We start from the raw sequence: 57671 nt of genomic DNA, 5'->3' as shown, positions 1-57671 counted from the left end.
TTTACTCCCAGTCACTAAATTCAAAGGAGAGCTGTTCCCATCTTTCCTTCTCTGCCGTCCCTTCTCTCTCTTCCTTGGGATTGGATACAGACAGACCGATGAGGCGGATGGGATGGTTGGAGTAGTCTACCTCTTTCAGCAGTTGTTTGGCTAGCGGGAGTATCTTGTCGAGGGTATGCAGTTCATGTGGTTGGGTGATGCTGCGCGTGATTTGGCTGAAGTCGTGGAATTTGATTTTCAGCGTCAGTGTATTGCCGGCAAAACCGTTTCGCTTGAGACGTTCCACCAGTTCGGTGGTCACATGGTAAAGTTCAATGATGGCAGACGAAGGGATGGAAATGTCTTTTTCCAATGTATGTTCACACCCTACGGATTTTCGGATGCGTACTGCTTCTACGGGGCGCAGGTCTATACCTCGTGCAAAGTCATAATAAAGTTGGCCGGCTTTACCGAATTGGCGTGTCAGCATTTCAAGGGTGCAGGTCTGCAGTTCCTTGCCGCTATGTATGCCGAGGGAATGCATCCTTTGGGCGGTGACAGGGCCTACTCCCCAAAAAGATTCGATGGATAGCCGGGAGATGAATTCCAATGCCTGGTCGGGGTGGACGGTGCACAGTCCGTCGGGTTTGCGATAGTCAGAGGCCACTTTAGCCAGGAATTTATTGTATGAAACACCTGCCGAAGCTATCAGTCCCAATTCTTCGCGTATTCGCTTCTTTATTTCCTTGGCAATGTCGACCGCCAAAGGAATGTCGGTCTTGTTTTCCGTCACATCCAGAAAGGCTTCATCCAGCGAAAGAGGTTCGATGATATCAGTATAGGTGTGGAAGATTTCGTGTATCCGGCGCGATACATCTTTATATACATCCATTCTGCCGTGTACGAATATCAATTGCGGACACAGCCGTTTTGCTTTTTGGGACGACATGGCCGAGCGTACTCCATAGCGGCGTGCCTCGTAACTGGCGGCGGCCACTACGCCACGTTCTTCTGCATGCCCCACAGCCAACGGCTTCCCCCGTAGCTCCGGGTTGTCTCTCTGTTCGACGGAAGCATAAAAGGCATCCATGTCGATATGTATAATCTTGCGTTCGGACATATTCAGTTTTTGCATGACAAAGGTAGAAAAAAAGAGGCGGATTCGGTGAACTTATGCTGAAATATCATTCATCACCCCGGAATAGCTTTTATAATTTAAAAAAATAAATTGCGTGTATGTTCCTTTTTGTTTGAAAATGTTGTATGTTTGCAAGGTTAACTTAATCATCGTTTACGAAATGAATAGCAAGAATTTATTATTTATAAGCAAATCATAAACTATGATTATCAATCATTATGAAAGTAAATATCAAAATCGGATTATGTAATTATGCCCACCTCTATGGTTAGGAGGAACTCACCTAAAATGCAAATCCGAAAGGAATGTTTGCTGCGATTCTTCTAAACAATCTGATTGTAAAGGAGGTATATTCTAACTGATTATTAACTTGTAAAAGCATTGTATGTATAAATCATTTTGTCATTTTGCCATCTTAAGCACAATGTGTTTCAGTATCTTCTTTGGCAGTTGCAGCACCCCTGCAGAAACTAACGATGCTGCGGTTATAATATCTGTCAACTCCCAAACAAATGACCAGAAAATCAAAATGTCCGAGTTATACTCAGAATTGGAATACATCAAACTGGAGACTACTCCCGAAAGCCTGATAGCCCAAGTTTCTAAAGTTATTCCCTTGGATACGCAATTACTTATCGTAGATAAAGAAAGCTCTAAAATTCTGCTGTTCGACGTAAAAGGGAAATTTATGGGAACTGTTGGAAGTAAAGGTGTCGGAGTAGGTGAATTTATAGAAATAGAAGATGTAGCAGTAGATAAACAAGGAGAAAAGATATTCGTCTTAGACCATTCAGGAAAACGAATCTTAATCTACGATTTAAAAGGAAACTTTGCCAATGACATAAAAATAGATTTCATAGCACACGAAATAGAATATTTGGAAGATGGAAGTTTAGCCTGTTACTGCGATTATTCAGCAAATGAGGCGTATGAAAAGAATAAGACACGCCCTAATCTTATATTGTTGGATTTAAACAGTGCAGAAACACATCCTTTTTTATATACTCCACAATCAATTTCTGTACAAGAAGTAAATTCGCCTTTTTCAGCTTTGTCTTCACACACTCCTCAGTATGCCTTCCTTTTTGACATATTGACCAATTCTATTTACGAAATCGGGCAAGAAAGAATTAAGAGAACATTTGTACTGAATTTCGGTGACGAGGAGACAGCAAACCAAAAGTCCTATGTCCGCAAGTTGGAAGAAGAGCAATTAACCGCAGAAAGAATTATGCCGGGAGCTTCTGATTCGCCCCAATATCCTGTTATTACATCGTTGATAAGTTGTAATAACTTCCTTTTTCTGAACGCTATCAATTACAGTACGATGGATGTATATCAGATAGTTTACTCTGTAGACGATGCCAAATGTATTTATGGGAAAGCCCAAAAACAATTTCCTATAGAAAACGATATAGATGGTGTTGTTCCCTTTGCGCCCTACGCAGCTTATCAAAGCAAAATATATGGCGTCATAGAGTCATATCAGCTGGCTGCATCAGAACCGACGAATAGTAAAGTTGCAACTTTTTTAGCTGATATTGAAGAAGATGACAATCCTATTATTGTAATGGCTGAGACTAAAAAAATAAATTGAACATTTAACTCATGAAGAAAAAGTATTCCATAATCTTCATTGGTATAGCGATGATAACGTTGAATGTAATTTGTCTGAATTGGGCTATTCAACAGAGAAGAATGAAAGAATTAGCAGCTACAACAGCAAGTGATAGAAAACAGATTCTATCACTTTTACTAGGTAATATACAAATGCATTACACTTATTCAGAATGTCAATTACCTGATATTATATTAATTGATAAATTAAAAAACGAAATAACTCTCTCTTCAATAATAGCTGATAAGAGGAAACTTGCTTTAAAGTTTTCTCCCCAAAATTGTTATTCATGTATTGAATTTGCTATGTCCTGTTTAGAAGAACTTGCCTTAAGCAAGTCTAATATTAAAGAACGATTGTTAATTATTATTAGTGATGCCAGTTATAGGGAATATCAAGCTATATCTAATAGTTTACAATCTGATATTCCTATTTATTTATCTAAAGATTCAGCTTTTAGTACAATATTAAAAGAAGAAAATATTCCTTTTATTTTTGTTATGAATGAAAGATTATGTATGGATGATTTATTTATACCCATAAAAGAAATGCCTAATTATTCAGATTTGTATTTTCATATAATAGAAACAAAATATTTCAGGAATCTATAAAAAGAGGAGAGCAATCTTTCTCTTTGTGGTTTTAAGATTATGCTTAGCCCTCAAATTCTAAATACGATGATAAAACAAAAACTGCTTCCGGCTGTCATGGGATATGCTTGTATATACATATTATGTATTTTTATGACAGCTTGCAATCTTCCCGGTCCATTAGAGCAAACTTTGAGACAAGCAGGAAATAACAGGATAGAATTGGAAGAAGTTTTAAAACATTATCAAAAGGACAAATTAAGATATAAAGCGGCCTGTTACTTGATAGAGCGTATGAGCAAATGTTATTCTTATAGCGATTTATATATCGACTCCTTAAAACAACTCAAATGGTTATCTGCCCAGTATGGAGAAGGAACATGGACGGACTCGGTAAACGACCTATGGTATAATTTCTCCTATCGAAAATCGCCGAAAATATATGACTCACAAGTGATTACAGCGGAATACCTGATTGAAAATATTGACTTAGCTTTCAGTGTGTGGGAACAACGTCCATGGGCAAAGCATTATTCATTCGATGATTTCTGCAAGTATATACTTCCCTATCGCATTGGTGATGAACCATTGGAATCATGGCGCAAAATCTATTATGATCATTATGCGGCAAGTGTTGATTCCATATACGAGGGGAACGACATCGTAAAAACAGCACAAGCTGTACAAGACTTATTTCTAAAAGAACAATTTAAGTGGAACACTCATTTTACTCTACCTCATTTAGGACCTTTATTTCTATTGAAACACCGAGTAGGGGGATGCCGTGAATCATGTGACTTTACGCTCTATTTATTCCGTGCTTTAGGTATACCAACGGCTATTGACTCCTATTTGATTTCCCCACAAACAAATGGGCAACACTCATGGAACGTATTGAAAGATACTACAGGTTTGCTCGTCCCTTTCTGGTTTATGGAATCAGATGTAAAACGTGGACAAAATGACGGACGCCCCAAAGGAAAAGTATATCGAACTATGTTTGGAGGAGAACTTGCTGATGTCACAATGGAATATTTCGGAGAGAATGAAGCCGAATTAGAAATTGACTGCCCACAAGAAATAACCCAAATCAGTCTTTGTGTTTTTTCTTGTGGGAAATACACGGAAGTTGATAAAGTAACTCGTAATGGGAACAAAGCTATTTTCCATAATTTAGAACCGGAAGTTCGTTTTCAGCCGATGTACCATAAAAATGAAATCTTATGTCCAACAGGATATGCTTTCTCCATCACTCGGACCGGAACCGTAAACTTATATAAGCCTGATACATTAAAAAGACAAAAAGCAATATTAACCCGTAAATATCCGGTTCATGCACATTTTAAAGAATATTTAGAATGTATGACAGGACTAATAATCGAAGGAGACCAATCTATGAATTTCCAAAATCCATGCTTATTAGGCCATATAGAAGATACAATCACAACTAATCAAATATGTTTTGATTCGATACCTTCCTTTCCTGTTAAATATATTCGGCTTATTCCTCCTGGAAAATTCTATATTGAAATAGGTGAAATAGCCTTTTTCGATACAAATAATAAAAAGTTGGATACATATATTTGTAAAGCACCTATAGCTAAAGATGCCAAACATACGGAAAAATGTATTTTGGATGGAGATATTTTATCTTATTACGAATCACAAGAAATAACAAAAGAAGAAATCGTTCTTTCTTTTACAAGAAAAAGTCAAATAGGAAAGATTTTATTTGTCCCACGAAACGATGATAATTTTATTAAAAAGGGAGATGAATATGAACTCTTTTATCAGAATGGGACAAAGGGTTGGATATCCTTAGGTAAACAAATAGCAACAACAGACAGTTTAATTTACAATAATATTCCATCAGGAGCATTACTTTGGTTACGTGATTTAACTCGTGGACAAGAAGAACAATTATTCAGTCTTCAAACCAATGGAAAACAATTGTTTTAATGCTTAAGTATACTTATTGTGACAAGAAGGACAATAGCCACAAGCCTGATATCAACATAGGTAAGATTTTACAAAGAACTGGATGACAATAAAATGGCTTTTAATAAATAATATCATTCACAAAACATAACGGCATAAAGAGAATGCTATTCGCCCTCATTGTTTTGCTGTTCTTTGGTGTTGTCACAGTAACCGCACATAGTAAAGAAAAAAGAGTTCAATTTCAATAGAGTGAGCTTAGTGTAAACTCTGCTTGTTCTCTTGTAAAAATTCTGTTCTTTGTTAGGAATTAGGTTCTCCGGGCTAAACGGGAAAGGATGTCTTTTTTCCAATCATTGAGTTGCACTCAAAAGAAAGTTGATAAAAGTTGCTTTCACACGTCACACCCATTGAAATCCTTTGTTCATCGGCGTTTTGAAGTGAAGAAGACGAGGAAGGTTACTTTCACACAGTGCCTCTTTGAATAAGAGATTTGTAAGCATCCGATAAAGTACACATTGTATTTTTCATAAATAGAAGAGGCCATCTCAACAGTTCCTTGCCGCTATGTATGCCGAGGGAATGCATCCTTTGGGCGGTGACAGGGCCTACTCCCCAAAAAGATTCGATGGGTAGCCGGGAGATGAATGCCAATGCCTGGTCGGGGTAGACGGTGCACAGTCCGTCGGGTTTGCGATAGTCAGAGGCCACTTTAGCCAGGAATTTATTGTATGAAACACCAGCCGAAGCTATCAGTCCCAATTCTTCGCGTATTCGCTTCTTTATTTCCTTGGCAATGTCGACCGCCAAAGGAATGTCGGTCTTGCGTTCGGACATATTCGGTTTTTGCATGGCAAAGGTAGAAAAAGAGGCGGATTCGGTGAACTCATTAACAGCTTTCTATGTTTATTTACTTATAACATTTATATATCTGAATTTATGGGAAGGGCACGGAAGAACTACTTTATTTATTTAATGATGCTTCTTCTTTTCGGAGGGCTCATTTATATGGCTATTGTCGGGGGCGAACGGTTTGAACATCTATCGTCATCCCGGGTGGCGGGGCAGGCGGGAGATGCTTTTGATATGTTTGTTGTTGTATTGGCGGATAATATCCAACATCCGCTTTCTACCCTGTTGGTTCAAATTATTGTCGTTTTATTGGCGGTGAGGTTGTTTGCTTCATTGTTTCGTGCTATCGGGCAACCGGGAGTGATAGGAGAGATAGTGGCGGGGATTGTTTTGGGACCTTCTGTCTTAGGAACTCTGTATCCGGAGTTGTTCGGCTTCCTGTTTCGTCCCGAATCATTGACCAATTTAGAACTGATAAGTCAACTGGGATTGGTGCTCTTTATGTTTGTTATTGGCATGGAAGTGGACTTCAGTGTATTGAAAAACAAGATAAACGAGACACTGGTCATCAGTCATGCAGGTATTCTGGTACCTTTTTTGGGGGGAATCATCGCATCCTACTGGATATACGAGTCGTATGCTGCACAGCATACAGCATTTATTCCTTTTGCCTTGTTTATAGGTATATCTATGAGTATTACGGCATTTCCGGTGCTTGCCCGCATCATTCAGGAGCGAAATATGACTCGTGAACCGGTAGGGATTCTTACCATAGCTTCAGCGGCCAATGATGATGTGACGGCTTGGTGCCTGTTGGCAGTGGTGATTGCCATAACTAAAGCCGGAACGTTAGGTGGAGCTGCTTATACGGTCTTGCTTACTTTTGTGTATATCGGTGTCATGTTTGGACTTGTGTGTCCGTTTCTGAAGAAAATCGGTGCCATGTACTCCAATAAAGAAGTGATAAACAAGACGTTTGTCAGCTTTATCTTCTTGGTGCTTATTGTTTCAGCTGCTATAACCGAGGTTTTGGGTATTCATGCACTGTTCGGTGCTTTTATGGCAGGCGTTGTGATGCCTTCCAACTTCGGTTTCAGAAAGGTTATGATGGAGAAGGTAGAAGATATAGCATTGGTATTTTTCCTGCCATTGTTCTTTGCGTTTACAGGGCTCCGCACTCAGATTGGTTTGATAAATACGCCCGAATTGTGGGGAGTATGCCTGTTGCTGGTGACAGTGGCAGTGGTGGGAAAGTTTGGAGGATGTGCGGTGGCTTCCCGCTTGGTCGGCGAGTCGTGGAAGGACAGTTTCACCATTGGCACTTTGATGAACACTCGCGGACTGATGGAACTGGTTGCTTTGAATATCGGTTATGAGCTGGGAGTGCTGCCTCCTTCCATATTTGTGATATTGGTTATCATGGCACTTGTCACGACTTTTATGACTACGCCGTTATTAAACTTTGTCGAATGGAGTTTCACTGTTCATCGACAGAAATCGGCGTTGCAGCGTAAGCTTCTTCTCTTTTTCGGACGTCCGGAGTCCGGAGGTAAGTTATTGTCTGTCTATCGACTGCTTTTTGGTAATCAACTCTCTCAACATCAGATTATTGCCACTCACTATACGCTGGGGACGGATTTGAATCAGACTAGCGCGGAACAGTTTTCGGAAGAAAGTTTTGAACCGATAGAGAAACGTGCCGGCCAACTGCATCTACAGATAGAAAAACGTTATCGTGTAACTGATAATTTGGTTCCCGATATGATTTCAATGGTGGAAGATGAAGCACCCGATATTCTGTTGTTGGGTGCCGGACCACGGTTTATGACAGATGGTGAAAAGTCTATGACCTCTTTCTTCGGGCTCTTCCGTAAGAAAGTGAATGATGTGTTGGAAGAAGTTTCCTGTCCTGTGGCTGTTTTTGTCAACCGCGAGTTTAGGGAGGGAGAGGAAATTGCGGTTCTTGTCAATGGTGCGGAAGACGAGTTCCTTTTCGGCTACCTGAAGCCGTTGTTGGAGGAGGGAAACCATGTACTTCATCTCTATTATTTTAAAGGGGGAGACGAGGAGTACATGGCACGTGTTTGGAACTTGGGCAAACAATATTCCGGCAACGTACATCTGCGTCCTTTGGTAGAAATAGCAGATTTACGTTTGCCGGATTCTTACGGTTTACTGATTCTGAGCTATAATGCTTGTGTCGGCATTGCGGCAGATGAAGAAATCTTTAAGTCACTTCCTTCTTTGCTGGTGATTAAAGATACCATACATTCATCCGTCATTTACAAATGACATTGAATTCGTAAATGGAAGGTGGTGCAGATGCTTTCAGTACGTTCAGGCGTATTTGTGAAGTGCGGTAACAGTAAGGAAAATGAATGACCTTACAGTCGCCCATGGGAACGTCCGAACGGTAAATCGTTTCCCAATCCCCATCCTTCCATATTTCTATTTGATAGTCCTTGATGCGGTTAATCCTGTAGTTGGAGAAGCCGTCCGTTCCGTTTTTGACGTCGCAATATTCGAAGATACTGATTTTATTGAAAGGTTCTTTCTCGTCCAGCGTCAGGGTCAACGTCGCCACTGTGTCGGCAGCCGCCCATCGGGTTTGCATACCTCCGTCTGTGGCAAACTGTGCACCATATTTGTCCTCGTCATTGCCGTAGGTGGAAGAGGCAGTCACTGTACTGTTCAATGAAATGAATTTTCCGTTGCGCGGCAAAGTTTTCCCTTTTTTTATTCCCAGCCGTTTGTTCAGTTCGATGATAGTGCTGGCTTCATGTTCGCGTATGCGTCCGGTTTGGTCGGGCGGAATGTTTACCACCAATGTATTATCATTGTCGGTACACCAATAGAACAGCTCTTCCAGTTCATCCAAATCGCGGACAGGCATGACGGACGATTTCTGGAACCAGTTCCATGCCTTGCTCAGACAAAGGGTGTGCTCAAAAGGCAGATAATAAGATTTTCCTTGATGTAGATACTGCTTCTTGTCGGCTTTGTGGGCAATTTTAGGGTCCCACAAACGGAAATCGCTTGGAAAGTATTGGAAGGTGTATTTGTTGTCCACCGTCATAGAGTCGGGGAGTGCAAACTTACGTTCTCCCTCTTTCAGGACAATGGTATGATTGACTCCTACGGCGCATGTGGGTTGCAGTTTCTTGATGTGTGAATAAATGCGGGGCAATTGCCACTCTTCCGGCTTCTTGTCCCATCCTCCGTCAAACCATATTTCCTGCACCGGTCCATAGTTGGTCAGCAGCTCGGTTAGTTGGTTTTGCATATAGTCAATGTACTTGCCGAAGTCTTTTCCTTTGTACAGGGGTTCGTGGCGATCCCACAATGAATAATAGATGGCAAACTGCAGACCGTACTTTTTGCAGGCCTTGGACACTTCGCCCACCACATCTGTCTTAATGGGCGAGGAAGCCACATCGTAGTCGGTATATTTACTGTCCCACAGGCAGAAGCCATCGTGATGCTTAGTGATGAGCAGGACATAGCGGAAGCCGGCATCTTTGGCCACCCTCACCCATTGGTCGCAGTCCAGTCGGGTCGGGTTGTATGCACTGACGGGGACAGTGCCATCCGACCATTCATCTCCTGAGAATGTATTCACTCCAAAATGTATAAACATTCCGTATCCACGTTTCAGCATGGCTTTTTGAGTCTCATTCGGAGTATCCGAAGGGGTGATTTCCTGAGCGTGTGTACACACTATCGCGAATAGTAGTGCAAGAAAAAGAATGGATTTGTGTGTTTTCATATAATTGGGTATTCTATTTTGTTTCAGTTTTCAAAAGTATATCTTTTCTGCTGAATAGGCTAATATATAACAAGTAAATTCAGACCTTCTTTTAATATTCTTTACCCGCCGAACAGTTTTTCTATCCGTATTTTGCCGGATGAAAGGAATGTATCACACGAGATTTCATTGCCAAGAGTCTGTCAGTCAACGCACTCGTCTACCTTGTCGGAAGGAGTGCTTTTGTGTTTCGGTTTTTTATATATCTCCTTCAATTCTTCAAATGCGCTTTGAAGATAACTTATGTGCTCTTCTTTAAGCATTAATTGTTTTTGGCATAACTCTATGCTCTGTTCTAATAGGTCGATTATTTTTCCATTGTTTTCGGCTTGGGCCATCAATAGTTGGTTGTAATAACAAGTATCTTCGTATTTCGTGGCTAAGTTGTGAATCCAATAGTGCGACTGTTGGCTAAGTTTTGTAATGGCCACTTCCAACATTACAAAGACAACTCTTTCATCCATTGACATTAGCCGGGCAATAGTATATATATCGGTTTGGTTGGCAAACGCAAGGAATATTTTACGTTCGGTTTCTCCGAGCAACATGCTCAGTGCATGACTGACAATCTCGTTGATGGCTATAACCTGTTCGCTCAGTTTTTGTGTAAGGCCTCTTGTCGTGCTGCCTGTTTTCAATTTTTTCTTAGAGCGAAGCGCTTTTTGCAGAACATTTACCAGCGAGTCCTTTTGAGTCAGTTGCTTGAGCGCATCAATATAGGCCATGAGGCTGTCTTCATCCACAAGAATTACACCCGCAGCGTCGGAATAAACCACTTCGTGTGTTTCGAGTATACGAAGCATTTCTTTTTGGGAGATGCCATATTTTCTCATCAGTGTTCTGATTCCTTTCCAGTTAGTCATATTGCTGTTTTTTTAGGTTAAGAGAGGATAAAACAAAGATATAAATATTTAAGGATATATTGTCTTTTTTTAGATTAAAAACTTTCTGTTTTTTTGAGAGAGTTTGCCCGAAGCTGGAATACATGGTGTTTGGAACTCCCTAAGTCGTTTCATTAGGCAGGCTAAGCGCTTTCGTCCTTTCGATTATGCCTGTCTGTCCGTCAGATTACTACAGTCTTCGGCAGTGGACTGTATAGTCCGCTACAGTAGACCGTACAGTCCATTGCAGTGGACTGTACAGTCCGCCGTCGTAGACTGTAATAATCTTCCGTTTAAAAGGCCTTGGCTGACCCTACGAAACGGCTTACTCTTCCCTTTGTTTGTGCTATGTTATAAGGAGATAAAAGAATTAATATATCAGGCTATTGATGAAAAGGATTCACTAGTATCTCGGATTGTACAAATATGGATTATTTTTGTGTCATCAAAGAACGGTTGTATGAACGTAGAATGTGAAAAGGAACATTTGGCAAGACTTTATGAAAAAGGAAAACCGATGATACGAAGCATCGTTTCCAACCTCAAACAGTCAATGGTTATTAAAGAAAATAACTGCTTTGTTTTAAAAACAGCTCTTGGTATGATATTATAAAAACAAGAATAAGGTTTCTAATGGAGCATCTAAAACATGGGTAGGGCATAAGTTATCCGAAAAGTGATTGACTCAAAGTGTAATCAAAAGGTAATCGCTATAAATGAAAAGGAGTTAAGTCAATGACTTAACTCCTTTTGCTCAGCTTGTCGGGGTGACTAGATTCGAACTAGCGACCACACGCCCCCCAGACGCGTACTCTAACCGGGCTGAGCTACACCCCGAATTGCGGATGCAAAGGTACAGCTTTATTTTAAAATAGCAAATCTTTCAGCTTCTTTTTTTAGAATAAAATGCATTTTGTTTTATTGAAGCCTATGTATCAGTTAGTTATTGTTTGGCTCTAAATTATACTTGATTACATGGATTCACGATAGAAATCGAGCATATCCATAATTTCTTCTTTAGTTGCCGACTGGTTGATTTGAATGTCACCCACATCAGCCAATAAAGTAAAGTTGATTCTGTCGGCGATATTCTTCTTGTCATGTGTCATGAACTCGTAAAGACGGTCATAATGTTTGCAGTCGAAATCCAGTTTACCATAATGATTCTTGATAAATTGGAGAGTTTGGCGCAGTTTGTCTGTGGGAAAGCCAATCTTTATATGAGAGAAATATAGTTCGCAGACCAGTCCCCAGGCAACAGCATAGCCGTGTAGCACCGGATGATTGGTCTCCAAAGCAAAACTTTCAAAAGCATGCCCCACCGTATGTCCCAAATTCAAAGCCTTGCGTATTCCGGTTTCATATGGGTCACATTCGACAATCTTCTCTTTGATTTGAACGGATTTGGCAACCAGCTCTTGCAATGCCTTATAGTCTGTCTTGTTGAAGTCGAAGTTTAATAACTCAGCCCAATGTTCAGGTGTGCTGATAAGCCCGTGTTTCAACATTTCCGCGTAGCCGGAAAGCAGATTGTGCATATCCAGTGATTTTAAGAATTCACTGTCTATCAGCACTGCTTCAGCCGGAGAGAAGACACCGATTTCATTTTTCAATCCATTGAAGTTGATGCCGGTTTTTCCTCCTACAGAAGCATCTACCATGGCAAGTAAAGTGGTGGGGACATTGATATATTCAATGCCTCGCTTGAATGTTGAGGCTGCAAAACCGCCCAAATCTGTCACCATTCCTCCACCTAAGTTGATGAGCAGTGAATGGCGCGTAGCTCCTCGGTCGCCTAATTGTTTCCATACATAGGCCAAGGTATCAAGATTCTTATGTATATCCTCGGCACCGATGCTAATCAGTTCCGCATCCGCAGTAAAGCCGGCTTCTTTAATGACCGGTATGCAGAGTTCGCGGGTATGCTCGTCAACCAGAATGAATAATTTGTCATACGTGCATTGGCCGATGGCATCCGCTAAATTCTCGTTTAGATTATGGCAGATAATAACCTTTTGTTTACTCATAGCTTTTTATATATTTGCCTGCAAATTTAGGTAAAAAAGCAAAAAGATGGGCGTAGTTTGCTTGCAAATAATTACTTTTGTACGTTAAATACTAAAATAATGAAAGGAATTCTACCCACTTATTGCAGAACCATGGGATATACTCTTTTAATCCTGTGTGTGTTCTTGCCGTTGATGATGTTTATGTTTGGAATGATAAACGACAGTAACTTGTTGTTTACCAAAGCCTCTGTGAAGTTGTTTATTTGGTTTTCTCTTTTCATGATATTTCTGGCAAAGGTGAAAAACGAGAATGAGGCAACATCTAAAATCCGTGTTAAGGCCATTTGTTATGCCATTTATCTTTTAGGCATTTATTATATTGTTATGCTTGCCAGGGGAGTCTATGATGGAAACCTTGAAGAAGCCGATAATTCTATTGCTATTGTTTATATGGCTTTCAATGTACTTTGTCTAGAGTTTGGCATTCAAAAGAGTAAAGTAGACAAGCTTTTTAAAAAATAATCTTCTTTTCCGTTAAACCTTTTGAGGGTGGAAGTGTCCAAAGGACATTAGGCATTAAATCTCATTAGGAAAAATAGAAAGATGAAGAAATTGATACTTTTGTTGTTACTGGTGTGTGCCGGTACAACTCTCTCTTGGGCCCAGGGCGGCAAACGAGTCACGGTAAGCGGAACTGTAGTTGATGGAGATGACAAGAGTCCGATAGCACAGGCTACCGTACAGTTGCTTTCTCTGCCGGATAGTACAATGGCAGTAGGAAATGTTACCAATAATAATGGTGTTTTTTCTGTGGCGGCACGTCCCGGAAAATATGTTTTGAAGATTTCCTTTGTCGGTTATCTGACGCAGGAGAAGCCGTTGCAATTGACGGCCGGAAAGCCTTCTGTCAATGTAGGTACGGTGACTTTACCCACTGATGATATTATGCTGGGTGAAGCGATTGTGGTGGCTGAAGCTCCTCAAGTGACTATCTCGGAAGATACAATCGGATATAATGCATCCGCCTATCGTACTCCCGAAGGAGCTATGCTGGAAGAACTGGTGAAAAAACTGCCCGGAGCCGAGGTTGATGAAGATGGAAATATCAAAATCAATGGTAAGGATGTGAAGAAAATCATGGTGGACGGTAAGGAGTTCTTTGGCGGTGATGTGAAGACCGGATTGAAGAACTTGCCTGTCGATATGGTTGATAAACTGAAGACTTATGATAAGAAATCTGATTTGGCGCGTATTACAGGTATCGATGACGGTGAAGAGGAAACGGTGCTGGATTTGACAGTCAAGAAGGGTATGAATCAGGGGTGGTTTGGAAATGTCGATTTGGCGGGAGGTACTGAAGACCGCTATATGGGACGTGCCATGATAAACCGTTTTTATGATAAAACTCAATTCTCTATTATCGGTTCTGCCAATAATGTGAATGACCAAGGATTTTCGGGTGGGGGAGGCGGCCCTCGCTGGAGACGTAATAACGGACTGAATGCCACAAAGATGCTGGGTGCGAACTTTGCTACGGAAACGTCTAAACTGGAATTGGGAGGTAGTGTGCGCTATAATTATCGTGATGCAGATATCATCAGTAGCGGTTATTCTCAACGTTTCTTGCAGAGCGGCAATTCTTATTCAAATACGAATTCAAACAACCGTAACAAAGTAAGTGATTTTAATGCGGATTTCCGTATGGAATGGAAACCCGATTCAATGACAAATATTATCTTTCGTCCTAACGTCTCTTATAACAAGACCGATGGGGCTACAATGAAAGAATCAGGTACTTTTAATGACGATCCTTATAATTATATTGCCAATCCGAATGACTATCTTAATTTTAATGATATGGATGGCAATGATCCGTTGCGCGATATCCGTGTCAATGCGACCAATGAGCGCGGCTTGTCGGATACCAAGAGCGTGTCTGCCAATGCCACTTTGCAGGTGAACCGCAAGCTGAACGATAAAGGGCGCAACATTACGTTCCGGGGTTCGTTTGGTTATGGCGATAACGACAATGATCAATATACCCAGTCAGAGACTCGTTATTATCAAATACATAATTACTTGGGAGGAGACTCTATCCAATACCGCAATCAGTATATAACGATGCCGACTAAGAATTATAACTATACGGCACAGCTGACGTATAGTGAGCCGATTGCACGGGCTACTTTCCTGCAACTCAGCTATCGGTTTCAATACAAAAACAGTACGAGCGACAAGTCTACTTATGATTTACAAGGTTTCCCTTGGGAAATCGGTGACGGATTGCCCGAAGGATATGAAGCTGCGTATGTGGATAGTTTAAGTAAAGATGCCGAGTATCAATACTTTAACCATGATGTCTCTTTGGGACTGCGTTTCATTCGGGAGAAGTATCAGATGAGTGTGGGAATGTCTTTGCAACCGCAGAATACCAAGCTTTCTTATAAAAAAGGAGCGTATATGGTAGATACCACTCGCACTGTCTTTAATTTTGCTCCTAATCTGGATTTCCGCTATCGTTTCTCTAAAGTGAGCCAGTTGCGCATCACTTATCGCGGACGTAGCAGTCAGCCGAGCATGGAAAACTTGTTGCCGATTGTCGACAACTCGAATCCGCTGAACATCCGTGTCGGTAACCCTGGTTTGAAGCCTTCGTTTGCACATACCATGCGTGCATTCTATAATACATATAATGCTAAAAAGCAACGTGGAATGATGGCGCACTTGATGTTTACCGCTACTCAGAACAGCATCAGTAACAGTACGCAGTATGATATGGAAACCGGACGGACTATTGTCACTCCGCAAAATATTAATGGCAACTGGAACGCTTTCGGTATGTTCGGTTTCAATACCGCACTGAAAAACAAGAAGTTCACCATCAATTCTTTTGCACGCGCCAATTATCAGAATCAGGTGGCCTATCTTTATAATAAGGATACAAAGATGGATGATAAGAACACGACTACCGGTCTGACGCTGGCAGAAAACCTGAACGGTTCGTATCGTAACAGCTGGTTTGAATTCTCTTTGAACGGTTCTATCGAATATACGGCGGAACGTAGTAAATTACGTCCGGAAAATAATCAGAATCCTTATACATTCTCTTATGGAGCAAGTACCAATATCACTCTTCCCTGGCAAATGACTTTGTCTACCAATATCACTAATCAGTCAAGAAGAGGATATAACGATGCCAGCTATAATAATAATGAGTTGATATGGAATGCCCAGATAGCACAGAACTTGCTTAAAGGAGCTGCAACTATCAGCTTTGAGATGTATGATATCCTGAAGCAACAGAGCAATGTCAGCCGTTCACTGTCTGCCGATATGCGTTCGGTTACAGAATACAACAGTATCAACAGTTATTGTATGGTTCACTTTATTTATCGTCTGAACATCTTCGGAAGTAAAGGGGCACGAGATAAAATGATGAATAACAGGCGCGGTTTCGGGGGGGGCGGCTTTGGCCCCGGTCCCGGAGGACATGGAGGACGCCCATTCTAAAATAAGCATAGAAGAATCTTTTCCCAATCTATATTGTTATAGGTTGGGATTTTTTTTATATGTTTGCTAATGTGTAAATCAGAGCTATGATAGAATGGAGCATATTCAATGAGATATTTACTGTTGCCTTTAACCTGCTTTACTTTATAATTATCATTGGCACTATTATGATAGTGGTGCTTGATAATCGTAATCCGGTTAAAACAATGGCCTGGGTGCTTGTGCTCTTTTTTCTGCCGATAGTCGGACTTGTTTTTTATTTCTTCTTCGGTAGGAGCACACGTAAGGAGAAACTGATTGGCCGTAAAGGGTTTACCCGCTTGATTAAGCGTCCGATGGCAGAATATCAGGCGCAGAAGGCGTTTAAATGTCCCGAAGACCAGCACCAACTAATGCGTTTCTTTAGAAATGTGAACAATGCTTTGCCTTTTGAAGGCAACAAGACGGAAGTCTATACCGACGGACTGTCCATGCTGCAATCGTTGATGAAGGCAATCAGTAAAGCGAAGCATCATATTCATTTGGAGTTTTATATATTCGAAGATGACTCTGTGGGCAGGTTGTTGCGCGATTTATTGATTGACAAGGCTCGTGAAGGAGTTGAAATCCGTCTGTTGTATGATGATGTAGGATGCTGGAAAGTTCCCCATCTCTTTTATGATGAAATGAGAGGTGCCGGCATTGAGGCACGCAGCTTTCTGAAAGTCCGTTTCCCGGTTTTTACGAGTAAGGTGAATTATCGTAATCATCGTAAGATAGTGGTGATTGACGGGAAGGTTGCCTTCACGGGAGGGATGAACATAGCTTTGCGTTACATGAAGGGCTTCCAATGGGGGATTTGGCGTGATACTCATATTAAGATAGAAGGGAAAGCTGTGTATGGATTGCAGACGGCGTTCCTGACAGACTGGTATGTGGTGGATCGTACTCTGATTACTTCTTCCCGTTATTTCCCCGAGATGGAGAGTTATGGTAATGCTTTGGTACAGATTGTGACTTCAGATCCGGTGGGAGAGTGGCGGGACATCATGCAGGGTCTGTTGATAGCCATCAGCAGTTCACGCAAATATTTTTATATCCAGACTCCTTATCTGCTGCCTACCGAACCTATATTGATGGCTTTGAAAACGGCTGCTCTTGCGGGTGTAGACATTCGTATCATGATACCGGAACGTGCTGATACGCGGTTGACTCATTTGGCTTCTCTTTCTTATTTGGATGATATGATGCGTGCCGGTGTTAAGATATATCTCTACCAGAAGGGATTCCTTCATTCCAAATTGATGGTGAGTGACGATATTCTTTCTACGGTTGGTTCCACCAATATGGATTTCCGAAGCTTTGAACATAACTTTGAGGTCAATGCTTTTATGTATGACCGTACTTCTGCATTCACCTTGAAAGAGATTTTCTTGAAAGACCAAAAGGACGCTTTCCTATTGCAGAGAAAACAATGGATGAAGCGTCCGTGGTATCAAAAGGTACAAGAATCTACTATTCGGCTTCTGGCACCGTTGCTCTAAAGAAGGAGAAATTGACACTGCCATATATGCGGCGTTCGATGAAATGAGGATTATCCTCAAAGTTTTGATCTTTTCCGTGTTCCAGTACCAGCAATCCGTCTTCCTTCAGCAGTCCGTTTTCGAAAATACGGCCGGGAATGCTTTGCAAATCTTTTAATGAGTAGGGTGGATCAGCAAAAATGAAATCGAATTGTTCGCTGCATTTCTCAATGAATTTAAAGACATCGGCACGGACAGGAAAACACTTGTCGGTTTTTACTTCACGCATTACTTGGGAAATGAAGGACAAGTGTTGAGGGTCTTTTTCTACCGAGATAACTTTGTCGCAACCGCGAGAGACTAACTCGATGCTGATACTTCCTGTTCCGGCAAAAAGATCGAGTGCGGTTACTCCGTCTTCAAAGTCGAAATAGTTATTACTTAGCACGTTAAACAGATTCTCTTTTGCAAAGTCTGTTGTCGGGCGTGCTTTGAAACTGTTGGGTACGTCAAATCGGCGCCGTTTGTAAATTCCACTAATTACTCGCATAAGATTAGAGTTTGCATATCAAAAGGTATATCTTCAATTTTGCTTATCTCAGAACGGTTGAACTCAGCTTTCGGATTGATAACAAATACTTGGCGCAGATACTTGCGCAGGTCGGTCAGCAATTCTTCCTTATCTTTAAATCTTCCGGTCACTTGTAATTCATCTTTTTCTTGGTTGTAGCCCAGCTGTTGCCATATATATAATAGGTAATACACACGGTCGGCCGTTTGTTTGCAGGGGAATGAGTTTATTAATAATAATTTTCCCTTGTCATAGCAGTATACTTCTATCAGATGTTCGCGGACGTGGGCATAGAGCTTTTTACTGTTGCCTAGTCTGCTTTTTTGCGCAAAGTATTCTGTCAGCGGACTGACCGTCGAGAAGAAACGGGCGGTGGGAAAGTGTTCTGTCAATAATTGGTGGGCATGCTTGTCCATGGCAAACAGAATCACCACATTACTTTTGCCCAGCACATTGCATAGCACAATCTCATTATTGGCCTTTGGAAAATTATGATAAAATAATGCATCCATCTGTTCGTCCTCGAATAAATCAAAAGGAACCGGAGTGGATCGGGGAGAGTCTACTAAAATGTTTATCCGTTTATAAGGATACTTTAATACTTCTGTGCTTGCCAGCATTTCTTTGATATTGGCAGTCATGGAACAGAAGGTATTGACCGGATAGGAGTCGAAGCTGAAGTCGCTATCTCCTAACGGATTGTAGATAGAAAAAGAAAATCCATCCGCACTGAGGCGGATGGATAATGTATATTGTTCCGATTTAGTAAAATCGATACGTTCAGTCATTCTTATTCCCAGTTACCTGCGTTGTTGTTAGGCTGTTCGATATCACCAACTCTCAAACCACAGTATTTGCCAAGTTTGCTTTGAAGGTCTTTCAAGTTAGCCAATTCCTGTGCGTTCAAACCGCTCAGATATGTTTCGTATGGAGTCTGTGCCTGGAATAAGTGCAAAGGAGCACCTGATTTGGTTGTATCGTTACGGATAGCCATTTCAAACTGTGCACCGTTTCCGAAGGGTACATATCTCATAGAGTCTGGGTTGAAACCTGCACCATAAATAGTATCGGTTACAGCTACCCACATTGTATCACGTTTGAAGTTCATCAAACCTTCTTTTTCTACTTCTTTCCAGTTACCTGTCTTCTTGGCCTTATTGATAATAGCCATAGCCTTCTTTTCAGTCATACCGGCTTCCAACTGAGCATCAGATAAAACTCCTTCTTTCTTTACGAACGGAAGTTTTGCGGTTTTAACAAAATCAATCAAAGTATCAAAGCTGGCAGTATATGCACCTGAATGTAGGTTACGGTATTCCAACTGCGCTTTACGGATGTCAATCAAGCGAGCTTTTACTTCCTTCTCTCTAGCCTTTTTAGTGTTGTCAAAGTTAATCGGTCCCACGATGCTACCATAGCATACATATACCAAACCGATAACGCAGGCAGCCAATACAATATTAATAACTGTTTTCATGATAAATATGTGTTTTTTTTAGTTTATATTCGCATCGCAAAAATAAAATAAATAAATCTAATAACGCACAGTTCAGGGAACTTTTTATTACGCAATTATGATTAATAATTATTTAGTGCAGCAAATTAAGGGAAATTTTCTATATAAACCAACTTTAGAGCAAGAAAAAGCTGTTAAATCTTTAGCAGATTTTCTTTTTTCCCGCCAACAGGATTCGGTTTTCCTCTTAAAGGGGTATGCCGGAACCGGAAAGACGTCTCTCATCGGGGCGTTGGTCAAAACTTTGGACCAGTTGCAACAGAAGTGTGTTTTGCTGGCTCCCACCGGTAGAGCTGCAAAAGTATTTTCACATTATGCCGGGCATTCCGCTTTCACGATTCATAAGAAGATTTACCGTCAGCGCAGCTACTCCAATGACATGGATAACTTTTCTTTGGATGACAATCTGCATCAGCAGACTTTGTTTATTGTCGATGAGGCATCCATGATAGCTAATGACGGTTTGTCGGGGGCGGCTTTCGGAACGGGACGTCTTTTGGATGATCTTATTCAGTATGTGTATGCCGGAACCGGTTGTAGGTTGATGTTGATTGGTGATACGGCGCAGCTTCCTCCGGTGGGTGAAGAACAGAGTCCGGCTCTTTCTCCCGATATCTTGAAGGGGTATGGGCTGGAAGTGTACGAGACACAACTCACCGAGGTGGTTCGCCAGACGCATGATTCGGGTATCCTGTGGAACGCTACGGAATTGCGCCGTTATATTTCGGAAGAAGAGTTCTTCGCGCTTCCTCCCATTCGTGTCGAAGGATTCCCGGATATTCGTATTGTTCCGGGGAATGAACTGATAGAGGCAATCAATGACAGCTATGATTATGCGGGAATGGATGAAACCATTGTGGTTTGCCGTTCCAACAAGCGGGCTAATGTTTATAACAGGGGGATTCGCAACACTATTCTTTATCGTGAGGATGAATTGAACAGTGGTGATTTACTGATGGTGGCAAAGAATAATTATTTCTGGACGGAGCAGTGCAAAGAGATAGACTTTATTGCGAATGGCGATATTGCTGTGGTACGCCGTGTGCGTCGGGTTCGTGAAGCGTATGGTTTTCGTTTTGCAGATGTAGTGTTGGCTTTTCCTGATTATGATGGTGTGGAATTGGAGGTTAAGTTATTGCTTGATACTCTTCATACCGATACTCCTGCTCTGCCTAAAGAACTGAATGATAAGTTATTCTATACAGTGTTGGAGGATTATGCCGATATCAGCATGAAGCGGGAGAGAATGAAGAAAATGAAGGCTGATCCTCATTATAATGCTTTGCAGGTGAAATATGCTTATGCGGTGACATGCCATAAAGCGCAAGGCGGCCAATGGAAGCGTGTTTTCCTTGACCAAGGCTATATGACGGAGGATATGCTTACGCCCGATTATTTTCGCTGGCTTTATACTGCTTTTACCCGTGCCACCGAAACTCTGTATCTGGTGAACTGGCCGAAGGAGCAAACCGAATAGAGGAATTACCGTACCACTAAAGGCAAATGTCACGTGAGGGTGTGTTAAGACTCCGGTATCGCTATCAATTAGCCTGTCATTCTGAGCAAAAGCGAAGAATCTGTATACACAAAGTAATTGCAAACAGATCCTTCACTGGTGCTCAGGATGACAAAATAATAGCCCACTTTAGTTTTGACACACCTCCGTTGTGCCCTGTTTTTATGGTTTTATTAATATCCCGGGTTTTGTGTAATATTGGGTGTTCCAGCTACTTTTGAAGGAATCGGCAACAGAAGTTGGTAATCTTCTATTTTAAGAAACTCTTTTGCTGCTCCTAAGCGTTTGAGGAAAGAGAAGCACCCGAAAGTTTGTCCCATTATGTTAATTCCTTTATCCAATAAACGGGCTTTTATTTCGTCGGCTTTATCACTGCCTTCCCAGTTGCCATCAAATATCTTCAGGGCATTGGAAGCCTCAGCCACTTGGTTGTTTGCCAGCAATAATTCCACACGCAATGCATTTTGGTTCGCAATGCGATAGATGAGATGATAAGGTCCATCGAAATACATTCTGTAAAGCGGCTTGTTAAGCATCGAAGACTTGTTATTGTTGACTTTCCATAGATTGGCGCTAAGATACGTGTTGTCGTCTATTTTCTCAAAATGCTTGGACGCATTGCCATAGTCTTTTATCTCCGCATACATTGTTGCCATAAGCAATTGGGCGGCGGCAAAGGAAACCGGATTGCTTTCCGGCTGGGATTGTGTGGCAGTCTGTGGTAATGAATTTGCATATTTCTCTAAAGCTTCCAGTTGCTTGGCATAGATAAGTTTGACCGGAGTACGTGTTAAGTCGCTTTCATGATTGATATCATTAAAATTGTCGGGAGTGACGTAGGGTACGTCTCCAAAGAGTTGCGTGAGGCTTTGATATACCAAAGACTGAATGGCATAGGCGGTCCCTACATAGGGTTCTACTTCATAACCATATGCTTTGCTTGTTAATACGTGAATCATATAGTTACATTGCCTGATTGTTGCATAGGCGGCAGTCCATATTTCGTACACTTCGTTATCATCGGGAACTAAAGTAGTGGGATAATCGGGAATAGGGCCGATGACGCCACAGAAGTTGGCTTCCCATACACACTCTGTTTGCAAAAAGTCACGGAGATATTTATTGACCTGTTCCAATAACTGGATGCATTGTTCCGGGATGGAGTAAATCCTTCTTCGGTTATTTCAAAATCATCCGGTTTGTCTTGTTCATCAAGTCTTCCGTCTCCATTCCGGTCTACAAACCGCCAGAATTCTGGAAAATCGTTTTTGAAGTTATAAGCTTTGTAGAAAGAATCCAGTTGTTCATGTATGCTGGAATATTTCATATTCTGTTGTCCGTAACGGATGCTTTCTTTTATGTCTTCATTGTCAATGCGGCCGTCTGAAGCAAAGTCTTTATCCCATTCTTTAAAGAAATCATCTAGGAACTCTTCGTCTACCGATGTTAGGAGAATGTTAGAAACGGCAGCCATTATGGAGGACGGGTCATTGTATTGGCTGAAAGAAGTTTGCGTCGGGACAACGCTGAGCATAGACACATATATGTCGCTAATGCTGAAAGCGGTAAACATTTCTTTCAGAGCTTGTTCTGATGCCTTTTTATAGATTTCGAGTGACGTCGGAATCTTTTTATCATAATCCGGATTCTTTTTTAGGAGGTTACAGATGCGGGCTGCCGTCAGTTGGGTGAATATATTGACATTGGTAGCCGGAAGTTTTATATATCGGTTGATACTTCTTTTTTCACTGTTGTGATTTTCCAAATGGTTGATGGCGCGCAATGTGGTTTTGTGTTCTGAATACCGCCCTTTGGTTCCGTTAAAAAAGTTTCCGGTCACTTGCACTTCAAAGTAAAGGCTTTCATTAAGCGACATATTGTCCACTACAGAGAAAAGACCATAGTCGGTCTTAGCTTCGTTGCTATATTGAAACTTTTCAATGTGTGCCAAACTTTTGTCTAATGGAAACACCGTTATCGTGCTGTTGTGGTTGAAAGCGCCCAATTCAGCATAGCCTTCCACATGATAAGTCATAGTGGGAGTGGGGTCTGGAGCCGGATCCGGTTCGGGAATGTCATCGTTTTTATTGTCACTGCATGCAGCGAAGATACAAAGCAAAAAGAATAGGGCTAAGTGTGAGTACTGCTTTTTCATCATATTATTTATATGTTTTGTGTTGTTAGTAAATGAATACTTTCAAAGATAATAAGTTTTGTGCATATAGCAAGAGAAATATCGGATTATCTTTCAATTAAAAAAGTCCCGGTATTGGCTTTTCAGCCAAATACCGGGACTACTCATTATATTTAAATATGGACGGATTCCTGTTGGATTACAGTGCTGCCAATTCAATGACTTTATCAACCGCAGCATTCAAACCATCGGCATTCTTACCACCGGCAGTTGCAAAATGAGGTTGACCGCCGCCGCCGCCCTGAATCAATTTGGCAGCTTCGCGAACCAACTTGCCCGCATTCTGTCCGGCTTTCACCAAATCATCGCTAATCATCACTGTCAGCATCGGTTTGTTATTGTCTACGCTACCGATAACCACAAACAGGTTGGCGGGAATTTCACCTTTCAACTGGAATGCGATATCTTTCACTACATCGGCAGACATCGGGATAACGGCTTTTACTACTTTCACACCGTTCACTTCCTTGGCGTTGGCTACTAATTTGGCTTTCACCTCAGCAGCTTTTTCTTTCATGAACTCGTCTACCTGTTTCTTCAAACCGGCATTTTCGTCAATATACTTACGGATAGCGACTTTCAGGTCGGGAGCATTGTTGAACAAAGCTTTCAGGTCGTTCAGCGTATCTTGAACGGTATCCATCAACTCTTCTACTTTAGCACCGGTGATGGCTTCGATACGACGCACGCCGGCTGCAACAGAACTTTCGCTCACAATGCGAACCATACCGATCTTTCCGGTAGCCGATACGTGAGTACCTCCGCAGAACTCGATAGAGTTGCCGAACTGAACAACGCGTACTTCATCGCCATACTTTTCACCGAACAAGGCGATAGCACCCAGTTCTTTTGCTTTCTCGATGGGAAGGTTACGGTATTCGGTCAAAGGAACGTTTTCACGAATCTTGGCATTAACCAAGTGTTCTACTTCGCGAAGTTGTTCGTCTGTCACTTTCTGGAAGTGAGAGAAGTCGAAACGCAAAGACTCCGAAGTCACCAAAGAACCTTTCTGTTCTACGTGAGTACCCAGAACTTGGCGCAATGCTTCGTCCAGCAAGTGAGTACAAGAGTGGTTGGCTGCTGAAGCGGCACGTTTCTCTGCATCTACACACGCCATCATCGGAGCTTCGATATGTTCGGGTAATTTCTTGGTTATATGGATAGGCAGATTGTTCTCTTTCTTAGTATCGATGATTTCGATTGTCTCGAATTCGCTTACAATAACACCGGTGTCGCCTACCTGACCACCACTTTCTGCATAGAACGGAGTATCGCTCAATACAATCTGGTAAAGTGTCTGGTTCTTCTGTTTTACCTGACGGTAACGCAGGATGCTGGTTTCGTATTCGGTAAAGTCGTAACCTACAAAGTTGGTTTCGCCTTCTTTTACAGTAATCCAGTCACCTGTTTCAATAGCGGCCGCGTTGCGTGCACGTTCTTTTTGTTTCTGCATCTCTGCATTGAACTCTTCTTCGTTTACGGTCATGCCGTTTTCGCGAAGAATCAATTCAGTCAAGTCGAGTGGGAAACCGAAAGTATCATAAAGGGTGAAAGCATCCACACCGCTGATTTCCTTCTTTCCGGCAGCCTTGGCGTCAGTCATGGTCTTGTCCAACAGGCGGATTCCGGTTTCCAGTGTGCGTAGGAATGATTCTTCTTCTTCTTTGATTACTTTCTCTATCAGTGTCTTTTGTGCGTTCAGTTCGGGATAAGCCTCGCCCATGTTCTCAATCAGTACGGGCAACAGCTTGTACATGAATGCCTGTTTCTGGCCTAAGAAAGTATAACCGTAGCGAACGGCGCGGCGCAGAATACGGCGAATCACATAACCTGCTTTGGCATTGCTGGGCAACTGGCCGTCGGTGATAGAGAATGCAATGGTACGGATGTGGTCGGCAATAACACGCATAGCGATATCTGTCTGAGTATCTTTACCGTATGTAGTGCCTGCCATTTCAGCAATTGCTTTGATGATGGGCTGGAATACATCGGTATCGTAATTTGAAGTCTTGCCTTGGAGGGTACGAACCAGACGTTCGAATCCCATACCGGTATCAATCACCTTAGCGGGAAGTCCTTCCAATGAACCGTCAGCCTTGCGGTTGAACTGCATGAATACAAGGTTCCAGATTTCAATTACTTGCGGATGATCCTTGTTTACCAGTTGGCTGCCGGGGATTTGAGCCTTTTCTTCTTCCGAGCGTGAGTCGATATGGATTTCGGAACAGGGACCACAAGGTCCTGTATCACCCATTTCCCAAAAGTTATCGTGCTTGTTTCCGTTCAGGATATGGTCTTTCGGTAAGAACTGTTCCCAATATCCGCCTGCCTCGTTATCGCGTTCCAAGCCTTCTTCGGGGCTTCCTTCGAATACGGTGGCATACAAGTCTTTAGGGTCTATCTTCAACACATCTACCAGATATTCCCATGCCCAACTGATGGCTTCTTTCTTGAAGTAATCTCCGAAAGACCAGTTGCCTAGCATTTCGAACATGGTGTGATGATAGGTGTCGTGTCCTACTTCCTCCAAGTCATTGTGTTTTCCGCTTACGCGCAAACATTTCTGTGAGTCCGCCACTCTTTTGTTCTTGGCAGGGTGGTTGCCCAAAATAATGTCTTTGAACTGGTTCATACCTGCATTGGTGAACATCAATGTGGGGTCATCTTTAATGACCATTGGAGCCGACGGAACAATCTGGTGTCCTTTCGACTCGAAAAAGCTTTTGAAAGAATCTCTAATTTCTTTAGCTGTCATCATGTCGCTATATAGTCTTCTAGTTAATATTCTCAAAAAGGATTTGCAAAGATAATTGGTTTTATTATTTTTGTCGACAATAATTGTGCAAAATATTGATGTGTTGTGCATTAAAAACTTCAAAAAGCAGAAATAGATGCGTAAAGTCTACTATATTTATAATCCTAAAACCCGAACTTACGACCGCATTTACCCCACAGTGAGGCAACGCGCCATAAGCATCTTACGCCGTTTGTTTGTGGGCATGGGCCTGGGAGCAGGCAGTTTTATTATTTTATTGTTCATCTTCGGTTCACCTTCCGAAAAGGAACTTCGTATAGAGAATGCACGTTTGCTGGCGCAGTATAACGTATTGTCTCATCGTTTGGATGAGGCGTTGGGAGTGATGCAGGATATCCAGCAGCGTGATGACAACTTGTATCGGGTGGTGTTGCAAGCCAATCCTGTTTCGGATGCGATTCGCAAAGCAGGTTATGGAGGAACGAACCGTTACGAGCAGTTGATGGATATGGCAAATGCCGAACTGGTGATGAATACCACTCAAAAGATGGATATGCTGAATCGCCAACTTTATATTCAGTCGAAGTCTTTTGATGAGGTGGTGGACTTATGCAAGGGACATGATGAAATGTTAAAGTGTATTCCGGCCATTATGCCGGTATCCAATAAGGATTTGAAGAAGACAGCTTCGGGATACGGAACACGTATCGACCCTATTTACAATACGCCTAAGTTTCACGCCGGAATGGACTTTTCTGCCAATATCGGTACGCCGGTATATGCCACCGGAGACGGTAAGGTGATAAAGGCAGGGTGGGAGACTGGTTATGGAAACTTAATTCAGGTTGATCATGGGTTTGGTTATGTGACTTGGTATGCACATCTGAGTAAATATAAGGTTCGTCCGGGTCAGAAAGTGGTGCGTGGCGAGGTGATTGGCGAAGTGGGGAATACAGGAAAGAGCACGGGGCCTCATTTGCATTATGAGGTGCATGTGAAGGGTAAAGTACAAAATCCGGTGAATTATTATTTCATGGATTTGAGTGCGGAAGATTATGATAAGATGGTTCAGATAGCTGCCAATCATGGTAAGGTCTTCGACTAACCTATATCTTCAGTATGTTTGCTCTAAATAAATAGTTGATAAAATGGCATATAATCCGAATAAGGAACTGAAGCTTTACTACTCAATAGGTGAGGTAGCAAAGATGTTTAATGTAAACGAATCGCTGTTGCGTTTCTGGGAGAAGGAATTTCCATTCATCACTCCTAAAAAGGCGGGGGGGAATGTACGTCAGTATCGTAAAGAGGATATTGAGAACATTCGTTTGGTGTATCATTTGGTGAAGGAGAAAGGACTTACGCTTCAGGGAGCTAAACAGAAATTGAAGGTAAGTAAGGATACGTCTATCCGTGCAACGGAGATTCTTGACCGTTTGTTGCTTGTGCGCGAGGAATTGGCAAGTATGCGGAAAGAATTGGATTATCTGACATAATGCCCCTGCATTTATCAAACTGTTGTTATTATCCATCACGGGGTTGTGTCAAAACGTGGATAATGCTGTCGTTTCGTTCGTAGGGGCGAGGTTCGCTCGCCCGAAAACAGTTTACTTTGTGTCTTCGGGCAGGTAACCCCTGCCCCTACAGCTGACGATTGGATAGGCTGGTTTAGTTTTGACACACTCCCATGACGAAAATATGATATTACGCAACGCTTAATTAGGTAAGTCTTCAAACTTTTCGATGCGGGTTACTGTCTTCACTTCACTGATTCTCCGTAAGTTGGTAGAGATGGTTTTTACGTCATCCACATCATGTACAAACAATTGGATTCTTCCTTCAAAGATACCATCGTTTGTTTCTATATTCAACTTATGAATATTTACGTTCAGTTGCTGGGAGATTATTTCTGTGACTTTATTCAGCAGCCCTATGTGGTCTATTCCTTTGATATATAGATTAACAGGAAAATATAAAGATTTGCCTGTCTCCCATTGGACAGCCAGAAGTCTGTTGCCATAGCTGCTTTTCAGTTTGGTAGCTAATGGACATTGACGTTTGTGAATGATGATTCGATTATCGTCATCAATATATCCCAATACATCATCTCCTGGAATGGGTTTACAGCATTCAGCTATCACATAGTTCTTTTGGATTGCTTCAGGAGTAAGTTTCAGAATCTTCTTACTGTCAATCTTCTGAATCGGCTCTTTTTCTTCGGTTTTTTCTTTATTGCTCTTGTTGCCGCCGAAAGCAAAGGAGATGTATTTTTTCCAATTGCTGGTGGCAGGCTTGTCCTTCAATTCATTTTTATCACTCTCGCCTAGGGCAATGGTCTTGAAACCAATAGCGGAAAACAACTCTTCTTGTGTCCTTACATTGTGGAAAGTACAGAGTTTCTGTATATTGTCGGAGGTGAGTTCCAACCCTTCTTTATTGAAGAATTCATGTAGGATTTCTTCTCCGGTTTGTTGCATACCGCGTTGTTCACGCTTCAATATGGCTAGAATCTTGGCTTTTGCCTTGGCTGTAGTAGCAAAGTTAATCCATGACGGTTGGACGTGCTGTGATTTGGAAGTAAGAATTTCCACCTGGTCTCCACTTTGCAACTTGTGACTGAGAGGTACCAGTTTATGGTTCACCTTAGCACCGATACAGTGGCTTCCCAAGAAAGTGTGGATAGAGAATGCAAAGTCCAGGGCCGTGCAGTTTTGCGGCATTGTCTTTATTTCTCCTTTCGGGGTGAAAACAAAGATTTCGGATGCGAATAGGTTCAATTTGATGGTATCTAGAAAATCCATAGCGTCCGGTTGCGGATCATCCAGAATCTCCTTGATGGTACGCAGCCATTTTTCCAGTTCTCCTTCGTCTTCACTGCCTCCTCCTTCTTTATATTTCCAATGTGCGGCAAAGCCTTGTTCGGCAACGTCGTTCATGCGTTCACTGCGTATCTGCACTTCAATCCACTGTCCTTTATTGCTCATCAGTGTGACATGCAGAGCCTGATATCCGTTGGATTTCGGATGGCTCACCCAATCACGTAGGCGGTCGGGATGTGGCTTATAAATCTTGGAGACTGATACATATATATTAAAACACTCGTTGAGTTCTTCTTCAGGATCTTTAGGGGTGAAGATAATGCGGACGGCAAGTATATCATAAATTTCTTCGAAAGTGATATGCTTGGTCTGCATCTTGTTCCAGATGGAGTAAGGAGACTTGACGCGCGCCATCAGTCGGTAACTGATGCCCATTTTGTCCAGTCGCGCGCGGATAGGAGCCGTAAATTCACGGAAAACTTCTTCGCGTTCTGCCTGTGTCTCTTGTAGCTTCGCTTCAATCTGAGCATATTCTTCGGGATGTTCATATCGGAAACTGAGATCTTCCAATTCGGTCTTTATCTTGTTAAGCCCAAGGCGATTGGCAAGCGGAGCATAGATATATAAGGTCTCACCGGCTATTTTATATTGCTTGTTGGGTAACATTGAGCCCAATGTGCGCATATTATGCAGTCGGTCAGCTATTTTGATAAGGATAACACGGATGTCATCACTCATGGTCAATAGCAGTTTTTTGAAGTTTTCTGCTTGTGCCGAAGCTCTGTCACCGAATATACCACCGGAGATTTTGGTTAACCCATCTACGATTTGGGCAATCTTCGGACCGAACAGGTTTTCAATGTCTTCTACTGTGTAGTCGGTATCTTCAACTACATCGTGTAACAAGGCGGAACAAATAGAAGTAGAGCCTAATCCGATTTCGGTACACACAATTTTGGCAACTGCTATCGGGTGCATGATATAAGGCTCACCCGAGCGTCGTTTCACTCCTTTGTGTGCTTGCTTGGCAAAGTTGAATGCCTTTGTGATGATCTCTACCTTCTTTCTATGTTTGGTCGCGAGATAACTGTCCAAGAGTTCCTGAAACCCTTGGTTTATCATCTCTTCGTCAGCTTGTTCCTGAAGTTGTTTTTCATCCGTCATAATTGCCTCCTATATAATCTATAATGCAAAAATATACAAAAAACATCTTTATGCAAGCGATTTCGATAAATCTATCGTGTTAAATCTTTCTTTTTTACCAATTAGCGTATTCTCAATGATTTTCCGGCTCTGATATTATTGCCTTTTATGTTGTTGAGGCGTCTCAATTGATTGACGGAAACATGATATTTGGCTGCAATTCCCCCCAATGTATCACCGGATTTGATTTTATGATATACAGCTCCTTTGGATGAAGTAGGGATACCGGCATTGTCTTTGATAGCTACGGTTTTTCTTTTTTTCAGATATTCGTCTGTTTTGTACGCAAAGATACTGTCTTGGCGGTCGATAAAATTGCTGACTGTGTTGTTGGGCAGACGCAGTACGCATAATTCGCTGTTGCCGGGAATGATATCCTTTTTATATTGTGGATTCAGGCTGCGTAATTGGTCTATGTTGAGGCTGCAGACTTCTGCCACTTGTTGCAAATGAAGGTCTTTATGGATATGGATAGTGTCGGTTGTCGAGGGAAGCTGAGTTTCCATCGGGCAAATACCGTGTTCACAATAGTAGGTCATAATATAGTTGGCTGCAATAAAAGCAGGTACATATCCTCTGGTTTCTTTGGGCAAGTAATTATAGATGGTCCAATAGTCTGTTGCACCGCCGGCACGTCGTATTGCTTTATTGATGGTGCCCGGACCACAATTGTAGGCAGCCAATACAAGGTTCCAGTCCTGATAGATGGCATAAAGGTCCTTTAAATAACGCGCGGCAGCCCAAGTCGATTTGATGGGGTCGCGTCTTTCGTCTATCAGGCTGTTGTTTTTCAGCCCATATATTTTTCCTGTTCCCAGCATGAACTGCCACAAGCCGGTAGCTCCCTGTCGGGAAACTGCTACGGGATTTAGTGCGGACTCAATGATAGGAAGATATTTTAATTCCATGGGTAGGTCATATAAATCAAGCGCTTCTTCAAAAATAGGCATATAGAAGTTTGTTGCTGCCAACATGAAAGACACCTTATTGCGCAAACGGTTGGCATACATATCTATAAACTTTCTAACAGCTTCATTGTAAGGCATTTCTATGATAGACGGGATACGTGACAAACGATCCATGTAGATAGAATCACTGACAATGGGGTTGGCTGAAGTCATTTTGCAGTTTTCACCCATACTGATGTAATTCTTTGATTGCCAGTCCCAAAATAGGCTGTCCATTTCAGACTGCATACTTTCAGGGATGTCAATAACTTCTTCTTTTCCTGTCGTTTGTGAGTGAACAGTGATGCTTTGTGTTTGTGCACTGATTCCTGTCGTTCCTATAAGTGCGAATAAGCCAATTAAAAAGTTTTTCATGCGATTTAAAATTTGAGGCTGCATTGTAAACCGATTGCGTTCCCACCGATTTTATTGCGGCCATCGTTAAAAATAACAGGCTCTATTTTGAGACCCAAGTCTTTTGAAATATCAAAGTCCGAAAGTTCGGCATCTACATAAGCGTCTATCACAGACAATAGGTACACACCAATAAACGCAAATATACTTAAATCGCGCTGGCGGCGATAGAGGTCTTTTCTTTTTCTGAAAATCTCCTTGTATCGTTCCTCCTGACCGGAGATGTCCGCATTGGGCGGAAGAAAATCTTCATAGCTTTTTGTATTGGGGTCATCGTCCATGATATCAAGGTATGCTTGCGAGTAATCTTTGTACATCTTGCCGTTCCAACTCAGCGCGTAGGCACATCCCATAAATCCGCCGTATACGATAGGCAATTTCCAATATTTCCTATTGTAAATCTGTCCTCCTCCCGGGATTATCAAAGCCAGCCATGTAGCACGGTTCGAGTTGGGGATAAACCGTTTCTTTTCCGTCGGTAGGGCTTTTTGTATGGAGTCGTTTTTCTTTGCCAGCAGTGCGGTGTCAACCGGAGCTTCCAGCTTTTCTATCTCTTTTTTGTTCAGTATAGCCAGACTGTCGGTTGTTATACTGTCTGTAGTCAAACTGTCTGTGATTGCTTGCTGTCTGAGAGCCAGCGAATCTACGCGTATTCCCATTCGGCGTTGACGTGCTTTCTGGGCGTAAACATCCGTACTCCCGGCCCATAACAAGCACAAGAGCAAAAGAGACAGTAGTTTATATGTGGATATTCTTTTTTCCAATGTCGTAATAGCGCTTTATTCTTTTTTCTTTAGCGAATCAAATATTTCCATGATACGCTCAAGATCTTCTTCATTATTAAAAGGAATGCTGATTTTGCCTTTTCCTTTAGTTGTACATGATAGTTGTACTTTTGAACCGAAGAAACCGCATAGATGGTTTTGCAAGATAGTATACTCCTCCGAAAGTTTGCTGCCTTTCGGTTTTATTTTCTTGCCGCCGCTGTCTATGGTTTCACCGCTTGTCAGTGCTTTTACTATCTCTTCCACTTTGCGTACGGAATAGCCCTGTGCCTGTATTTCATTAAATATTCGTATCTGGGTTTTAGGGTCATCCAATGCCAGCAATGCCCGGGCGTGTCCCATATCTATTTCACGGTTCTTTAAAGCTACCTGAATCTGCGCCGGTAGTTTTAACAGACGGAGATAGTTGGCTATCGTAGTACGTTTCTTGCCGATACGTTCACTTAGGCGCTCCTGTGTCAGTTCGTATTGTTCCAACAAATGCTGATAAGCCAACGCTATTTCCAATGAATTCAAATCCTCCCGCTGAATGTTTTCAATCAATGCCATTTCCATCACATTTTCGTCGTCGGCTGTGCGGATATAGGCAGGAATTGTTTTTAGTCCGGCTTGGACAGAGGCGCGATAACGACGCTCCCCGGCGATGATTTGATAAGAGTCTTCATTCAGTTGACGTAACGTTATAGGTTGGATAATACCGATTTCAGCGATAGAGTCAGCCAACTCCTGAAGCGCTATCGGGTCAAATTCGCGACGCGGCTGGTTCGGGTTGACGGAGATTTTGCTCAGTTCTATTTCATTAATAGAAGAAGAACCGGAGGTCTTTACTTCTTCGGTCGAAATCAGTGCGTCAAGTCCGCGTCCTAAAGCAAATTTCTTCTGTACTGCCATCGTTTACTTACTGTTACGTGTTATAATTTCTTGTGCTAACGCTAAATGGTTCTTGGCTCCGGTTGAGTCGGTATCATATAGAATGACAGGTATGCCGTGGCTGGGAGCTTCGCTCAGTTTAACGTTTCGCTGGATAATCGTTTTAAATACCAGTTCCTGAAAGTGTCTTTTCACTTCATCGTAAATCTGGTTGGCCAGACGGAGGCGTGAATCGAACATAGTCAGCAAGAAGCCTTCTATTTCCAGTGACGGGTTTAGTTTCGATTTAATAATCTTAATGGTGTTCAGCAATTTGCTGATACCTTCCAAGGCAAAATATTCACACTGCACGGGGATGATTACAGAATCTGCCGCAGTCAGTGCGTTTATAGTGATGAGTCCCAATGAAGGCGAGCAGTCTATCAGAATATAGTCATATTCGTTTTTCATTGGGCCAAGCACTCTTTTCATTATCTTTTCACGGTCTTCCAAGTTCAGCATTTCTATTTCCGCCCCTACCAGGTCGATGTGAGAAGAAACAATGTCGAGTCCGTCGATGTCGGTGGTATAAATTGCTTCCCGTATATCGGCTTTGTTGATAAGACATTCATAGATAGAGCATTCTACCTCTTTAATGTTCACACCCAATCCTGATGATGCATTGGCCTGAGGGTCAGCATCGATAACCAGTACTTTTTTCTCCAGTGTAGCCAGAGAAGCAGCCAGGTTAATAGTGGTGGTAGTTTTACCTACTCCACCCTTTTGATTGGCTAAAGCAATAATTTTTCCCATATTAATCAGTTTTTTCTCGCTGCGAAGTAACTAATAATAGATGAGCACACCTATTAAAATCGGCAGACATTAGCAAAACTGTTGATAACTCATTGGTTTTGTTAATAACTCAACGAGGGCAAAGATAATTATTTCCTGCCAATTCTATTTCAATTTTAGCACTGGGTTGTAGAAGATTAAGATAATTTTCTATTCTCAGGGGGGATAGTTCGGGTAAAGAGTTGTATCTTTACGCTCCAAGAAAAATAGAGATTTGATAAATATGAAGAAAGAGAAACCATTGATATTATTGTCTAATGATGACGGAGTGACTGCCAAGGGGTTGAATGAGTTGATTCGTGCGTTGCGCGGATTGGGGGAGATTATTGTAATGGCTCCCGACGGACCACGTTCCGGTGCATCCGGCTCAATTACTTCGGAGTATCCTGTCAGATATTATAAAGTGCGTGAAGAAGAAGACCTGACTGTATATAAATGTAGCGGTACTCCGGTTGATTGTGTGAAGCTGGCTTTGCATACTGCAGTTCCCCGTCGTCCTGATGTGGTGATAGGTGGAATTAATCATGGTGATAACTCTGCTGTGAATGTACATTACTCCGGTACAATGGGAGTGGTAATCGAAGGTTGTTTGAAGGGTATTCCGTCCATAGGTTATTCTTTGTGTAATCATTTTGCCGATGCTGATTTTTCTGCATTATTGCCTTATATTCGCAGAATAACGGAAGAAGTGCTTGAACATGGTTTACCGGCCGGTATTTGTCTGAACGTGAACTTCCCAGATGTCGCAGCATTCAAGGGAGTCCGTATTTGCCGTCAGACGGCCGGTGTTTGGGATAAGGAATGGAAAGTTTGTCAGCATCCCAGAGGTGGAGAATATTATTGGTTGACAGGGCAGTTTGTGAATCATGAGCCTGATGCTGTTGATTCTGACCATTGGGCGTTGGAACACGGTTATGTTGCCGTCACGCCTACACAGATAGATGTTACGGCTTATAGTGTAATGAAGGAATTGAAAAACTGGAAGTTAGACGTATGAAATACTATTTAATAGTAGGCGAGGCATCAGGAGATTTGCATGCATCCAATTTGATGCGTGCTTTGCAGCAAGAAGATTCTCACGCAGATTTCCGTTTCTTTGGAGGGGACAAAATGAGTGCTGTTGGAGGAAGCCGAGTAAAGCATTATAAAGAGCTGGCTTATATGGGGTTTATTCCCGTATTATTGCATTTGCGAACTATTCTTCGTAATATGAAACAATGTCAGGAGGATATTGTAGCATGGCAGCCCGATGTTGTCATTTTGGTGGATTATCCCGGATTTAATTTGAAAATAGCTGAATATATCAAAAAGAACACTCAAATACCTGTTTACTATTATATTTCTCCCAAGATTTGGGCATGGAAAGAATATAGGATAAAGAACATCAAGCGAGATGTGGATGAACTGTTTTCTATTCTTCCGTTTGAAGTCGATTTTTTTGCAGGGCATCATTATCCTATTCATTATGTGGGGAATCCGTGTGTGGATGCGGTGGATGAATATTGCAAAGGTAATGTGGAAACTTTCGGCGCTTTTGCAGCCGAAAACGGTTTGGCAGACAAACCGGTTATTGCTCTGCTTGCCGGCAGCCGCAAACAGGAGATAAAGGATAATCTCCCTAAAATGTTGGAGGCGGCCGCACCCTTTACAAAGGATTATCAATTGGTGCTTGCCGGTGCGCCGGGTATGGAACCTTCTTATTATGAAGAATATCTGAATCCGAAAGTTCCTGTTAAAATAGTCTTTGGACAAACTTACCGATTGTTGCGGCAGGCACAGGCGGCATTGGTGACTTCGGGAACAGCCACATTGGAAACGGCATTGTTCCGGGTGCCACAGGTGGTATGTTATCATACTCCTCTTGGAAAGTTTATTGCATTTTTGCGCCGGCATATTCTGAAGGTGAAATATATTTCATTAGTCAATCTGGTTGCCGATAAAGAAGTTGTCCGTGAGCTGGTTGCTGATACGATGACTGTTGCGAATATCCGTTCAGAACTCGAGGCTATCTTATATAATAAGGTGTATAGAGAACAAATGTTGGGTGAGTACGAGCGTATCATCCAGATATTGGGACCGGCAGGAGCTTCCCGGCAAGCGGCACGACAAATGGTGGCTTTATTGAAGAAATAAACTTTTTAGGGGATAGTTTTGTTGTTTCGGGAATAATGAACCTAAATCCCGAAGTATATGAAATATAAATTGAAAAGTTTTTTGATGGCAGGACTTCTTATTGGGGTATCTGCTTTTTATGGTTGTGGAAATGATGACGATGATTATCCCAATGCTACAGTAACGGTAGGAATGGCAACGGTAGAACGTCCGCCTCAGTATGACGCTCCTTATTTTGTCTTGGATAACGGCAAGAAGATGTGGGTGGTACAAACCCTTGTTCCTTACAAAGATCTTAAAGCAGACGAACGTGTGTTTGGCAGCTTTAGCTTGTTGCAACCCGGTGAAGATGGTTTCAGCTATAATATACGTTTGAATGATTATACGATGGTGCCTGTGCAAGAGGTCCTTTCACTGAATGTAGAGAATGTGGACAGTATTGGAAATCAGGTGGTGCAGGTTAGGGATATCTGGCCTTCCGACGATTATCTGAATGTACGCTTTATGCTGAACTATCCGAATCCGCAGAAACCGATTTTAAACTTGGTGTTTAATGAAATGATTCCTTTGGTGGATGACGGATATGCTCATTTGGAGCTTCGTTATAATAGTAATGGAAGTGCCGGAAGATTAGTTCCCGGCATGGTCTCATTTAAATTGGGCAAATACGGACCTTCCAATAGTAGTCTGAAAGGATTAAAAGTATTGGTTAAGACATCCGCCGGAAATGAAAAAACATATACTTTTTCTTATCCGCTGACGGATGAGGCTGTTCCCTCATTCACTCCGTTCGATTTATCGGAATTAAAATAAAGATATCACATATAAATAAACTACTGCTGCCGGGATAGCGAGGATGGCACTGTCAAAACGGTCAAGTATTCCACCATGTCCCGGCAGAATGTTTCCGGAGTCTTTCAATCCCAGATGACGCTTGAACAGTGACTCACTCAAGTCACCCCATGTACCGAATACGACGACAGTCAATCCCAGTCCTACCCATACTCCCATTGACATAAATGGGAAAAAATAAGCCATGACGAAAGCAGCGATAATGCTGAATACGCCACCGCCGATAGAACCTTCCCATGATTTCTTGGGTGAGATGCGTTCAAATAAACGGTGCTTCCCGAAAAGCATTCCGGTACAATAAGCACCCGTATCATTAACCCAATTAAAGATAAAGATGGAGAGAGGAAGAATAGGATTGTATTGTGAAATGCTGGTTGCTTCATCAGAATGGAATGCCAATACATTTAATAAAGCAAACGGCAATGCAAGATAAATTTGGCTGAACATGGCGTAAGCCCAATTATTCAACGGATTTTTCTTCTTGAGATACAGTTCGCTCACCATCAGATAGATGATTAATGCCAGATAGGGAACGAATATACCTGTTTGGGCAGGATTGATGCCATAATAGAAAAAGCATAGAAATAAGAATATACCTCCTAAGATGCAGATACGCTTATTCATCTGCACGTCTTCTTGCTTGTTTACTAAATTGCCAAATTCATTGATGGCTGCTGCACTGATAATAGCAAACAGAATGCCGAATGAGATAGGACCTCCTAATATACAGCCGATTAATACTGCTACGAAAATAATCCCGGTAATGGCACGTTGCATGAAATTGTTTTTCATGGTAATTTGATTATGTAATAGACTAATGCCATCCCATACTTTCTTTGTCTGCCTTGAGTTGAAAATATGGAATGGCAATACTTATTGTTTATGCTTCTTTCTTTTCTTCTGTTTCCTTTTCCTCAAAGCTTTCAGTTACTTTTATAGTTTTTGAAGTTCCTTCTTCAGCAGCCATAATTTCTTCTGAGCGTGAAGTCCAGGGACGTTTACCGAATATGCGCTCGACATCCTCGGCAAAAATAACTTCTTTTTCAACCAGAAGACGAGCCAACTCGTTGTGTCCGTCTTTGTGCTCGGACAAAATAGCTTTGGCACGATCATATTGTTCGTTAATCATGCGTTTGACTTCTTCGTCAATAAGTTCGGCTGTACGGTCGCTGTATGGTTTGCTAAAAGAATATTCGTCATTGCTGTAATAACATAAGTTAGGCAACTTGTCGCTCATTCCGGCGTATGCAATCATGCCGTAAGATTGTTTGGTCACTCTTTCCAAGTCGTTCATGGCCCCGGTTGAAATATGTCCGGTGAACAACTCTTCAGCGGCACGTCCGCCTAAAGTGGCACACATCTCGTCCAACATCTGTTCTTTAGTGGTGATTTGTCTTTCTTCCGGCAAATACCACGCAGCACCTAAAGCGCGGCCACGCGGAACGATGGTGACCTTAATCAATGGATTGGCATGTTCCAGAAACCATGAAAGGGTGGCATGACCGGCCTCGTGTAAAGCAATCGTATTCTTCTCTTCAGCGGTCATAATTTTGGTTTTCTTCTCCAAACCGCCGATAATACGGTCTACCGCATCCAGAAAATCTTGTTTCCCTACGGCAGGTCTTCCATGACGGGCGGCAATCAGGGCAGCCTCATTACATACATTGGCAATATCCGCACCGCTGAATCCCGGAGTCTGACGGGCCAATAAATCCACATCCACCGAATGGTCCAGTTTCAGGGGCTTTAAATGTACACCGAATACTTCTTTACGTTCATTCAAGTCGGGTAAGTCAACATGAATTTGACGGTCGAAACGTCCGGCGCGAAGCAATGCTTTATCAAGGATGTCTACACGGTTGGTAGCGGCCAAAATAATGACGCCACTGTTAGAACCGAAGCCGTCCATTTCGGTTAATAATTGGTTCAGTGTGTTTTCGCGCTCGTCATTTCCACCCATACTCGGGTTTTTGCCACGTGCACGTCCCACTGCATCAATTTCGTCGATGAAGATAATACAGGGAGCTTTTTCCTTGGCCTGACGGAAAAGGTCACGAACGCGTGAAGCACCTACACCGACAAACATTTCTACAAAGTCAGAACCAGACAATGAGAAGAACGGAACATCCGCTTCACCTGCCACGGCTTTTGCAAGCAGAGTCTTACCGGTTCCCGGAGGGCCTACAAGCAAGGCACCTTTAGGTATCTTACCTCCAAGTTCCGTATATTTCTGCGGTTGTTTCAGGAACTCTACAATTTCTTCCACCTCCTGCTTTGCTTCAGCTTGGCCGGCTACATCCTTAAATGTAATCCGGTTGGTCTTGTCTCCTTTCTCATATACCTGAGCTTTACTTTTACCCACGTTAAAAGGATTGGCGCCACCCGAACCCCCGCCTCCGCTCATACGGCGCATGGCAAACATCCAGATACCAATCAAGAGCAAGAAAGGAGCGATATTCCAAAATAGAGCACCGAAATAGTCACGTTTTTTCTCGTAACTGATTGAACCTGTGAAATGGCCTTCTTCCTGAGCTTTCTCCAAAAACTTGTCTAATGATTCCATCGAACCGATTTCTACGTTCAGAAAGGGGCTTCTTCCTACTTTCTTATAATCATTCTTGAATACATCTTTTATATATTCAGGCTTGATAAACATTTCAACTGTATTGTTATCATAAGCAATGATTTTATCCGCATATCCCTTGTTCACCATGTCTTTAAACTCGGTATAAGTGATTTGCTTGTCTACTCCCCCTTCTTGATTGGAAAAATAGAGGATACCAAAGCTCATTGCGATGATAACATATAACCAGCTTAAATTGAAGCGTGGCATATTTATTTTAGGCTTGTTGTTATTATTAGTTTCACTCATTTCTTTTCTATCATAGATTAATCTAAATCAGGTAAATAGGTAAGTTTGGCATCTGCCCATAGATGTTCCAAATTATAGAAATCTCTGACTTCGGGCAGGAATACATGCACTAAGACATCGCTATAGTCCATTGCTACCCATTGTGCATTGTGGAGTCCGTCTATGGCAGTCGGTTTATTATCTGTTGCGATACGCACATACTCTTTCACCGAGTCAACAATCGCTGTGACGTGGCTGGGAGAATTTCCTTGGCAGATAACAAAATAATTGCAAATCGTATCATCAATGTCACTAAGGTCTGCTACAACAATGTTTTTACCTTTCTTTTCTTGAATACCTTCTGTTATTTTTTTTACTAAGTTCTTTGCTTCATTCATTCTATTTAATGCTAATTTTACTCAATAGTCTACATTTACAACAAAGTACAAAGATACTTGGTTTTCTAATTCTAACGAAAAAATGTGCCTGAAATATGCACCCTTTTTGTTTTTTTTAGTTAGAGAGTCTTTTAATATTAGATTAATCCTTTGAGTGGCTTTCAATGTATCTTTGTTTTTACCCCAATATATTATGAAAGGCAAGGTGGTGATGTTGGATAAGCAGGAGTGGGGATTCGACCGTTTTACTAAAGCGGATGCATTTTTTTAGAAAAAAGTTATGTAAAAGTTTGTAGGTTCCAGAAAAAGCGGTATCTTTGCACCGTCAAAAACGAAATAAGGCTTTTGGCAAAGGACATTGGGATATGGTGTAATGGTAACACTACAGATTCTGGTCCTGTCATTCCAGGTTCGAATCCTGGTATCCCAACAAACAAACTACTTATTAAAGACAAAGCCCCTCTGAAATTGAAGTTTTAGAGGGGCTTTTGTTTTTTCAGGCTCTATCTTAAAATTAGGGATTAGCGGATATTTCGGGTCAAGTCAAAAAGTATGTGGGTATAATATTTGAGAAACATTGAAAGTCTGCAATGTTAAAAACATACATCCTTCCAAAGTATTATAAATCAAGTACATCAGACGAACACCTGATTGGACGTCAGCATTGCAACTCAGAGGTCATGCTTATCACCCACAGGGTTTTCAGATTAACCCGATATTTCGGGTCAAGTCAAATTAGTGGATATCAAAGGGAAGAGTAAGCCGTTTCATAGGGTCGGCCAAGGTCTTTTAAACGGAAGATTATTACAGACTACGGCAATGGACTGTACGGTCCACTGTAGCAGACTGTACGGTCTACTGTAACGGACTATACAGTCCGCTGCCGGAGACTGTAGTAATCCGACTGACAGAAAGGCATAATCGAAAGGACGAAAACGCTTAATCCGACTAATGAAACGACTTAGGGAGTTCAAAACGTATGCAGCGTTTGAAAACCGGAGGAGACAACATCCTGTGGACAGGTGTTTGCTTGATATGTTACCCCTCCCCAAAAAGAATAATAACTAACCGAAAAACCGCCATCTCAATATAAAAGGAAACCCTTCTAATCAAGATGGCGGAATCAAGATATAAGAATAATTCTTTTATTCTTTATTTATTGACTGACTGGTCAATGACTTCGATTTTTTTCAGTATCAAATCCAAATCAGCTTTCAGCTTTTCAACCTTACGATTCATTTCTGTTACCAGATTACTGCCTTTCTTTGACGAACTGGACAGGAATCCCAAGTTGTTCTCGTACGTTTGAATTTCATTTTTCATATTTTCATACGCACGAACCAGCTTTTCACGTTCACGGTATATATTACCTTCTTTACCAATGTTTGACTTGAAGTTACTCAACCTCTTCTGAGAAGCAGACAGGTTTAGTTTATCGAATAACTTATCGATTATTGCGTGATATTGCTTGTATAATTTATCTTTTTCCTTGAAGGGGACATGACCGATAGCATTCCATTCCTTCATCAGTTCGCGAATGGTATTACCGGCATCTTCATCAGGAGTCTCTTGAGCATTGATTGCACTCAGCTTTTCGATAATTTCTTTCTTCTGTGCCATGTTTTCCTGCTCAACGGAACGTTGTGAAGAAGTAGCCTTGTTCTTTTGGTCAAAGAAATAGTCGCAAGCACCTATGAAACGCTTCCATATCATTTCCGAATATTTCTTTGGAACCGGGCCGATGGTTTTCCATTCCTTTTGCAATTTGCTCAATACTTCGGCAGTAGCCTTCCAGTCTGTGCTGTCTTTCAGTGCTTCAGCCTTTTCGCATAATTCTTTCTTCTTCTCCAAATTGCCGGACATATTTTCCTTGATAGACTTGAAGAATTCTGCTTTGCGTTTAAAGAATTCGTCGCATGCCGAGCGGAAGCGTTCGAATATCTTCACATTCATTTTCTGCGGAGCATAGCCGATTGTTTTCCATTTGGCTTGCAGGGCAAGAACTTCCTGTGTCTTATTTTCCCAATCCTGGAAAGTGATGAATGTGTCATACTCCATTGTTTCCACAATTTCGCAAATGACGGTCTTTTCATCCAAGTTGCGTTGCTCTTTTTCTTTCAGTGCTTCGAAGTGCTGCTGGTGACGGCGGTTTACGGTTGTTGAAGCAGTCTTGAAGCGTGTCCAGATTTCTTCGCGCAATTCTTTGGCTACGGGGCCTGTATCACGGAATTCCTGATGCAGCTTTTGCAATTGGTGGAAAGCAGAAATGACGTCTTCTTCGTTGGCCAGTTTTTCGGCAGCTTCGCAAAGATGCAGCTTTATTTCGAGGTTTTTCTTGAAATCATATTCACGGAATTCATTGTTCAGCTTAATCAAATCGTAGAACTTTTCGGCGTAAAGTTGGTAACTCTTCCATAGTTCATTGATTTTGGCTGCCGGAACTTGCTTGATTTCATTCCATTCTTGCTGCAGTTTTTTGAATTCATTGTAGGCTTTGTTGGCGTCGTCGTGAGATTCGGACAGCTCTTTCAGTTTTTCAATGATGTTCAGTTTCTTCTGCAGGTTCTCTTCTCTTTCTTTTTCCTGCTCCGCAAGCATGGCACTTCTTTTCTCTTTGATGGAACTCATGGCTTCCTTGAAACGGCTTTCGGAGTCGTCTGAAGGCATTACAAATGTTTCGGGTGCTCCACCGGCTTCCATAAATGTTTTACGGGCCGCTTCCTGTTCTGCTTTGTGTAGCTTGTAGAAAGTTTGTTTCAGCAAGTCCAACTCTTGTTTGTCGGCATTGCAAGCATCCTCGTTGAGTTCTTTTAGACGTTCAATGACCTCTTCTTTGGTTTGTTTAGGTACATACATAGTGTCATTCTCTTCCGCTTGGGCGGGGGATGATACCAAAGTTTCGGGCGTCTTGTCCATCGGAACTTCGGTTAAAGGGCGATTAGTTTCATTCGAGTCCATCGTATAGATTTTTAAAGTGAGCTTTCTTGTTATAGCAACAATTTACAAATTAAAAGAAATAAATTAGAACTTCATACTATTTTGCCTGTTTTTTTTATTTTAGGCCGATAAATGTTGTATTTCGGGCACGAATCTCATTCTTTGTTACAATTAATATAATGATACAGAGTATGAAATCCGTGCCCGAAGCACATTATAAAGAAAGAGAATTACGATAGCAGTACCGTAATGCCCATATAAAGCATCATGCCTATGATGTCGTTGGTAATGGAGATAAACGGCCCCGTGGCGATGGCGGGATCTATTTTTAGTTTTTCGAGTGTCATGGGAACCAAGGTTCCGAAGATGGAGGCGAACATGACAACAGCAAATAAACTGACTGATACCGAGTAAGATACGGTGGCGGTTGCTCCGAAGCGGATGAAGTTATAAATATAAACCAACATGGAAATGATAGTGGCATTGATAACGGCTACTACTGATTCTTTAACAATTTGTTTCCATGTATTGTGGGCGTCCAGGGAGCTGTTGGCAAGTCCCTGAACCACTAGTGCGGAAGATTGTGTTCCCACATTTCCTCCCGTACCGCCGATTAGCGGGATATAGAGTGCCATTTCGGGGTGGGCGGCAAAGGTGCTGTCGAAGTTTCCCAAAATCATGGAGTTGCCGATGCCGCCAATCATTCCAATCAGCAGCCATGGAAGGCGTGCTGTGGTCTGGCGGAATACGCTGTCGTCTGTTTCTACGTCTTGGGACAAACCGGATGCCAACTGGTAATCGCGTTCTGCTTGTTCACGGACTTCGTCCATTACATCGTCTACGGTAATACGCCCCACTAGGCGGCCGATGCTGTCTACCACAGGAACTGCTACCAAGTCGTATTTTTCAATCAACTGAACCACTTCGTCTATCGGAGTGTCTACGTGCACCGAAAGCGGGTCTTTCTTCATTACATGCTTCACTTTGGAAACAGAAGGGCTGGTAATCATCTTTTTTAAGGGGAATACACCGCGTAGGCGTTCGTCGTCATCCACTACATATACATAATAGATTTCGTCCATGTCTTCTGCCTGAATACGCATTTCTTTCAGACATTCGGGCATACTCCAGTTTTCGTTAACGATGACCATTTCGGTACCCATCAAACCACCGGCAGTGTCTTCGTCGTATTTCAGCAAGTCGACGATGTCTCCTGCCTGTTCTATATCTTCGATGTGTGAAAGGACTTCTTCCTGTTTGTCTTCATCCATTTCACGGATGATGTCAACGGCATCATCCGAGTCCATGTAGTCTACAAATCGCTTGGCGATTGTTTCGGAAGGAAGTATCTCCAGGAAATCCTTACGTGCGTCTTCGTCCATTTCGATGAGGACATCGGCAGCCGTTTCATTATCCAATAACAGATAAATGAACCGGGCTTCTTCGGCATCCAGTTCATTGCACAGTTCGGCAATGTCGGCAGGATGCAAGCCAGAGAGCAGTCCTTTCAGTTCCTCGGAGTTCTTTTGCTCGATAAGCTGTTCTACTTTTTCTAATTCCTCTTTATTCATCCTATTTTTCTTCCGTTAATATAAAATAAATAGGTTATTCCTTTTTGCTTGTTGCACCCTTGCGGGCGATGTCGTTGCCGCAATTTATGTCTGCTTTGTCTTTCAGGGCGGCTTCTACTCGGTTGGTCAGCTCGATAAATTCCTGTACCGATAACTGTTCCGGTCGTTTGTTGAATACCGGATCATTGCTTAGCGGATTTCCTTTTTCTAAAATTGAAGAGATGGAATTTCGCAAAGTTTTGCGCCGTTGGTTGAAAGTGGTCTTCACGATGAGTCTGAACAATTTTTCGTTGCATCCCAGTTCTTTCGTTTCGTTGCGTGTCATTCGGATAACGGCACTCTTTACTTTCGGGGGCGGATTGAATACATGTTCGTGCACGGTGAACAGGTATTCCACCTTATACCACGCTTGGATTAGGATACTCAGGATGCCATAAGTCTTGCTGCCCGGACCGGCGGCGATACGTTCGGCCACTTCTTTCTGAATCATTCCGGTGCAACAAGGAATCAGGTCTTTATAGTCCAACATCTTAAAAAAGATTTGACTGGATATATTATACGGATAGTTACCGGTGAGAACAAAGGGGTTGCCATTAAACACCTTCTCCAGTTTCAGCTTTAAAAAGTCATCTTCTATGATGTTCCCCTCCAAAGCGGGGAAGTTCTCACGCAGATAGGCAACTGACTCAAAATCAAGCTCTACCACTTTTACTTCACGTCCTTTTTCCATCAGGAATTGGGTTAATACTCCCATGCCCGGTCCCACTTCGAGAATAGGTAAACCGGGACATTCGTCCACCGTATCGGCTATATCTTTTGCAATACTCAGGTCTTTAAGAAAGTGCTGTCCCAGAAACTTTTTTGGTTTGACTAATCCCATTCCGTTATTTTTCTATCATTAATAAATAGGTTTATTTCGCTAAGATAGTATCTTTGCATCGTGCAAAGGTAAACATTATAAATTTAAAATACGTTGATTTTGGAAGGAACTCATATAAAAAAGATTGTAAAAAAGAGCCTGCAGATACTGCTTCCGTTGGTTTTGGGAGCTGCGATAATGATATGGATGTACCGTGGATTTAATTTCGGGCATGTGTGGGAGGTATTGGATGGCGGGATGAATTATAGTTGGATGCTGCTTTCACTGGTATTTGGCGTGTTCAGTCACATCTTCCGGGGGTGGAGATGGAAACTTACATTGGCTCCGTTGGACGAGCATCCCAAAACATCAGACTGTGTGTATGCTGTTTTTGTGTCGTATGCTGCCAATCTGATTGTTCCTCGTGTGGGTGAAATCTCCCGTTGCGGCATTTTGGCAAAGTATGACGGCACTTCTTTTTCCAAGTCTTTGGGGACGGTGGTAACAGAGCGTCTGATTGATACCCTCTGTGTAGCTTTGATAACGGGGGTGACATTGTTGCTGCAAGCCGGCGTGTTCGCTACTTTTTTCAAAGAGACAGGAACTGATACGCGGGCGCTGACCGATGTATTGACCTCTGCTCATTTCTACATTATTATAATATGTGTTTTGGCTGTCTGTGTGCTGGCCTTTTTTCTGATAAGGAATGTGGCGGTGTTTGCAAAGGTGAGAGGTATCCTGCATAATGTGTGGGTTGGTATCCTTTCGTTGAAAGATGTGAAGCAGATGCCACTTTTCATCTTCTATACCGTTGCCATTTGGGTTTGTTATTTCCTGCAATTTTACGTGTCCTTCTTTTGTTTTGATTTCTCGGACAATCTGAGCATCATGGCTGCGCTGGTGATGTTTGTTGTCGGTAGTATTGCGGTCGTTGTTCCTACTCCTAACGGGGCAGGCCCGTGGCATTTTGCGGTCATAACCATGATGATGCTCTATGGAGTAGGTAAAGAAGATGCAGGAATTTTTGCACTATTAGTGCATGGAATACAAACCTTTTTATTAATTTTGTTGGGAATATATGGATTAGCGGCTTTGCCGTTCACTAATAAAACTAAGAAGTTATGAGTACAATTCTCTCTCTTGCTCCGCAGAACGTGTGGAAGCATTTCTATTCATTGACTCAGGTTCCCCGTCCTTCGGGCCATCTGAAGAAGATTCAAGAGTTCTTGCTGAACTTTGGAAAAAGTATCGGCGTAGAAACATTTCAAGACGAAGCAGGTAATATCATCTATCGTAAACCTGCTACTCCCGGTATGGAAAACCGTAAGAAAGTAATTCTTCAGTCACACATGGATATGGTGCCCCAGAAGAATAACGATACAGTACATGATTTTGAAAACGATCCCATCCAGACTTATATCGATGGCGATTGGGTGAAAGCCAAAGGTACTACATTGGGGGCCGACAATGGTATGGGTGTAGCTGCTATTATGGCTATTTTAGAGGACAAAACACTGAAACACGGACCGTTGGAAGCATTGATTACCGCCGATGAAGAAACAGGAATGTTTGGTGCATTCGGTTTGAAACCGGGGACAGTGGATGGCGATATCTTGTTGAACCTTGATTCGGAAGAAGAAGGCGAATTATATATAGGTTGTGCTGGTGGTGAAGATTTGACAGCCACTTTGGAATACAAAGAGGTAGAAACCGATTCTAATGATATTGCTTTGAAAGTGACCTTGAAAGGACTTCGCGGCGGTCACTCCGGCCTTGAAATCAACGAAGGCCGTGCCAATGCCAATAAGTTGATGGCACGTTTTATGAATCAGGTGATTACTTATGATGAGGCATGTCTGGTATCATGGCAGGGCGGAAATATGCGTAATGCCATTCCCCGTGAGTGCGAAGTGGTGATTACTGTTCCGGCTGAAGAAGAAGCTGATGTGATGGAATATGTACAAGAGTGCGAGGCTTTGTGGAATGAAGAATACCACGTGCACGAAACTCCAATCAGCTTTAAGGCGGAGCGTGTCGAACTGCCTGCAATGATGGTTCCCGATGAAATCAGAGATAATCTGGTTGATGCCCTCTATGCTTGTCAGAACGGTGTGTCACGTATGATTCCGACTATTCCTGATACCGTGGAAACATCTTCCAACCTGGCTATTGTCACTATTGGTGGCGGTAAAGCGGAAATAAAGATTTTGACCCGCAGCTCACGCGACTCTATGAAGGACTACCTGAATACTTCTTTGGAAAGCTGTTTCTCTATGGCTGGTATGGAAGTGACACGCACAGGCGGTTATTCCGGTTGGGAGCCGAATGTCGATTCTCCTATTTTGAAAGCAATGAAGGAGTCGTATAAGGCACAGTTTGGCAAGGAACCGGAAGTGAAAGTGATTCATGCCGGTTTGGAATGTGGTATTATCGGTGCTGTTGTTCCGGGTTTGGATATGATTTCATTCGGGCCTACCCTGCGTTCTCCTCATTCACCCGACGAACGTTGCTATATTCCTTCGGTTGCCAAGTTCTATGATTTCGTAGTGGCAACATTGGGCAATACGCCGGTCAAAGAATAAAGAATATCAATTCATTTAGATAGTTGCAGATGAGGCTGGATTCTTAGAATTCAGCCTCGTTTGATATTAAGTCCATGCTTATACCTTCATAGTTGGTTGATTCCGAAAGGATGGCTGCTGAATATTGCAGAAAATCCGTTCTCCCTTGTTTTGTTAATTTAACTATTAATTATGCAGTGCTGAACTACATAATGCGTTTCTTTGTTAAAGGAACAATTAAAGACGAAGCTTATGAATACTCGTTATTATTTTCTGATAGTGCTCTTGGCAATGAGTTTATTTGCTCCATTGCATGCACAAACTTATGATAAAATGTGGAAAGAGGTAGAACAACTTCAAAAGAAAGACCTTCCTAAGTCTGTGGTGTCCGCATCGATGAAAATTTATGATAAGGCGAAGGCTGAGCGTGATGTACCGCAAATGATGAAGGCTTATCTGACCGCCATGCAATATCGCGCTCTGGTCACTCCCGACAGTTTGGAGGCGGATATCAGAGAGCTGGAAAATTGGGCAAAACAAACAGAAAAGGTAGAGGACAGGGCTGTGCTTTATTCCATCTTAGGCGAGTTGACTATCTCGAAAGATATAAAGCAGGGTTTTAATTTCCTGCAGTCTTCACTGAAAGACCGAGACTTGTTGGCGGGTTGTTCGGTGGAAAAGCTGAAGCCGATGGCAAAAGTCGGAGAAATGAGCAGGCGCTATTTCCATGATAATCTGTATGATTTGCTGGCGCGTCGTGCCCTCTTGCTGATGAAGCAAAACAAATGGAAAGCTGCTTCTGTCGGAAATCAGACCAACACATTGCCGACACAGGTGAAGGATATAAAGAGCTTTATGGCATATACGGTAGTGCCGGTGTCCGATTGTGATTTTGTGGCGGCGATTCTGCAGAATTACCGTTCGCTCTTGACACTGTATGATACACCCAAGTATCGTTCGGCATGGATATTGACCGGAATCGGAACACTGGATTATCTGTTTGATACATTCAATCAGAATTTCTCTAATGAGGATTGCCAAAGGGAATTACATTCTTGGATAGCCGGATATCCCGGTGAGGAGGTCGGAGCTGAAGTTTATCTGGCGCTGTCGGACTACTTGCAAAAGCAAAACAATCAGGTGGAGCGCCTGAAAGTGGTACGTGAGGGAATTTCCAAATACCCCCGTTATGTAGGTGTCAACCAACTGAAAAATATAGAAAAGGAAATTTTGAATCCTTTCCTGTCGCTGGAGGTGTCTTCGGCTTATCCGGGCAAAATGCAAGAGTTGAAAGTAAACTATAAGAATTTGAACGGCTTTACCTTGCAGCTGTATAAGATTGACTTGCCTGTCACTTCTGTGATGTGGGCTAGTAATATGAAAAATTTCGTTGCGAAGTATGGTAAGTTGCAAAAGGAGGAGTACTTTCCGTTGAAAGGGACTGCCGATTATTTGCCGGTTGATACTACGTTACGGATTCAGGCTCCGCAGCCGGGTATATATTACTTGAAGGCTGTGCCAAAAGGAAAAGTCGGCGAATCAGACGGAACATTGATGTATGTCACTGCCTTGAGAGTGATTTATCGTCCCTTGCCTGACGATGATTTGGAATTGGTAGTGGTGGATGCCGAAAGCGGACATCCTGTGCCTGATGCCGAAGTGGTGGTTTATACCGGTACGGACGGACGTTTCATGCCATCGCAAACCTATCCGGCTGATAAAGAAGGTACACTGAAGCTCGGCTTCCCCGACAAGAAGAGGACTATTATGTATAATGCCCGTACGATGGGCGATACGGCTATGCCGATTACTGATTTGTGGAAGCAGATTTATTATGCTCCTTCGGAGGAATATGAACAGGAAATATTGAATCTGTTCACAGACCGTTCCATCTATCGTCCGGGACAAACGGTTTATGTTTCGGGCATTGCATATAAACAGCAGCAGGATGACACTCAGGTATTGGCCGATAAAAAATATACGGTGACGCTGTATGATGTCAATAATAATAAGGTGGGCGAGGTGAAGGTGACAACCAACTCGTTCGGGTCTTTCAGTGGTCAGTTCACACTGCCTTCTCCCTGTCTGACCGGTTACTTCAGGTTGCAGGCCGGTTCTGCTTCCGGCGGTTTCAGGGTGGAAGAGTATAAACGCCCTATGTTTGATGTGACTTTTGAACCGGTCAAGGCCGAATATCAAATAGGCGATTCTGTGCTCCTTACCGGTGTGGCAAGAACATTTGCGGGTGCTCCGGTGCAGAACGCGAAAGTGAATTATAGTATCAGCCGTTCTTTCTCCTGGGTCTGGCGGTCTATGGGGCCCCGGTCTGCCGTTTGGAACGGAGAAACGACAACAGATGCCGAAGGTAAATTTACAGTTCCGGTACATTTTGAGGTGGACTCTGATGTGAGAGACGGTGCGGCATGGTATTATACTTATCAGGTACAGGCGGATGTGACCGACGGTGCGGGCGAAACGCAACAGGCCAATCTGTCGTTGCCATTGGGTAAGACTTCTGTTGTGCTGGCTATCAAGGGCTTGTCTGCACAGACAGTGAAAGAGAAAGCCCGGGAATTGACCTTTTCTGCCACTAACTTATCGGGAAAACCGGTAGACACGGAGATTGTTTATCAGGTGTTTAAATCCAATGACAGGAATAATAAAACCGGTGAGAAGATGTTGCAGGCTACGACCGCATCCAATAAAAAGTTTCTGCCCGAAGCATTGTACCGACTTCCTTCCGGCTCTTATGTCCTGAGGATTTCGGCTAAGGATGCGCAGGGCAGAGAATGTACGGCATCCCAAGACTTTCTGTTGTTCTCGCTCGACGACAAACGGCCGCCGATACCCACCGCTGATTGGTTCTATCAGGACGGAGAGGAATTTGAAGGAGATTCTCCGGCTACTATCTATGTTGGCAGCAGTGAAAAGAGCATCTATCTTCTTTATGATGTCTTTTCCGGCAATAAGCGGGTGGAAAGCAGACGCGTGCAGTTCTCCGATTCCATTGTCAGCTTCCCTCTTACTTACAAGCAGGAGTATGGAAATGGGGTAATGGTAAGTGTCGCTTTTGTGAAAGACGGACAACTTTATACGCACTATGCACAGATTACCAAACCTGAACCGGACAAGGAATTGCAGTTGAAGTGGAATACGTTCCGCGATAAGCTCCGTCCCGGTCAGCAGGAAGAATGGAAACTGAGCGTGCTTTATCCCGATGGCCGTCCGGCTGATGCCGAATTGTTGGCTACGATGTACGATGCCTCTTTGAATCAGTTCTATAAGCATGACTTTTTCTTCCGTTTGAACTTCAACCGTCGCATGCCACATTCCCAATGGAACAGATGGTATGCACGGACTGAATATATCTATGTCAATTTCCCCTTCAAGAGTTTGAATACCTCTTCATTCTCTTATAGTGAATTGCTGGTTCCGGGCATCAGAAATGTTGTGCCTTATGCCATGAAGGGCTTGTCTGGTGCTGTTAATTATGCACGGCGAGCGAAGTTGATTACTACCCAATCGGAAGCTGCGGTTGCCCAAGATGTGGTGCTTGAAAATGTGGTATTTGAGGAAGAAGTGGTTCCTTTCGAGAACGCGAAGATGATGGATGCGGGTGCTTTGGAAGAAACAGGAAACGTGCAGGTGCGTCAGAACTTTGCCGAAACAGCGTTCTTCTACCCGCAGCTGCGTACCAATGGGCAGGGTGAGGTCAGCATCTCGTTTGTATTGCCCGAAAGCTTGACAAAATGGAAGTTTATGGGGCTGGCGCATACCAAGGAGGTGGACTACGGCCGGATAGAGGCGACTGCTACTGCCGCCAAAGAGTTCATGCTTCAACCCAATATGCCGCGTTTTGTCCGTGTGGGCGATAAGGCAAACATAGCAGCTTCACTGATTAATCTGTCGGATAAAGCTGTGAACGGTACAGTTAGAATGGAACTTTTTAATCCTGAAACAGAGAAGGTTCTCTATACTCAAAAACAGAAGTTCGGAGTGAAAGCGGGAGAAACAGGCAATGTGAACTTTACTTTTGACGTCACTGATAAATATACCATATTGGCATGCCGCATGGTGGCCGACGGAGATACGTTCAGTGATGGCGAGCAGCGATATATCCCGGTGTTGACGGATAAACAATGGGTGACGGAAAGTGTGTCGTTGGATGTTAACGGCAAAGGAAGTTATACTTTCTCATTGGAACATCTGTTTAATAACCACAGTCGTACGGCATCCGACCAGAAGATGACAGTGGAATTTACGAGCAATCCCGTATGGTATGCTGTCATGGCATTGCCGGTGGTTGCGGTTCCGCAGGGAGAGGATGCCTTGTCGTGGGCTTCAGCTTATTATGCGAATGCGTTGGCCGAGTTCATTGTGAGTTCAAATCCGCGTATCAAGCAGATATTTGACAGTTGGCTGGCACAGGGAGGCACAAAGGAAACCTTCATGAGCCGGTTGCAAAAGAATCAGGAGCTGAAGAACATATTGCTGGCAGAGACGCCGTGGCTGACCGAAGCTATGAATGAAGAAGAACAACGCCAACGCATTGCCACCTTGTTTGATTTGAATACGATGAGTAATAAATTGTCTGTCTGCATGGCGCGTTTGAACGAGTTGCAGAATGTTGATGGTGCGTGGAGCTGGTACAAGGGTATGCCGGGCAACCGCTATATGACTACTCAGATAGCGGAAATGTTGGCTCGCCTGCAGGTAATGACCGGTGGAAAACTGAACCAAGACCTCTCTGCCATGTATCAGAAAGCATTAAACTATCTTGCTGTGCAGGCCGAGAACGAATATAAGGCAATGAAAGAAGCCGAAAAGAAAGGCGTGACGAAGGTTAGTCCCTCAGAACAGACGCTTCAATATCTGTATATCTGTGCATTGAACGGTAAAGCCGGGGCAAAAGCCGGTGTGAACCGTTACTTCATCAGTAAGTTGAGTGCACAAGCGGCTGACCTGACCATTTATGGCAAGGCGCTCTCTGCCATTGTTTTACAACAGGCCGGAGAGACGGCAAAGGCGAAAGAGTTTATGCAGTCACTTATGGAGTATTCGGTGGTGACAGAAAAGATGGGACGTTATTTTGATACTCCCAAGGCGCATTATTCTTGGTTCAGTTACAAGATTCCGACCGAAGTCGCTGCAATGGAGGCAGTGCAATATATTACCAAAGATGTGCAGGTGTTGAATCAGATGAAACGCTGGCTTTTGAAAGAGAAGCAAACGCAGACTTGGGATACCCCCATTGCTACAGTGAATGCTGTATATGCCTTGCTGAATTCGGGTACGGACTTATTGGCAAACTCTGATGCCGTGAAGATTACCTTGGGAAAAGAGGTGATTCAGACATCGGCGGAAGAGCCGGTGGGTTATCTCAAGAAGGTGGTGGAAGGCAATGTGATGAATCTGAAGAAGGTGACGGTGGATTGTGAAGGCAGCGGCATGGGCTGGGGAGCTGTGTATGCTCAATATCTGGAGAATATGAATCGGGTGGGTGAGCAAAGTAACGGCTTGTCCATCAGCCGCAACCTTTATAAAGGAGAGACACTCATAAAAGAAGGTGCTTTGTTGGATGTAGGTGATAAGATTACCGTTCGTTTGACAGTAAAGGCAGACCGGGATATGGATTTCGTACAGATTAAAGATGAGCGTGCCGCCTGTATGGAACCGTTGGCAACATTGTCCGGTTATCGTCTGGGCACAAACCTGGGGTATTATCAAGCGACGAAAGATGCTTCCACCTCTTTCTTCATCAATCAAATGCGTAAAGGAATGTATGTGATAGAGTATCAGGTGTATGTGACCCGCTCAGGCGAATATCAGTCTGGGATAGCGACGATTCAGTCGGCTTATGCACTCGAGTTCGGCGGGCATACAGGAGGATATAAAGTAGTGGTGAAATAAGAATTGTAAAGGGAGTGTGCCAAAACTAAAATGGCCTATCCCATCGTCATCTGTAGGGGCGGGGTTTGCCTGCCCGAAGACACAAAGCCAACTGTTTTCGGGCGAGCGAACCTCGCCCCTACGAACTAAACGACAGTTTTGACACACCCCCTTACAACTTAATAACAGGTTATTTTCATTTGGAGATATCCGCTTGTCTTTTGGCGCTGCGGCCTCCATCATATTCCAATCGGAAATCAAAGTTTCCTATTGTTCCGTAGAAGTATCCGCCATTGATATGCGGATAATCGATAACGATAGACTGTCCGGTGTTGTAGTCTATGTATAACCGTCCGTTTTCAATAAACCAGTCGAATTTATAAGTGTCATAATATTCGAAGGGAGGAGTGGCATAATAGACATCTTCCGTTCCCACACCGTGGTCGGGGCGAGAGCCGGATGTGAATGTGATATAGCTGTCAAGAGCATAACCGTCAAAGTCGCTGGCGCCCATATCGCCGAACCATGTTACTCCATACAATCCCGACAAATCAAAGCCGATATCTTCGTCGCTCTCACAGGAAGAAAAACCGAGCGTGACAACTAGTGCAGTCAGTATAAATAGATAATTCTTCAATGTTTTCATAATATTCCAGTTTGTGATTCTAATCTTTTTGTTTTAACACCTTGTAATGCAAAGATAATACTTTTTTTCCTTACCTTTGTTACTTTAAACGAAGAATTTAGATTGGTATGAAATACATAATGCTGATAATAAGTATGTTGCTGGGGGCGGGGCTCTCAGCCTTTGCGCAGCCAAAAGCCTCTTTTGATAAAACAACGCATGAATTTGGAACTATTTTATGGAAGAATCCGGCGACGGCAACTTTTAAAATAACAAATAAAGGCGATAAGCCGTTAGTGATATCCAATGTCACCACATCTTGCGGATGTACCGTTACCGACTGGACTAAATCTCCTATCCTGCCGGGTAAAACGGGCGAAGTCAGTTCTACGTTTGACGCCAAGGCGCTCGGCCGTTTCCAGAAGAGTATCGGCATTTATTGTAATGCATCAGACAAGCCTATTTATTTGGCTTTTCGCGGAGAAGTGACTGCCGACCCTAAGAATTATACCTTTACCCATCCTTATCAAATCGGTGCAATCCGTCTGAATAAGGAAGAAATAGAGTTCGACGATGCGAACAGGGGAGATAAACCGACCATGGAATTGCTGATAGCCAATACCTCGGACAAGGTCTATACGCCTGTGTTGATGCATCTTCCTCCTTATTTGAGTGCGGTGGCCACTCCCGACAAGCTGGGACGTAACCGCACCGGAAAGATAAAGGTGACCCTTGATACCGAAAAACTTCCCAAACTGGGACTGACTACCGCTTCGGTCTATCTGTCTCGTTTCCCCGGAGACAAGGTGGGTGAGGAAAATGAAATTCCGGTTTCGGCTGTGCTGTTGCCTGATTTCTCTCATATCAGTCAGCAGGAACGCCTGAATCCTCCCGTTATTCATCTTTCTGCCAAAGAGCTGGTCATGGGAGAATTGGCCGCTGACGAGAAACGCTCGCAGACGATTATAGTGAAGAATGTGGGTAAGTCTAATTTGGAAATACGTGATTTGCAAGTGTTCAACTCTGCTTTGGGAGTGCAGTTGAAGAAACGTACCTTGAAGCCGGGAGCGACGACTAAGATGAAGATTACGGCTTATGGACATAACCTCAAGAAAGTGAAAGGCTCACCTCGTGTCTTGGTGATAACGAATGACCCGAACAGCCCGAAAATAATTATCAAAGTGAAAGTAACCTCAAAGAAATAGCTATGGAACATCCTGAGAATAGTGAAGAATACAAAGGGTTGGTTGTTAATGCGGGCATTGAACAACCGTCCATCGTGAATCCTTATTTGAAATTCCGCAAGAAACCGCGCCGTCGTGAGTTCTCTGTGGGAGAGTATGTAGAAGGTATTGTGAAAGGTGACGTGACTGTCTTGAGCCAGGCTGTGACTCTGGTCGAGAGTGTGAAACCCGAACATCAGGCTATCGCTCAGGAGGTGATAGAAAAATGTCTGCCTTATTCCGGTCAGTCGATTCGTATCGGAATCAGCGGAGTGCCGGGCGCCGGCAAGAGTACTTCCATCGATGTATTCGGGCTGCATGTGCTTCAGCAAGGAGGAAAGTTGGCTGTCTTGGCTATTGACCCCAGCAGTGAACGTTCCAAAGGCAGTATTTTGGGCGACAAAACCCGCATGGAAAAATTGGCAGTTCATCCCAATGCTTTTATTCGCCCCAGTCCGTCGGCAGGCTCATTGGGCGGTGTGGCACGAAAGACTCGTGAAACGATTATCCTGTGCGAAGCAGGAGGGTTTGATAAGATATTCGTCGAAACGGTGGGAGTCGGTCAGAGTGAAACAGCGGTACACTCGATGGTGGACTTCTTTTTACTGATTCAGTTGGCGGGTACGGGTGATGAATTGCAAGGCATCAAACGGGGTATCATGGAGATGGCGGATGGCATTGTCATCAACAAGGCCGACGGCAATAACATAGAGAAAGCGAAACTGGCAGCGAGCCATTTTCGGAATGCGCTGCACCTGTTCCCGGCACCCGATTCGGGATGGTCGCCCAAAGTTCTGACTTATTCGGGCTTTTATGGCTTGGGCATCAAGGAGATATGGGACATGGTTGATGAATATTTTGCTTTTGTGAAAGCGAACGGCTATTTTGAACAGCGCCGTAACGAACAGGCAAAATACTGGATGTACGAGTCTATCAACGAGCACCTGCGCGACAGCTTTTATAATAATGAGACAATAGCTTCTATGCTGGCTGTGAAGGAAGAGGAAGTGTTGAACGGAAAGTTGACTTCTTTTGTTGCGGCAAAGAAGTTGCTGGACGCTTATTATGATACGTTGAAGTGATACAGTAAAGGGGATGTATCAAAACTTTTCTTTTATCGAAGGGAGTGTGTCAAAACTAAACCAGCCTATCCAATCGTCAGTTGTAGGGGCAGGGTTTGCCTGCCCGAAGGCNCTTATGAGAGTTTCGAGACACCTTCTTTATTGTGTTGGCATGTTTTTATGGAATCATTATTTTCTGATGCCGCACTTCCGTTCCGTTCGAAATGCTTAAGTGATAAACTCCCGAAGCCCATGAGTACGACATCAGGTTAGTAGGGTCCGGGTTATAATAGTCACCATTGGCGTCTATTCCTGTGCCTATGTATTCTCCAAAAATATTCCATTCACAAGGACCGGCGGGAGTATCGGTCAGAATCAATATAGTCACTTCCTAATAAATAGAAATTGATTTTTGCAGAAGCGTAATAACCATTTAAATTAGTTATGACTGTTTGCGCTACTTCCTCTTTATTAAATCCCACTCCGCTA

General features: G+C 42.8%; 41 protein-coding genes, 2 tRNA genes and 2 pseudogenes. 20 read left to right on the top strand and 25 right to left on the bottom strand.

Going from position 1 to position 57671, the window contains the following annotated elements; translation table 11 throughout:
- Window position 1: 1 nt before the first annotated feature.
- The gene (dinB, locus tag IR173_RS14860) at window positions 2-1099 is read right to left on the bottom strand and encodes a DNA polymerase IV (protein ID WP_237040364.1); all 1098 of its coding nucleotides are present in this window, start codon (window positions 1097-1099) and stop codon (window positions 2-4) included.
- A 403-nt stretch (window positions 1100-1502) separates the two neighbouring features.
- Between dinB and IR173_RS14855 the strand changes: the two genes are divergently transcribed.
- The 3 genes from IR173_RS14855 (at window position 1503) to IR173_RS14845 (ending at window position 5284) form a co-directional block, all read left to right on the top strand.
- Window positions 1503-2714, top strand: coding sequence for a 6-bladed beta-propeller (locus IR173_RS14855; protein ID WP_237040328.1), 1212 nt, complete (start codon window positions 1503-1505; stop codon window positions 2712-2714).
- A gap of 101 nt (window positions 2715-2815) precedes the next feature.
- Window positions 2816-3346, top strand: coding sequence for a hypothetical protein (locus IR173_RS14850; protein ID WP_237040327.1), 531 nt, complete (start codon window positions 2816-2818; stop codon window positions 3344-3346).
- 66 nt (window positions 3347-3412) lie between these two features.
- Window positions 3413-5284, top strand: a complete 1872-nt coding sequence (locus tag IR173_RS14845) for a hypothetical protein (protein ID WP_237040326.1) — start codon at window positions 3413-3415, stop codon at window positions 5282-5284.
- A 531-nt stretch (window positions 5285-5815) separates the two neighbouring features.
- Here IR173_RS14845 and IR173_RS14840 read toward each other — a convergent pair.
- Window positions 5816-6094 (bottom strand): annotated as a pseudogene (locus tag IR173_RS14840) (Y-family DNA polymerase); the annotation flags it as partial.
- Window positions 6095-6202: 108 nt separating this feature from the next.
- Here IR173_RS14840 and IR173_RS14835 point away from each other — a divergent pair.
- Window positions 6203-8407, top strand: coding sequence for a cation:proton antiporter (locus tag IR173_RS14835; protein WP_237040325.1), 2205 nt, complete (start codon window positions 6203-6205; stop codon window positions 8405-8407).
- Here IR173_RS14835 and IR173_RS14830 read toward each other — a convergent pair.
- Together IR173_RS14830 and IR173_RS14825 are read right to left on the bottom strand one after the other, a co-directional pair.
- Window positions 8394-9881 carry an alpha-L-fucosidase gene (locus IR173_RS14830; RefSeq protein ID WP_237040324.1) on the bottom strand — a complete coding sequence of 496 codons (1488 nt, stop codon included), beginning with the start codon at window positions 9879-9881 and terminating at the stop codon, window positions 8394-8396. The genes IR173_RS14835 and IR173_RS14830 overlap by 14 nt on opposite strands.
- Window positions 9882-10063: 182 nt before the next feature.
- A complete protein-coding gene (locus tag IR173_RS14825; RefSeq protein ID WP_237040323.1) occupies window positions 10064-10783 on the bottom strand; it encodes a hypothetical protein in 720 nt (239 codons plus the stop codon).
- 457 nt (window positions 10784-11240) lie between these two features.
- Here IR173_RS14825 and IR173_RS14820 point away from each other — a divergent pair.
- A pseudogene (locus IR173_RS14820) lies at window positions 11241-11362 on the top strand (type II toxin-antitoxin system RelE/ParE family toxin); the annotation flags it as partial.
- 201 nt (window positions 11363-11563) lie between these two features.
- Here IR173_RS14820 and IR173_RS14815 read toward each other — a convergent pair.
- Together IR173_RS14815 and aroB are read right to left on the bottom strand one after the other, a co-directional pair.
- Window positions 11564-11638: transfer RNA gene (locus tag IR173_RS14815), tRNA-Pro, on the bottom strand.
- A 134-nt stretch (window positions 11639-11772) separates the two neighbouring features.
- Window positions 11773-12828: a 3-dehydroquinate synthase gene (gene aroB / locus IR173_RS14810; protein ID WP_237040321.1), complete on the bottom strand. Its 1056-nt coding sequence runs from the start codon at window positions 12826-12828 to the stop codon at window positions 11773-11775.
- Window positions 12829-12927: 99 nt separating this feature from the next.
- Here aroB and IR173_RS14805 point away from each other — a divergent pair, with 99 nt between their 5' ends.
- The 3 genes from IR173_RS14805 to cls all read left to right on the top strand — a co-directional run bounded on the left by IR173_RS14805 (window position 12928) and on the right by cls (window position 17843).
- Window positions 12928-13332 carry a hypothetical protein gene (locus IR173_RS14805; protein WP_237040320.1) on the top strand — a complete coding sequence of 135 codons (405 nt, stop codon included), beginning with the start codon at window positions 12928-12930 and terminating at the stop codon, window positions 13330-13332.
- A gap of 81 nt (window positions 13333-13413) precedes the next feature.
- A complete protein-coding gene (locus IR173_RS14800) occupies window positions 13414-16320 on the top strand; it encodes a TonB-dependent receptor (protein WP_237040319.1) in 2907 nt (968 codons plus the stop codon).
- Window positions 16321-16406: 86 nt separating this feature from the next.
- Complete coding sequence (gene cls / locus IR173_RS14795) at window positions 16407-17843, top strand: cardiolipin synthase (RefSeq protein WP_237040318.1); 1437 nt, start codon at window positions 16407-16409, stop codon at window positions 17841-17843.
- Here cls and IR173_RS14790 read toward each other — a convergent pair.
- The 3 genes from IR173_RS14790 to IR173_RS14780 are packed head-to-tail and all read right to left on the bottom strand — an operon-like array spanning window position 17815 to window position 19870.
- On the bottom strand, window positions 17815-18372 hold the full coding sequence (locus IR173_RS14790) for an RsmD family RNA methyltransferase (RefSeq protein ID WP_237040317.1): 558 nt from the start codon (window positions 18370-18372) through the stop codon (window positions 17815-17817). The two genes, cls and IR173_RS14790, sit on opposite strands and share 29 nt — an antisense overlap.
- On the bottom strand, window positions 18363-19181 hold the full coding sequence (locus IR173_RS14785; RefSeq protein WP_237040316.1) for a DUF3822 family protein: 819 nt from the start codon (window positions 19179-19181) through the stop codon (window positions 18363-18365). The genes IR173_RS14790 and IR173_RS14785 overlap by 10 nt, the downstream gene beginning before the upstream one ends.
- A gap of 2 nt (window positions 19182-19183) precedes the next feature.
- Entirely contained in the window at window positions 19184-19870 is a 687-nt protein-coding gene (locus IR173_RS14780; RefSeq protein ID WP_237040315.1) for a hypothetical protein, read from the bottom strand.
- A gap of 97 nt (window positions 19871-19967) precedes the next feature.
- Here IR173_RS14780 and IR173_RS14775 point away from each other — a divergent pair, with 97 nt between their 5' ends.
- Window positions 19968-21386, top strand: coding sequence for an ATP-dependent DNA helicase (locus tag IR173_RS14775; protein ID WP_237040314.1), 1419 nt, complete (start codon window positions 19968-19970; stop codon window positions 21384-21386).
- Window positions 21387-21598: 212 nt separating this feature from the next.
- On the opposite strand, the gene IR173_RS14770 is transcribed toward IR173_RS14775, so the two are convergent.
- The 3 genes from IR173_RS14770 to alaS form a co-directional block, all read right to left on the bottom strand.
- A complete protein-coding gene (locus tag IR173_RS14770) occupies window positions 21599-22528 on the bottom strand; it encodes a RagB/SusD family nutrient uptake outer membrane protein (protein ID WP_237040313.1) in 930 nt (309 codons plus the stop codon).
- A complete protein-coding gene (locus tag IR173_RS14765) occupies window positions 22453-23583 on the bottom strand; it encodes a hypothetical protein (protein WP_237040312.1) in 1131 nt (376 codons plus the stop codon). Before IR173_RS14765 ends, IR173_RS14770 begins: the two co-directional genes overlap by 76 nt.
- Window positions 23584-23758: 175 nt before the next feature.
- Window positions 23759-26377 carry an alanine--tRNA ligase gene (gene alaS / locus IR173_RS14760; protein WP_237040311.1) on the bottom strand — a complete coding sequence of 873 codons (2619 nt, stop codon included), beginning with the start codon at window positions 26375-26377 and terminating at the stop codon, window positions 23759-23761.
- Between the two features lie 133 nt (window positions 26378-26510).
- Between alaS and IR173_RS14755 the strand changes: the two genes are divergently transcribed.
- On the top strand, window positions 26511-27479 hold the full coding sequence (locus tag IR173_RS14755; protein ID WP_237040310.1) for a M23 family metallopeptidase: 969 nt from the start codon (window positions 26511-26513) through the stop codon (window positions 27477-27479).
- Between the two features lie 43 nt (window positions 27480-27522).
- On the top strand, window positions 27523-27870 hold the full coding sequence (locus tag IR173_RS14750; RefSeq protein ID WP_237040309.1) for a MerR family transcriptional regulator: 348 nt from the start codon (window positions 27523-27525) through the stop codon (window positions 27868-27870).
- 219 nt (window positions 27871-28089) lie between these two features.
- On the opposite strand, the gene IR173_RS14745 is transcribed toward IR173_RS14750, so the two are convergent.
- The 5 genes from IR173_RS14745 to IR173_RS14725 all read right to left on the bottom strand — a co-directional run bounded on the left by IR173_RS14745 (window position 28090) and on the right by IR173_RS14725 (window position 34204).
- Complete coding sequence (locus tag IR173_RS14745; RefSeq protein WP_237040308.1) at window positions 28090-30357, bottom strand: RelA/SpoT family protein; 2268 nt, start codon at window positions 30355-30357, stop codon at window positions 28090-28092.
- A gap of 101 nt (window positions 30358-30458) precedes the next feature.
- A complete protein-coding gene (locus IR173_RS14740; protein ID WP_237040307.1) occupies window positions 30459-31718 on the bottom strand; it encodes a lytic transglycosylase domain-containing protein in 1260 nt (419 codons plus the stop codon).
- 5 nt (window positions 31719-31723) lie between these two features.
- Window positions 31724-32521: a DUF5683 domain-containing protein gene (locus IR173_RS14735; RefSeq protein WP_237040306.1), complete on the bottom strand. Its 798-nt coding sequence runs from the start codon at window positions 32519-32521 to the stop codon at window positions 31724-31726.
- Window positions 32522-32536: 15 nt separating this feature from the next.
- Window positions 32537-33433: a ParB/RepB/Spo0J family partition protein gene (locus IR173_RS14730; protein ID WP_237040305.1), complete on the bottom strand. Its 897-nt coding sequence runs from the start codon at window positions 33431-33433 to the stop codon at window positions 32537-32539.
- Between the two features lie 3 nt (window positions 33434-33436).
- Window positions 33437-34204, bottom strand: a complete 768-nt coding sequence (locus IR173_RS14725) for a ParA family protein (protein ID WP_237040304.1) — start codon at window positions 34202-34204, stop codon at window positions 33437-33439.
- A gap of 262 nt (window positions 34205-34466) precedes the next feature.
- Between IR173_RS14725 and surE the strand changes: the two genes are divergently transcribed.
- Genes surE through IR173_RS14710 form a run of 3 tightly spaced genes read left to right on the top strand, consistent with a single transcriptional unit; the run spans window position 34467 to window position 37168 of the window.
- Entirely contained in the window at window positions 34467-35240 is a 774-nt protein-coding gene (gene surE, locus IR173_RS14720; RefSeq protein ID WP_237040303.1) for a 5'/3'-nucleotidase SurE, read from the top strand.
- A complete protein-coding gene (gene lpxB, locus IR173_RS14715) occupies window positions 35237-36376 on the top strand; it encodes a lipid-A-disaccharide synthase (protein ID WP_237040302.1) in 1140 nt (379 codons plus the stop codon). Before surE ends, lpxB begins: the two co-directional genes overlap by 4 nt.
- Before the next feature lie 57 nt (window positions 36377-36433).
- The gene (locus tag IR173_RS14710) at window positions 36434-37168 is read left to right on the top strand and encodes a NigD1/NigD2 family lipoprotein (protein WP_237040301.1); all 735 of its coding nucleotides are present in this window, start codon (window positions 36434-36436) and stop codon (window positions 37166-37168) included.
- Here IR173_RS14710 and IR173_RS14705 read toward each other — a convergent pair.
- From IR173_RS14705 to rsfS, 3 genes are all read right to left on the bottom strand, one after another.
- Entirely contained in the window at window positions 37160-37999 is an 840-nt protein-coding gene (locus IR173_RS14705; RefSeq protein ID WP_237040300.1) for a phosphatidate cytidylyltransferase, read from the bottom strand. The two genes, IR173_RS14710 and IR173_RS14705, sit on opposite strands and share 9 nt — an antisense overlap.
- An 88-nt stretch (window positions 38000-38087) precedes the next feature.
- Window positions 38088-40079 carry an ATP-dependent zinc metalloprotease FtsH gene (ftsH, locus tag IR173_RS14700; protein ID WP_237040299.1) on the bottom strand — a complete coding sequence of 664 codons (1992 nt, stop codon included), beginning with the start codon at window positions 40077-40079 and terminating at the stop codon, window positions 38088-38090.
- Between the two features lie 17 nt (window positions 40080-40096).
- Window positions 40097-40456, bottom strand: a complete 360-nt coding sequence (gene rsfS, locus IR173_RS14695; RefSeq protein WP_237040298.1) for a ribosome silencing factor — start codon at window positions 40454-40456, stop codon at window positions 40097-40099.
- 359 nt (window positions 40457-40815) lie between these two features.
- Between rsfS and IR173_RS14690 the strand changes: the two genes are divergently transcribed.
- A tRNA-Gln gene (locus tag IR173_RS14690) sits at window positions 40816-40886 on the top strand.
- 722 nt (window positions 40887-41608) lie between these two features.
- Here IR173_RS14690 and IR173_RS14685 read toward each other — a convergent pair.
- The 3 genes from IR173_RS14685 to rsmA form a co-directional block, all read right to left on the bottom strand.
- Window positions 41609-43414, bottom strand: coding sequence for a DUF349 domain-containing protein (locus IR173_RS14685; protein ID WP_237040297.1), 1806 nt, complete (start codon window positions 43412-43414; stop codon window positions 41609-41611).
- 209 nt (window positions 43415-43623) lie between these two features.
- Window positions 43624-44964, bottom strand: coding sequence for a magnesium transporter (mgtE, locus tag IR173_RS14680; protein ID WP_237040296.1), 1341 nt, complete (start codon window positions 44962-44964; stop codon window positions 43624-43626).
- A gap of 34 nt (window positions 44965-44998) precedes the next feature.
- Window positions 44999-45844 carry a 16S rRNA (adenine(1518)-N(6)/adenine(1519)-N(6))-dimethyltransferase RsmA gene (gene rsmA / locus IR173_RS14675; protein WP_237040295.1) on the bottom strand — a complete coding sequence of 282 codons (846 nt, stop codon included), beginning with the start codon at window positions 45842-45844 and terminating at the stop codon, window positions 44999-45001.
- A 99-nt stretch (window positions 45845-45943) separates the two neighbouring features.
- Between rsmA and IR173_RS14670 the strand changes: the two genes are divergently transcribed.
- The 3 genes from IR173_RS14670 to IR173_RS14660 all read left to right on the top strand — a co-directional run bounded on the left by IR173_RS14670 (window position 45944) and on the right by IR173_RS14660 (window position 54294).
- Window positions 45944-46948 carry a lysylphosphatidylglycerol synthase transmembrane domain-containing protein gene (locus IR173_RS14670; protein WP_237040294.1) on the top strand — a complete coding sequence of 335 codons (1005 nt, stop codon included), beginning with the start codon at window positions 45944-45946 and terminating at the stop codon, window positions 46946-46948.
- Complete coding sequence (locus IR173_RS14665; protein ID WP_237040293.1) at window positions 46945-48405, top strand: aminoacyl-histidine dipeptidase; 1461 nt, start codon at window positions 46945-46947, stop codon at window positions 48403-48405. The genes IR173_RS14670 and IR173_RS14665 overlap by 4 nt, the downstream gene beginning before the upstream one ends.
- A gap of 231 nt (window positions 48406-48636) precedes the next feature.
- Entirely contained in the window at window positions 48637-54294 is a 5658-nt protein-coding gene (locus IR173_RS14660) for an alpha-2-macroglobulin family protein (RefSeq protein WP_237040292.1), read from the top strand.
- Window positions 54295-54469: 175 nt separating this feature from the next.
- Here the strand turns inward: IR173_RS14660 and IR173_RS14655 are convergent, their stop codons facing one another.
- Window positions 54470-54919, bottom strand: a complete 450-nt coding sequence (locus IR173_RS14655; protein WP_237040291.1) for a hypothetical protein — start codon at window positions 54917-54919, stop codon at window positions 54470-54472.
- Between the two features lie 107 nt (window positions 54920-55026).
- Here IR173_RS14655 and IR173_RS14650 point away from each other — a divergent pair, with 107 nt between their 5' ends.
- Both IR173_RS14650 and meaB read left to right on the top strand, forming a co-directional pair.
- On the top strand, window positions 55027-56103 hold the full coding sequence (locus tag IR173_RS14650) for a DUF1573 domain-containing protein (protein WP_237040290.1): 1077 nt from the start codon (window positions 55027-55029) through the stop codon (window positions 56101-56103).
- A 2-nt stretch (window positions 56104-56105) separates the two neighbouring features.
- Window positions 56106-57203, top strand: coding sequence for a methylmalonyl Co-A mutase-associated GTPase MeaB (gene meaB, locus IR173_RS14645; RefSeq protein WP_237040289.1), 1098 nt, complete (start codon window positions 56106-56108; stop codon window positions 57201-57203).
- A 157-nt stretch (window positions 57204-57360) separates the two neighbouring features.
- On the opposite strand, the gene IR173_RS14640 is transcribed toward meaB, so the two are convergent.
- On the bottom strand, window positions 57361-57570 hold the full coding sequence (locus IR173_RS14640; RefSeq protein ID WP_237040288.1) for a hypothetical protein: 210 nt from the start codon (window positions 57568-57570) through the stop codon (window positions 57361-57363).
- Window positions 57571-57671: the final 101 nt, after the last annotated feature.

The organism is Phocaeicola faecalis (assembly GCF_021730445.1).
GTDB classification, from domain to species: Bacteria; Bacteroidota; Bacteroidia; order Bacteroidales; family Bacteroidaceae; genus Phocaeicola; species Phocaeicola faecalis.
This window is presented reverse-complemented; position numbering and strand designations above follow the sequence as displayed.

What these genes read in the sequence shown, in the direction of transcription:
- dinB (WP_237040364.1), bottom strand. Translation starts at nt 1,099, where the DNA reads ATGTCCGAACGCAAGATTATACATATCGACATGGATGCCTTTTATGCT.
- IR173_RS14855 (WP_237040328.1), top strand. Translation starts at nt 1,503, where the DNA reads ATGTATAAATCATTTTGTCATTTTGCCATCTTAAGCACAATGTGTTTC.
- IR173_RS14850 (WP_237040327.1), top strand. Translation starts at nt 2,816, where the DNA reads ATGAAAGAATTAGCAGCTACAACAGCAAGTGATAGAAAACAGATTCTA.
- IR173_RS14845 (WP_237040326.1), top strand. Translation starts at nt 3,413, where the DNA reads ATGATAAAACAAAAACTGCTTCCGGCTGTCATGGGATATGCTTGTATA.
- IR173_RS14835 (WP_237040325.1), top strand. Translation starts at nt 6,203, where the DNA reads ATGGGAAGGGCACGGAAGAACTACTTTATTTATTTAATGATGCTTCTT.
- IR173_RS14830 (WP_237040324.1), bottom strand. Translation starts at nt 9,881, where the DNA reads ATGAAAACACACAAATCCATTCTTTTTCTTGCACTACTATTCGCGATA.
- IR173_RS14825 (WP_237040323.1), bottom strand. Translation starts at nt 10,783, where the DNA reads ATGACTAACTGGAAAGGAATCAGAACACTGATGAGAAAATATGGCATC.
- aroB (WP_237040321.1), bottom strand. Translation starts at nt 12,828, where the DNA reads ATGAGTAAACAAAAGGTTATTATCTGCCATAATCTAAACGAGAATTTA.
- IR173_RS14805 (WP_237040320.1), top strand. Translation starts at nt 12,928, where the DNA reads ATGAAAGGAATTCTACCCACTTATTGCAGAACCATGGGATATACTCTT.
- IR173_RS14800 (WP_237040319.1), top strand. Translation starts at nt 13,414, where the DNA reads ATGAAGAAATTGATACTTTTGTTGTTACTGGTGTGTGCCGGTACAACT.
- cls (WP_237040318.1), top strand. Translation starts at nt 16,407, where the DNA reads ATGATAGAATGGAGCATATTCAATGAGATATTTACTGTTGCCTTTAAC.
- IR173_RS14790 (WP_237040317.1), bottom strand. Translation starts at nt 18,372, where the DNA reads ATGCGAGTAATTAGTGGAATTTACAAACGGCGCCGATTTGACGTACCC.
- IR173_RS14785 (WP_237040316.1), bottom strand. Translation starts at nt 19,181, where the DNA reads ATGACTGAACGTATCGATTTTACTAAATCGGAACAATATACATTATCC.
- IR173_RS14780 (WP_237040315.1), bottom strand. Translation starts at nt 19,870, where the DNA reads ATGAAAACAGTTATTAATATTGTATTGGCTGCCTGCGTTATCGGTTTG.
- IR173_RS14775 (WP_237040314.1), top strand. Translation starts at nt 19,968, where the DNA reads ATGATTAATAATTATTTAGTGCAGCAAATTAAGGGAAATTTTCTATAT.
- IR173_RS14765 (WP_237040312.1), bottom strand. Translation starts at nt 23,583, where the DNA reads ATGATGAAAAAGCAGTACTCACACTTAGCCCTATTCTTTTTGCTTTGT.
- alaS (WP_237040311.1), bottom strand. Translation starts at nt 26,377, where the DNA reads ATGATGACAGCTAAAGAAATTAGAGATTCTTTCAAAAGCTTTTTCGAG.
- IR173_RS14755 (WP_237040310.1), top strand. Translation starts at nt 26,511, where the DNA reads ATGCGTAAAGTCTACTATATTTATAATCCTAAAACCCGAACTTACGAC.
- IR173_RS14750 (WP_237040309.1), top strand. Translation starts at nt 27,523, where the DNA reads ATGGCATATAATCCGAATAAGGAACTGAAGCTTTACTACTCAATAGGT.
- IR173_RS14745 (WP_237040308.1), bottom strand. Translation starts at nt 30,357, where the DNA reads ATGACGGATGAAAAACAACTTCAGGAACAAGCTGACGAAGAGATGATA.
- IR173_RS14740 (WP_237040307.1), bottom strand. Translation starts at nt 31,718, where the DNA reads ATGAAAAACTTTTTAATTGGCTTATTCGCACTTATAGGAACGACAGGA.
- IR173_RS14730 (WP_237040305.1), bottom strand. Translation starts at nt 33,433, where the DNA reads ATGGCAGTACAGAAGAAATTTGCTTTAGGACGCGGACTTGACGCACTG.
- IR173_RS14725 (WP_237040304.1), bottom strand. Translation starts at nt 34,204, where the DNA reads ATGGGAAAAATTATTGCTTTAGCCAATCAAAAGGGTGGAGTAGGTAAA.
- surE (WP_237040303.1), top strand. Translation starts at nt 34,467, where the DNA reads ATGAAGAAAGAGAAACCATTGATATTATTGTCTAATGATGACGGAGTG.
- lpxB (WP_237040302.1), top strand. Translation starts at nt 35,237, where the DNA reads ATGAAATACTATTTAATAGTAGGCGAGGCATCAGGAGATTTGCATGCA.
- IR173_RS14710 (WP_237040301.1), top strand. Translation starts at nt 36,434, where the DNA reads ATGAAATATAAATTGAAAAGTTTTTTGATGGCAGGACTTCTTATTGGG.
- IR173_RS14705 (WP_237040300.1), bottom strand. Translation starts at nt 37,999, where the DNA reads ATGAAAAACAATTTCATGCAACGTGCCATTACCGGGATTATTTTCGTA.
- ftsH (WP_237040299.1), bottom strand. Translation starts at nt 40,079, where the DNA reads ATGAGTGAAACTAATAATAACAACAAGCCTAAAATAAATATGCCACGC.
- rsfS (WP_237040298.1), bottom strand. Translation starts at nt 40,456, where the DNA reads ATGAATGAAGCAAAGAACTTAGTAAAAAAAATAACAGAAGGTATTCAA.
- IR173_RS14685 (WP_237040297.1), bottom strand. Translation starts at nt 43,414, where the DNA reads ATGGACTCGAATGAAACTAATCGCCCTTTAACCGAAGTTCCGATGGAC.
- mgtE (WP_237040296.1), bottom strand. Translation starts at nt 44,964, where the DNA reads ATGAATAAAGAGGAATTAGAAAAAGTAGAACAGCTTATCGAGCAAAAG.
- rsmA (WP_237040295.1), bottom strand. Translation starts at nt 45,844, where the DNA reads ATGGGATTAGTCAAACCAAAAAAGTTTCTGGGACAGCACTTTCTTAAA.
- IR173_RS14665 (WP_237040293.1), top strand. Translation starts at nt 46,945, where the DNA reads ATGAGTACAATTCTCTCTCTTGCTCCGCAGAACGTGTGGAAGCATTTC.
- IR173_RS14660 (WP_237040292.1), top strand. Translation starts at nt 48,637, where the DNA reads ATGAATACTCGTTATTATTTTCTGATAGTGCTCTTGGCAATGAGTTTA.
- IR173_RS14655 (WP_237040291.1), bottom strand. Translation starts at nt 54,919, where the DNA reads ATGAAAACATTGAAGAATTATCTATTTATACTGACTGCACTAGTTGTC.
- IR173_RS14650 (WP_237040290.1), top strand. Translation starts at nt 55,027, where the DNA reads ATGAAATACATAATGCTGATAATAAGTATGTTGCTGGGGGCGGGGCTC.
- meaB (WP_237040289.1), top strand. Translation starts at nt 56,106, where the DNA reads ATGGAACATCCTGAGAATAGTGAAGAATACAAAGGGTTGGTTGTTAAT.